The sequence below is a fragment of the Collinsella sp. AF23-4AC genome (genome assembly GCF_003462685.1).
GTDB lineage: Bacteria > Actinomycetota > Coriobacteriia > Coriobacteriales > Coriobacteriaceae > Collinsella.
In genome coordinates this window covers 1-57,024 of the sequence record NZ_QRVE01000013.1, presented here as the reverse complement: position 1 = coordinate 57,024, position 57,024 = coordinate 1, and the positions used below count along the sequence as shown (strand labels likewise).

Annotated in this window: 53 protein-coding genes and 1 pseudogene; 25 read left to right on the top strand and 29 right to left on the bottom strand. The window is 60.7% G+C overall.

Annotated elements, in window-relative coordinates; translation table 11 throughout:
- Nucleotides 1-11 precede the first annotated feature (11 nt).
- The 5 genes from DWY05_RS07470 to idi form a co-directional block, all read right to left on the bottom strand.
- Nucleotides 12-335 carry a MerR family transcriptional regulator gene (locus DWY05_RS07470; protein WP_199409596.1) on the bottom strand — a complete coding sequence of 108 codons (324 nt, stop codon included), beginning with the start codon at nt 333-335 and terminating at the stop codon, nt 12-14.
- A gap of 80 nt (nt 336-415) precedes the next feature.
- Nucleotides 416-994, bottom strand: a complete 579-nt coding sequence (locus tag DWY05_RS07465; protein ID WP_117821177.1) for a UbiX family flavin prenyltransferase — start codon at nt 992-994, stop codon at nt 416-418.
- A gap of 33 nt (nt 995-1,027) precedes the next feature.
- Nucleotides 1,028-2,515 carry a UbiD family decarboxylase gene (locus tag DWY05_RS07460; RefSeq protein WP_117821178.1) on the bottom strand — a complete coding sequence of 496 codons (1,488 nt, stop codon included), beginning with the start codon at nt 2,513-2,515 and terminating at the stop codon, nt 1,028-1,030.
- 143 nt (nt 2,516-2,658) lie between these two features.
- Nucleotides 2,659-4,116 (bottom strand): SLC13 family permease, encoded by a 1,458-nt coding sequence (locus tag DWY05_RS07455; protein ID WP_199409597.1) that lies wholly within the window; start codon nt 4,114-4,116, stop codon nt 2,659-2,661.
- A gap of 244 nt (nt 4,117-4,360) precedes the next feature.
- Nucleotides 4,361-5,308, bottom strand: a complete 948-nt coding sequence (gene idi / locus DWY05_RS07450; protein WP_158558709.1) for an isopentenyl-diphosphate Delta-isomerase — start codon at nt 5,306-5,308, stop codon at nt 4,361-4,363.
- Between the two features lie 162 nt (nt 5,309-5,470).
- Between idi and DWY05_RS07445 the strand changes: the two genes are divergently transcribed.
- Complete coding sequence (locus DWY05_RS07445) at nt 5,471-6,706, top strand: MFS transporter (RefSeq protein WP_233504049.1); 1,236 nt, start codon at nt 5,471-5,473, stop codon at nt 6,704-6,706.
- Between the two features lie 191 nt (nt 6,707-6,897).
- Here DWY05_RS07445 and DWY05_RS07435 read toward each other — a convergent pair whose 3' ends face one another.
- Nucleotides 6,898-7,248, bottom strand: coding sequence for a helix-turn-helix domain-containing protein (locus tag DWY05_RS07435; protein ID WP_255413195.1), 351 nt, complete (start codon nt 7,246-7,248; stop codon nt 6,898-6,900).
- Between the two features lie 161 nt (nt 7,249-7,409).
- Here DWY05_RS07435 and DWY05_RS07430 point away from each other — a divergent pair, with 161 nt between their 5' ends.
- The 12 genes from DWY05_RS07430 (at nt 7,410) to DWY05_RS07375 (ending at nt 17,414) form a co-directional block, all read left to right on the top strand.
- Nucleotides 7,410-7,874 carry a hypothetical protein gene (locus DWY05_RS07430; RefSeq protein WP_117821180.1) on the top strand — a complete coding sequence of 155 codons (465 nt, stop codon included), beginning with the start codon at nt 7,410-7,412 and terminating at the stop codon, nt 7,872-7,874.
- 36 nt (nt 7,875-7,910) lie between these two features.
- Nucleotides 7,911-8,213, top strand: a complete 303-nt coding sequence (locus tag DWY05_RS07425) for a hypothetical protein (RefSeq protein WP_117821181.1) — start codon at nt 7,911-7,913, stop codon at nt 8,211-8,213.
- Nucleotides 8,214-8,261: 48 nt separating this feature from the next.
- Nucleotides 8,262-9,476, top strand: coding sequence for a leucine-rich repeat domain-containing protein (locus DWY05_RS07420; protein ID WP_117821182.1), 1,215 nt, complete (start codon nt 8,262-8,264; stop codon nt 9,474-9,476).
- Between the two features lie 48 nt (nt 9,477-9,524).
- Nucleotides 9,525-10,577 (top strand): hypothetical protein, encoded by a 1,053-nt coding sequence (locus tag DWY05_RS07415; protein ID WP_117821183.1) that lies wholly within the window; start codon nt 9,525-9,527, stop codon nt 10,575-10,577.
- Between the two features lie 144 nt (nt 10,578-10,721).
- Nucleotides 10,722-11,708 carry a hypothetical protein gene (locus DWY05_RS07410; RefSeq protein WP_117821184.1) on the top strand — a complete coding sequence of 329 codons (987 nt, stop codon included), beginning with the start codon at nt 10,722-10,724 and terminating at the stop codon, nt 11,706-11,708.
- A 69-nt stretch (nt 11,709-11,777) separates the two neighbouring features.
- A complete protein-coding gene (locus tag DWY05_RS07405) occupies nt 11,778-12,605 on the top strand; it encodes an ECF transporter S component (RefSeq protein WP_117821185.1) in 828 nt (275 codons plus the stop codon).
- A gap of 25 nt (nt 12,606-12,630) precedes the next feature.
- Nucleotides 12,631-13,776: a hypothetical protein gene (locus tag DWY05_RS07400; protein ID WP_147335210.1), complete on the top strand. Its 1,146-nt coding sequence runs from the start codon at nt 12,631-12,633 to the stop codon at nt 13,774-13,776.
- Nucleotides 13,777-14,009: 233 nt separating this feature from the next.
- Nucleotides 14,010-14,363 (top strand): cAMP-binding protein, encoded by a 354-nt coding sequence (locus DWY05_RS07395; protein WP_117821187.1) that lies wholly within the window; start codon nt 14,010-14,012, stop codon nt 14,361-14,363.
- Entirely contained in the window at nt 14,356-14,637 is a 282-nt protein-coding gene (locus tag DWY05_RS07390; protein ID WP_117821188.1) for a hypothetical protein, read from the top strand. The genes DWY05_RS07395 and DWY05_RS07390 overlap by 8 nt, the downstream gene beginning before the upstream one ends.
- A gap of 611 nt (nt 14,638-15,248) precedes the next feature.
- Nucleotides 15,249-15,491 carry a hypothetical protein gene (locus DWY05_RS07385; RefSeq protein ID WP_117821189.1) on the top strand — a complete coding sequence of 81 codons (243 nt, stop codon included), beginning with the start codon at nt 15,249-15,251 and terminating at the stop codon, nt 15,489-15,491.
- 98 nt (nt 15,492-15,589) lie between these two features.
- On the top strand, nt 15,590-16,795 hold the full coding sequence (locus DWY05_RS07380; RefSeq protein ID WP_117821190.1) for a site-specific integrase: 1,206 nt from the start codon (nt 15,590-15,592) through the stop codon (nt 16,793-16,795).
- 172 nt (nt 16,796-16,967) lie between these two features.
- Nucleotides 16,968-17,414, top strand: coding sequence for a low molecular weight protein-tyrosine-phosphatase (locus DWY05_RS07375; RefSeq protein ID WP_117821191.1), 447 nt, complete (start codon nt 16,968-16,970; stop codon nt 17,412-17,414).
- A gap of 124 nt (nt 17,415-17,538) precedes the next feature.
- Here DWY05_RS07375 and DWY05_RS07370 read toward each other — a convergent pair whose 3' ends face one another.
- Nucleotides 17,539-17,868, bottom strand: coding sequence for a TIGR04076 family protein (locus DWY05_RS07370; RefSeq protein ID WP_199409600.1), 330 nt, complete (start codon nt 17,866-17,868; stop codon nt 17,539-17,541).
- Nucleotides 17,861-18,685 carry a PfkB family carbohydrate kinase gene (locus DWY05_RS07365; protein ID WP_117821192.1) on the bottom strand — a complete coding sequence of 275 codons (825 nt, stop codon included), beginning with the start codon at nt 18,683-18,685 and terminating at the stop codon, nt 17,861-17,863. Before DWY05_RS07365 ends, DWY05_RS07370 begins: the two co-directional genes overlap by 8 nt.
- Before the next feature lie 211 nt (nt 18,686-18,896).
- On the opposite strand from DWY05_RS07365, the gene DWY05_RS07360 reads away from it, so the two are divergent.
- From DWY05_RS07360 to DWY05_RS07350, 3 genes are read left to right on the top strand one after another with little or no spacing between them, the layout of a single operon-like run.
- Complete coding sequence (locus DWY05_RS07360; RefSeq protein WP_117821193.1) at nt 18,897-19,400, top strand: MarR family winged helix-turn-helix transcriptional regulator; 504 nt, start codon at nt 18,897-18,899, stop codon at nt 19,398-19,400.
- Nucleotides 19,393-21,207, top strand: coding sequence for an ABC transporter ATP-binding protein (locus DWY05_RS07355; RefSeq protein ID WP_117821194.1), 1,815 nt, complete (start codon nt 19,393-19,395; stop codon nt 21,205-21,207). The genes DWY05_RS07360 and DWY05_RS07355 overlap by 8 nt, the downstream gene beginning before the upstream one ends.
- Nucleotides 21,200-23,119 (top strand): ABC transporter ATP-binding protein, encoded by a 1,920-nt coding sequence (locus DWY05_RS07350; RefSeq protein ID WP_117821195.1) that lies wholly within the window; start codon nt 21,200-21,202, stop codon nt 23,117-23,119. The genes DWY05_RS07355 and DWY05_RS07350 overlap by 8 nt, the downstream gene beginning before the upstream one ends.
- Before the next feature lie 319 nt (nt 23,120-23,438).
- Here DWY05_RS07350 and DWY05_RS07345 read toward each other — a convergent pair whose 3' ends face one another.
- The gene (locus tag DWY05_RS07345; protein ID WP_233504050.1) at nt 23,439-24,317 is read right to left on the bottom strand and encodes a LysR family transcriptional regulator; all 879 of its coding nucleotides are present in this window, start codon (nt 24,315-24,317) and stop codon (nt 23,439-23,441) included.
- A gap of 233 nt (nt 24,318-24,550) precedes the next feature.
- Here DWY05_RS07345 and DWY05_RS07340 point away from each other — a divergent pair, with 233 nt between their 5' ends.
- The 4 genes from DWY05_RS07340 (at nt 24,551) to DWY05_RS07325 (ending at nt 30,432) form a co-directional block, all read left to right on the top strand.
- Nucleotides 24,551-25,432: an SDR family NAD(P)-dependent oxidoreductase gene (locus tag DWY05_RS07340; RefSeq protein WP_117821197.1), complete on the top strand. Its 882-nt coding sequence runs from the start codon at nt 24,551-24,553 to the stop codon at nt 25,430-25,432.
- Between the two features lie 66 nt (nt 25,433-25,498).
- Nucleotides 25,499-26,755, top strand: coding sequence for an MFS transporter (locus DWY05_RS07335; protein ID WP_117821198.1), 1,257 nt, complete (start codon nt 25,499-25,501; stop codon nt 26,753-26,755).
- A 68-nt stretch (nt 26,756-26,823) separates the two neighbouring features.
- Nucleotides 26,824-27,864 (top strand): Gfo/Idh/MocA family protein, encoded by a 1,041-nt coding sequence (locus DWY05_RS07330; protein ID WP_117821199.1) that lies wholly within the window; start codon nt 26,824-26,826, stop codon nt 27,862-27,864.
- 420 nt (nt 27,865-28,284) lie between these two features.
- Nucleotides 28,285-30,432: a Tex family protein gene (locus DWY05_RS07325; RefSeq protein WP_117821200.1), complete on the top strand. Its 2,148-nt coding sequence runs from the start codon at nt 28,285-28,287 to the stop codon at nt 30,430-30,432.
- Nucleotides 30,433-30,812: 380 nt separating this feature from the next.
- Here the strand turns inward: DWY05_RS07325 and DWY05_RS07320 are convergent, their stop codons facing one another.
- The 5 genes from DWY05_RS07320 to DWY05_RS07300 all read right to left on the bottom strand — a co-directional run bounded on the left by DWY05_RS07320 (nt 30,813) and on the right by DWY05_RS07300 (nt 34,822).
- The gene (locus tag DWY05_RS07320; protein WP_233504051.1) at nt 30,813-31,517 is read right to left on the bottom strand and encodes a transaldolase; all 705 of its coding nucleotides are present in this window, start codon (nt 31,515-31,517) and stop codon (nt 30,813-30,815) included.
- 324 nt (nt 31,518-31,841) lie between these two features.
- On the bottom strand, nt 31,842-33,233 hold the full coding sequence (locus tag DWY05_RS07315) for a PTS ascorbate transporter subunit IIC (protein WP_089573144.1): 1,392 nt from the start codon (nt 33,231-33,233) through the stop codon (nt 31,842-31,844).
- A 71-nt stretch (nt 33,234-33,304) separates the two neighbouring features.
- Nucleotides 33,305-33,580: a PTS sugar transporter subunit IIB gene (locus tag DWY05_RS07310; RefSeq protein WP_022094539.1), complete on the bottom strand. Its 276-nt coding sequence runs from the start codon at nt 33,578-33,580 to the stop codon at nt 33,305-33,307.
- A gap of 75 nt (nt 33,581-33,655) precedes the next feature.
- Nucleotides 33,656-34,102: a PTS sugar transporter subunit IIA gene (locus tag DWY05_RS07305; protein WP_117582968.1), complete on the bottom strand. Its 447-nt coding sequence runs from the start codon at nt 34,100-34,102 to the stop codon at nt 33,656-33,658.
- A 9-nt stretch (nt 34,103-34,111) separates the two neighbouring features.
- Nucleotides 34,112-34,822 (bottom strand): transaldolase, encoded by a 711-nt coding sequence (locus DWY05_RS07300; RefSeq protein WP_117564350.1) that lies wholly within the window; start codon nt 34,820-34,822, stop codon nt 34,112-34,114.
- Between the two features lie 349 nt (nt 34,823-35,171).
- On the opposite strand from DWY05_RS07300, the gene DWY05_RS07295 reads away from it, so the two are divergent.
- Nucleotides 35,172-35,963, top strand: a complete 792-nt coding sequence (locus tag DWY05_RS07295) for a DeoR/GlpR family DNA-binding transcription regulator (protein ID WP_158558710.1) — start codon at nt 35,172-35,174, stop codon at nt 35,961-35,963.
- Nucleotides 35,964-36,008: 45 nt separating this feature from the next.
- Here DWY05_RS07295 and DWY05_RS07290 read toward each other — a convergent pair.
- The 9 genes and pseudogenes from DWY05_RS07290 to DWY05_RS07250 all read right to left on the bottom strand — a co-directional run.
- A pseudogene (locus DWY05_RS07290) lies at nt 36,009-36,260 on the bottom strand (HAD family hydrolase); the annotation flags it as partial.
- Between the two features lie 191 nt (nt 36,261-36,451).
- Nucleotides 36,452-37,462 carry an alpha/beta hydrolase gene (locus DWY05_RS07285; RefSeq protein ID WP_158558711.1) on the bottom strand — a complete coding sequence of 337 codons (1,011 nt, stop codon included), beginning with the start codon at nt 37,460-37,462 and terminating at the stop codon, nt 36,452-36,454.
- Between the two features lie 71 nt (nt 37,463-37,533).
- Nucleotides 37,534-38,478 carry an aldo/keto reductase gene (locus DWY05_RS07280; RefSeq protein WP_117635572.1) on the bottom strand — a complete coding sequence of 315 codons (945 nt, stop codon included), beginning with the start codon at nt 38,476-38,478 and terminating at the stop codon, nt 37,534-37,536.
- Between the two features lie 97 nt (nt 38,479-38,575).
- Nucleotides 38,576-39,412: a PTS system mannose/fructose/sorbose family transporter subunit IID gene (locus tag DWY05_RS07275; protein ID WP_117635573.1), complete on the bottom strand. Its 837-nt coding sequence runs from the start codon at nt 39,410-39,412 to the stop codon at nt 38,576-38,578.
- Nucleotides 39,409-40,203, bottom strand: coding sequence for a PTS sugar transporter subunit IIC (locus DWY05_RS07270; protein WP_199409601.1), 795 nt, complete (start codon nt 40,201-40,203; stop codon nt 39,409-39,411). Before DWY05_RS07270 ends, DWY05_RS07275 begins: the two co-directional genes overlap by 4 nt.
- A 64-nt stretch (nt 40,204-40,267) precedes the next feature.
- Nucleotides 40,268-40,771: a PTS sugar transporter subunit IIB gene (locus DWY05_RS07265; protein ID WP_117635575.1), complete on the bottom strand. Its 504-nt coding sequence runs from the start codon at nt 40,769-40,771 to the stop codon at nt 40,268-40,270.
- A gap of 29 nt (nt 40,772-40,800) precedes the next feature.
- Nucleotides 40,801-41,229 carry a PTS sugar transporter subunit IIA gene (locus tag DWY05_RS07260; protein WP_117635576.1) on the bottom strand — a complete coding sequence of 143 codons (429 nt, stop codon included), beginning with the start codon at nt 41,227-41,229 and terminating at the stop codon, nt 40,801-40,803.
- 10 nt (nt 41,230-41,239) lie between these two features.
- Nucleotides 41,240-42,094, bottom strand: a complete 855-nt coding sequence (locus tag DWY05_RS07255) for a class II fructose-bisphosphate aldolase (protein WP_117635577.1) — start codon at nt 42,092-42,094, stop codon at nt 41,240-41,242.
- A gap of 114 nt (nt 42,095-42,208) precedes the next feature.
- Nucleotides 42,209-43,384 (bottom strand): MFS transporter, encoded by a 1,176-nt coding sequence (locus DWY05_RS07250; protein ID WP_158565742.1) that lies wholly within the window; start codon nt 43,382-43,384, stop codon nt 42,209-42,211.
- Nucleotides 43,385-43,711: 327 nt separating this feature from the next.
- Here DWY05_RS07250 and DWY05_RS07245 point away from each other — a divergent pair, with 327 nt between their 5' ends.
- Together DWY05_RS07245 and DWY05_RS07240 are read left to right on the top strand one after the other, a co-directional pair.
- Nucleotides 43,712-44,575 (top strand): MurR/RpiR family transcriptional regulator, encoded by an 864-nt coding sequence (locus tag DWY05_RS07245; RefSeq protein ID WP_117635579.1) that lies wholly within the window; start codon nt 43,712-43,714, stop codon nt 44,573-44,575.
- A gap of 49 nt (nt 44,576-44,624) precedes the next feature.
- Nucleotides 44,625-45,452, top strand: coding sequence for an HAD hydrolase family protein (locus DWY05_RS07240; RefSeq protein WP_158558712.1), 828 nt, complete (start codon nt 44,625-44,627; stop codon nt 45,450-45,452).
- Between the two features lie 52 nt (nt 45,453-45,504).
- Here the strand turns inward: DWY05_RS07240 and DWY05_RS09955 are convergent, their stop codons facing one another.
- A complete protein-coding gene (locus DWY05_RS09955) occupies nt 45,505-45,654 on the bottom strand; it encodes a hypothetical protein (RefSeq protein WP_158558713.1) in 150 nt (49 codons plus the stop codon).
- A gap of 251 nt (nt 45,655-45,905) precedes the next feature.
- On the opposite strand from DWY05_RS09955, the gene rlmKL reads away from it, so the two are divergent.
- Nucleotides 45,906-48,473 carry a bifunctional 23S rRNA (guanine(2069)-N(7))-methyltransferase RlmK/23S rRNA (guanine(2445)-N(2))-methyltransferase RlmL gene (gene rlmKL, locus DWY05_RS07235; protein WP_117821206.1) on the top strand — a complete coding sequence of 856 codons (2,568 nt, stop codon included), beginning with the start codon at nt 45,906-45,908 and terminating at the stop codon, nt 48,471-48,473.
- 94 nt (nt 48,474-48,567) lie between these two features.
- On the opposite strand, the gene DWY05_RS07230 is transcribed toward rlmKL, so the two are convergent.
- The 5 genes from DWY05_RS07230 to DWY05_RS07210 form a co-directional block, all read right to left on the bottom strand.
- A complete protein-coding gene (locus tag DWY05_RS07230; RefSeq protein ID WP_117648427.1) occupies nt 48,568-49,281 on the bottom strand; it encodes a response regulator in 714 nt (237 codons plus the stop codon).
- Between the two features lie 4 nt (nt 49,282-49,285).
- The gene (locus DWY05_RS07225) at nt 49,286-50,911 is read right to left on the bottom strand and encodes an ATP-binding protein (protein WP_117821207.1); all 1,626 of its coding nucleotides are present in this window, start codon (nt 50,909-50,911) and stop codon (nt 49,286-49,288) included.
- A gap of 113 nt (nt 50,912-51,024) precedes the next feature.
- Complete coding sequence (locus tag DWY05_RS09950; RefSeq protein WP_158558714.1) at nt 51,025-51,195, bottom strand: hypothetical protein; 171 nt, start codon at nt 51,193-51,195, stop codon at nt 51,025-51,027.
- Nucleotides 51,196-51,255: 60 nt separating this feature from the next.
- Nucleotides 51,256-53,283, bottom strand: a complete 2,028-nt coding sequence (locus DWY05_RS07215; protein WP_117821209.1) for a KUP/HAK/KT family potassium transporter — start codon at nt 53,281-53,283, stop codon at nt 51,256-51,258.
- Nucleotides 53,284-53,442: 159 nt separating this feature from the next.
- Entirely contained in the window at nt 53,443-54,291 is an 849-nt protein-coding gene (locus DWY05_RS07210) for a nitroreductase family protein (protein WP_117821210.1), read from the bottom strand.
- A 213-nt stretch (nt 54,292-54,504) separates the two neighbouring features.
- On the opposite strand from DWY05_RS07210, the gene DWY05_RS07205 reads away from it, so the two are divergent.
- Nucleotides 54,505-56,805, top strand: a complete 2,301-nt coding sequence (locus DWY05_RS07205; protein WP_117821211.1) for an LTA synthase family protein — start codon at nt 54,505-54,507, stop codon at nt 56,803-56,805.
- Nucleotides 56,806-57,024 lie beyond the last annotated feature (219 nt).

Below are 57,024 nucleotides of genomic sequence, written 5' to 3'. Positions count from 1 at the left end.
GCCGTGTTCCGCTATGCGGTTGTCAATTTGCGAAAGAAATTATGCGTCACCATCTGCTCATCGAGCGCCTGCACCCGTGAGCGCAGGTGATCGGTCATCTCGCCAATGTCGAACGTCGAGGTCAGACGGTCGATCTCGTCGAGTTCGAGCCCCAGGTCGCGCAGCATGCAGATCAGACGCATGAGCGGGATCTGCGTGGGCGAATAGAAACGGTAGCCCTTTTCGTTAACCACGGCGGGCTTAAACAGACCGATCTTGTCGTAATAGATGAGCGTTTGGCGCGAAACGTTAAACAAGCTCGCCATCTCGCTAATCGCATACATGCCCGTCTGCATAGATCCTCCCGACACACCAAAGCCCGCCGCCCACAGGGGCAGCGGGCTCAAACACTACTCGTATCCTACCCTAAAGACGCCTATGACCAGCGCTTATAGTTTGCGCATGACACGCCGACGGCCTCGAGTGCCTTGGCGGCGATGTGATGCACCGCGTCGTCGAGCGTGACGGGGCCGTTGTAAAACGTGAGCATGGGCGGCATGAGCATGACGCCCGGTACGCGCGCCAGGCGCGCCATGTTGTCGACGTGAATGGCGCTGAAGGGCGTCTCGCACACCATGAGCACCAGGCGGCGCTGCTCTTTCATCTGCACGTCGGCCGCACGCAGCAACAGATTGTCGCTGTAGCCGCTCGCGATGCCGGCGAGCGTCTTCATGGAGCAGGGTGCCACGATCATGCCATCGACCGGATAGGTGCCGCTTGCGATGGCGGCGCCGATATTCTTGTTGTCGTAGACCACATCGGCATGCGTGGCATACTCGTCGAGCGTCATGCCGAGCTCCTGCTCGATGGTGATCTCTCCCCCGCGCGTGACGACAAGCGCCGACTCGGCACCGGCCTGACGCAGACATTTGAGGCACTCAAGGCCCAGCGCGGCACCGCTGGCGCCAGACACGCCAACGACAATGCGACGGGGACGGCCAGAAGACTCAGGCATGACAACTCCTTAACTACTTGGTAGGGCTACTTACTAGAAAGCAATCTCCTTGGCCCACTTGTCTGTGTCGATCTCCATGAACTGCGAGCGGATGAAGTTCTTCTTGAGGTCGAACGGGACCGTGCAGTCGAAGATGGCCTTGCAGGCGATGCCGTGCTCGCGGATCGAAGGATCGAACGCGGGGTCGTTGGACGGGTCGAGCACGTGGCAGTGGCAGCCGGGGATGGTGATGAGGTCGACGTCGGCCTGGAAGCGCGTGGTCATGGCCCACATCACGTCGCTCATATCGAAGATGTCGACATCCTCGTCGACCAGAATCACATGCTTGAGCTCGGAAAATGCCGAGAAGGCGAGCATGGCGGCGTTGCGCTGACGGCCCTCGTCATTTTTGCTCGACTTCTTGAACTGCATAATGGCAACGAACTTGCCGCCGCCGCAGGGAGCGGCATGGACGTTGAGCAGGCGGCCTGGGATAGCGGTCTCGACCATCTTGTAGATGGAAGCCTCGGTGGGGATACCAGCCATGGACACGTGCTCGTGCGAAGGGCCGATGCAGCTCTCCATAATGGGGTTGATGCGCGTGGTGACGGCGGCGATCTTGATCACCGGGCAGACCTTGGCGCCACCGGTGTAGCCGGGAAACTCGGGCATAGCGTAGCCGTGGCCGTTGACGTCCTCGTTGATGGTCTCGTCGTGCATGAGGTAGCCCTCGAGCACATACTCGGCATTGGCAATGCACTTCTGCGGAACGGTGACGCAGTCGGCAAGCTCGACGGCGTGGCCGCGCAGGGCGCCGGCGATCTGCAGCTCGTTAAAGCCGAGCGGCGTGGTGGGCGCCTCGAAGCCGCAGCACATGTACACGGCGGGGTCCAGGCCGATGGAGATGGAGATGGGCATGTCCTCGCCGCGCTGGCAGTACTCGTCAAAGAACGCACCCAGGTGACGGCTGCCCGGAGTGATCCACATGGCGAGCTTGTCCTTGTCGACGCAGGAGAAGCGGTGGATGGTCACGTCGGACTGGGAGCCGTCGGGGCTCGTGCCATAGGCGAGGCCCATGGTGATGTAGGGGCCGCCGTCGACGGGCGTGTTGGTGGGAGCGGGGACGATCTTGCGCAGGTCAAAGCCCTCGTCGGTCGCCTTGTACACGACCTCCTGGCAGTCGACGTGCGCACCCTCGGCGATCTGCTCAGGCGCGATCAGGTTCTCGAAGCGCTTACCGATCTCGAGGCCCAGGTGCTCCTCGTCCAGGTCGAGCAGGGCGGCAACGCGCTTGCGGCTGGCAAGCATGCCGATGCAGACCTTGGCATCGTCAAAGCCCTTGACGTTGTTGAAGACCATCGCCGGGCCCTCTTTGGTCGGGCGCATAACGGTGCCGCCGACACCGACGTGGCGATAGACGCCCGAGACCTCGGCATCGGGATCGACCTGGGTGTCGGTCTCGAGCAGCTGGCCCGGCATCTCGCGCAAAAAGTCGAGCGCGGAGCGCAGGTCGTGGATCTGGGAAGCATCGGTAGTGGACATAGCATGCTCCTTTCGGGAGAGTGCCCGGCGGCGAGGATGCCGCCGGGCTGGGTAACGTAGTGGGGCCGCGGCGCTCATAGATGGGACGCTCGGCCACTCGCAGTTCGAGCACTCGGCTGCTTACAGCCCAAGCGCTCGACCGCTTACATCAGGCCAAAGAGGCGGAACCAGGCGGCCTCGACCAGCACGACGATAAAGACGACCGCGGTGAGGGGAATACCCATGCGCATGGCCTCTTTGGAGGTGTAGCCGCCGGCGTCCTTGCCCTCGCCGATAAGGATCGGCAGGTTGTGGAACGGCAGGATGTAGTGGATGTTGATGGACGTGAAGACGATGAGCGCCACGGCGAGCGGGCTTACGCTGGAGCCGGCCGCGAAGCTGATGAACGCCGGCACGCACACACCGAGCACGGCCATGACCGAGCCCATGAACATGTGGATGATCATGGAGAGCGCGGCGACGAGCAGGGCGAACAGGAAGATGTTCTCGGGCACGGAACTGGGAAGCACGACATCGGCGATCCAAGCGTTCATGCCGGTGGCACCGCCCACGGAACCCACGGCCATGGCAGCCGTCAGGAACATGAGGGACTTGATGTCGACGGCGTTCCAGCTGGCGGGCGTGAGGACCTCGCCGATGATGGGCATGGCGAGTGCGACGCCAATGGCCAGGGTGACCCAGCCGATATAGTCGCCCGAGACGGTGAGCCACAGCGCAATGGCGATGACAAGCCACACGATGGTGCGGATCTCCTTGACGGAGAGCTTGCCGAGCGCGGCCTGCTTGGCCACGATCTGCTCGCGATCGTAGACGAGCTCCTTGCTGGGCTTAAAGAGGAAGAGACCCAAGAACAGGGTGCACAGCAGCGCGACCAGCATAGGCACGCTCATGTACAGGAACCAGTCGACAAAGGACGGGCTCATGCCGCCGGCCTCGGCGCTGTACTGCGCAACGAGCGGGTTGAGCGTGGAGTCGCCCGTCAGGAAGAACATGGAGCCCGGGGCGGCAGCGGCAAACACGAGGAAGCCGAGCTTGCCGCGGTCGTCGTCACCGTAGCCGGCGGACTCGGCGATGACCGAGACGACGGCGAGGATGAGGAAGGCGCGGGGGAACGGATGAGGGATCAGCAGCGACAGCACAAAGGTGAGCGCGAAGATCGAGATGATGAGCGACTTGGCGTCGCGCACGAACTTGAGCATGAACGCATAGGCGATGCGCTCGCCCAGGCCCGACTCCTTGACCGCGCTGGCAATGAGGTAGGCGCCGATGACGAGCCACATGGTGGCCTTGGTCCACGAGCTAAACGTGGAGGCGACCGTCGCCGAGATGCTCGCGGCGCCCGTGTCGTCCACGCACACCTTAAACAGAACGAGCAGCGCGCAGTAGAGCAGGCCCACAAAGCCCGGCTGCGCCACGCCACATGCCCAGAACACCACCGTGGCGAGCGTCAGTGCCAGACAGGTCTGACCGCCGACCGTGAGCTCGACCGTCGAGCTCAGCTCCGCCAAAGGAAGAAACTTCACCAGCAAAAAGACAACGATACCCAGCACAAAGCCAATTTCGCGCTTGGTGATCTTAAACGCCTTCTTTTCCGCTTCCATCTCCCCACCTTTCTTGTTGGGGGGCGCTCCGGATTCGCAGCCACGTTGCCACTTAAAAAGGGGCGCCCGTTATCGGACACCCCTTACGTTGCGCTGTGTTGCGGCAATACAGTCAAGCGGATTTTTTTGGATGAGAAGCGGCCCTCTGGACAAAAACCGTCACAACATTCGACGCTTTTCCTCGTTTTTGAGATTTTCGCCGAATGTTGTGACGGTTTGGATGTGGCAAAGGGACTGTCTTTTCTCACATAGCGAGGGCCGTACGGATGGATGGGTCGCCGAGGGCCTCGCGGAGCCAGGGGGCCAGCTGCTCGGGGTGACCCTGCAGGTAGCCTTTGAGCTCGGACGGGGCCACGCGGCGCACCTCCGAGATCTCCTCTTGGTTGATATGCAGCTCGCCCGGCTCAACATGGGCAAGGTAGACCTCGCACCATTCGCACTCGCAGCGGCCGTCGCCGTGGTCCTCGCGGTAGGTCACGTGACCGAGGTGTTTGAGCTGGTCGGGTGCGCGCGTGATGCCGAGCTCTTCGTTGATGCGACGCGCCGTGGCGGCCGCGACGTCTTCCCCGGGGAGCGGATGGCCGGCGCAGCTATCGGCCAGCACCCCGCCCCACAGGCGCTTGAGCGGGCTGCGGCGGCAGAGCAGCAGGCGCGCGCCCTCGCCCTGGCCCTCGACCAGAAGTGTCAGAAATGCCTGATGCAGAATGCCCTCGCCGGTATGGGCCTCGATGCGATCGACGGGGCCGAGCGCCTCGCCGGTCGCGGCATCGACCGCCACGACCTCGGCGCCTGCGCCGCCCTCATCCCAGCCGGCGCGCAGAATGCGGGCTGCGGCCTCCTCGAGCGCGGCGATGAGCTCCTTGGTGGTGTCGAGCACGCGCTGCAGGTCGTCCCCGCTCGCCTGTTCAACATGAAAACCCGTACTTGCAACGACCGGCACGCCAAAGCGCGTGGCCAGCGCCGCCGCGATATCGTGCGCCGGGATCTCGTCTCGATGACACGGAACGGCCAGGATGCTCACCGTCGCCGTACGGCCGGGCTCGGGGCGCGGAATGGCCTGCGCCGTGGCGCCCAGGTGCGCGAACTCAGGCGAGCAGGCGTACACCGCCATGCCTCGCGGCGTCACCGTCAACTGGGCCTCGAGCGCAAACTTGCCCTCGCCCACTGCAACCTTTGTCGTGTGCATACCCATGGGATCTCCTGTCGCCCGCAATGTACCTGAGACCATCTTCGCCTGTATTGCGACTATACAGGCAAGCGCAGCCTGCGACAAAGGGGGACAGGCACCTGACACATTCTGTTAGAGTTGCAGGGATTGAATCCCGCTTATTCATGCGACATTGGAGTGACAACCTTGACCGCCGCAACCACGTCTAAAAGTAAATCAACCGCCGCCGCGCTCTCCCCCGCGCGCACCAAGCTCTGCCTGGCGCTGCTCGTGCTGTTGGGATTCTCGCTCGGCTGCTCCGAGTTCGTGGTCATCGGCATCGAAAGTGACTTGGCGACGGAGCTCGGCATCTCGCTTGCCACCGCGGGCCAGCTCATCAGCGTGTTTGCGCTCGTCTATGCCATCGCAACGCCGGTGCTTGCGCTCAGCACGGGGCGCTTCCGCCGCTACCAGCTGCTCGTGTGCTACAGCGCCATCTTTGTGCTCGGCAACCTGGTCATGGCGCTAGCCCCCAACTTCCATGTGCTGTTTATCTCGCGCATTGTCCTGGGCTCCGTCTCGGGCGCACTGCTCGCCGTGGGTGTGACGTACATCCCCGAGCTGCTGTCTCCGCAGCAAACCTCACTTGCCATCTCGGTCGTGTACGGTGCGTTTTCCGTGGCAATGGTCTTTGTCACTTCGATCGGCAAGTTCGTGGCCGACACGCTCGATTGGCACGTGGCCATGTACGGCACGCTGACCTTTGCCGTTTTGATCTGCGGAGCGCTCGTGGCGTTTATGCCGCGCGCTGGGCAAACCGACGAGCCTGCCACCTTTCGCGAGCAGGCGGGGCTTCTACGCGAACCGAGCATCATCACCGGCATGCTCATCTTCTTGTTTGGTGTGGGCTCGGTCTACGTATTCTACGGCTACGTGACGCCCTATCTGGAGCAGGTACTGGGCATGGGCACGGTCGAAGCCAGTACCACGCTTATGGCCTACGGCGTGTTCTGCCTGATCTCGAACATCCTGGGCGGATGGATCGATGCGCGCTTTGGCATGAAGGCGCTGCTTGTGACGTTTGTGCTGCAGGCTGCGGCGTTACTCGGGTTGTTTGCTGTGGGCGGCACCATGCCGCTCGCGCTGGTCTTTGTCTTTAGCCTGGCGCTGCTCATGTACCTGTTCTCGGTGTCGTGCATCACGCACTTTATGGACGTGGCGCGCAGCCGCCATCCCAAGTCGATGGTGCTCGCGAGTTCGGTTGAGCCCATGGCGTTTAATGTCGGCATCTCGTTTGGCACCGCGGTGGGCGGCGCCGTGGTAAGCAGCGTTGGCATTGCCTACGTGGGCGCGGTTGGTGCCGTGTTCTCGCTTGTGGCCTGGGCGCTCACGCTGGTGACGATTAAGTTGGCTCGCTGGGAGCGCAAGCGGGCGAGGGCGTAGGCTTAGGCTTAGCTGCGATACTCGAGTTCGATGATGGCGATCGAAAGGAAACCGCATATGCAACGCGTACTGTTTATCTGTCATGGGAATATTTGACTAAAGGAGCAAACCGCCTCATAAATGAGTGGTTTGCCCTTTTCATCTTGCTGCTATGCAACTTTTTCACAACTTTTGAGTGCTGGAATTCGCCCCTAGCCGCGTCTTTTAGCCATCGCATCCCGCAGCGCCCGAAGCACTTCGATTGCCACGGGCAGCTCGTCGACCTCGAACGAATCCAGGATCTCTCGCACCTCTAACGAAAGCGTCGACTTATCAGGCCTCGGCTCGTCGGACAGCAGCGCGTCGGCGCCGACCGAAAGCTCCTCGGCAATCTTCGATAGCACGGGCAGGCTCAGCTTAGTGTTTCCGGTCTCGATATGGCTCATATGCGTGACGGAGATGCCGACCTTTCCTGCCAGCGCCTCCTGCGACATCCCGCAGGCCTTACGGTACCGCCGTATGCGTTGGCCTATTTCGAAATACTTCACACTATCACCGCCCATATGAATCAATCTGACTTGAATCGTATGGGCATTTTTCTGCAAGTATAATAAACTGTAAGGGCTAAATATTGCCTATATAGTTCAATTATGAGCAATAGTCAGCATTCCGAAAACGGGTGCGCCGAAGGCGCACCCGCATATCGAGGAGAAGGGTAAAGACCGTGGGGGAACAAACGGCAGATCTGCTGTCGGGAATCACGACCGCGCACGACCTGATGCATCGCGTGGTCAATCTGCAAAATCGCATCAACCAACTGACCACGCAGTTCTCGCAAAAGACAGCAAGGAAGACCAAGCGGCACCCCATGCTCTATGCCATAGCCGGTTTCCTCATCGCCTTCACGCTCATCACGAGCACGCCGCTCTGCGCGCTCACGTATCCGTTCTCCCTCCCGTTCTACGCGACCGGAGGACCGGACCTCCAAAGGGACGTCTGGAATGCCGTAAACCTGATCGTCTCCGCCGTCATCGGCGTGGTCCTCTACCTGGTCATCGCCAAGGCGGCCGACACGTCCCGCGCCCGCCGCAACGTCTATATCGACAACAACAACGCCGTGGTCGACGCAAATAACCAGGCGCTCGCGCAGAGCATCGAGCAAACCAAGCAGGAGATCTTCACCGTGTAGCAACGCTGGGCGGCAGAGGTCGCGCCGTGGTACCCCATGGACTATGACAACACCGCAGCCGTCGACTTCTTCCTCTCCGCCGTGCGCAACCATCGCGCCACCACCGTGCAGGAGATGGTGAACCTCTACGAGACCGAGATGGACCAGCGACGCATGGAGGCGGGGCAGCAGGAGATGCTCAACCAGCAGCGCATCGGCAACATGCTCCAGATCGGCAACCTCTTTATGCAGGGGCAGATTCTCAACCAGGCCCAGCAGATCAACGCGAACACCGCAAGCACGAGCAGGAACGTCGATTGGATCGCGCGCGATGTGTTCGGCAAACGCAACGGACTGTAACCGGCCGATTTAACGAAAACGTAAACCCAAAAGAAAGGAAAAGGGAAGATGAAATCAACGACATGGAAAAGAGGGGTGCTGACCCTCGCGGGCGTGTTCGCCCTGTGCGTAGCACTGCTGTCCGGCGCGCGCGGCGCCTATGCCGAGGAAATCAGCGGCAACGGCTGGACGCTCAACGACGGCGTGCTCACGTTGACGGCGGACATCCCCACGGCAACCACATATGACTGGACGCAGTACGCCTCGCAGATTACAGAGGTCAAGGTTGCCGAGGGCGTCACGGAAATCCCCGGCACCGCGTTCGCCTCGTACGGTAGCGTCCAGTACAGCAACCTGCATAAGGTGACGCTGTCCTCCACGGTGAAGACCATCAGGGTCTCCGCATTCGCGGACAACCCTAGCCTCACCGAGGTCCATCTGAACGATGGGCTGGAGCGCGTGTGGAACTGCGCGTTCCAGAATGCGGGATTCACCGAGATCAAGCTGCCCGCAAACGTCGACTGGCATTCCGATGTCTTCGTCTACTGCAAGAAGCTCACCTCGGTGACCATTCCCTCCGGTTCCACATGGGGCGGCGGCGGCAACGCGCAGTTCTACGGCTGCACCAGCCTTGAGAACGCGCATGTCGAGGAGGGCGTGACCGAGATCCCCAACCAGTTCCTCAACCAATGCGACAGCCTCAAGAATGTCTGGATCCCCAAATCCGTCACGGCCATCCATTCGACGCCCATTCTCAACTGCCGCATCATCGGCTACAAGGGGACCGAGGCGGAGCGCTATGCGAAGTGGCGTCAGGAGGTCGGCGTGAACACCGTTGAGTTCCATACCATCGACGGCGACGCGCACGAAGGTACTTGGAAGGTCACGACCCCCGCGACCTGCACCGCGCCCGGGCAGGAGCAGCTGACATGCGATATCTGCGGGGCCGTCCAGACGCGCGAGATCGCGGCGACCGACCACACATGGGACAAGGGCACCGTAACTACCGAGCCCACCGCGACGAAGGAGGGCGTGCGCACCTACACCTGCACCAAATGCGGCGCCACCAAGACCGAGACCGTCGCCGCCCTCGGGGCATCGACCGAGCAGAAAAAGCAAGCGCAGGCAAACGGCTCGAATGGCTCGAACGCAAAAACCGGTGCCAAGAACGGCGAGCTGCCCAAGACGGGTGACAACATCCTCCCCTTCCTCGCAACGCTCGCAGTATCCTTGGCGCTCATCTCGGCCGGCGTCTTCATGGAGCGCATGCGCGCCTCAAAGTAATTTCTCAAGAGCGAACAGACATCACGGAGGAAGGAAGCAGGATAAGAGATGGCTGACAGATCCGGCAAAAAGAAGCGGGCGGCACTGTGGGTGGCGATAGGTATCGCGGCGGTGGTCGCCATCTGCTGCGGAGGCGCCTATCTATATCTCTCGGCGCAGGTATCCAAGACCTACGGCGTCCCCCTCGTCGTAAACGCCGAAGGGCTTGACACGCGAAAGGGCACGAAGATCACCATCCATGCCACCGGAAAGGACTCCTCGGGCAACAGTGTGGACAGCGTGTTCCACGCGGGGTCGGACTCTTCGGACATCGCCCTCAGGCCGGGAGATTACCGCCTTGCGATCGAGGCGTCACCCATCGCGGCGGACGGAACCATCTACGACACCAAGGGCGCGTCCACGAAGGTCAGCATCGACAAGGACGGCAAAGTCAACGTCAAGAAGGAAATCACCATCAAGCCTGTCCCCGCAGAAGAGGTGACGGACGCGCAGATCGATGCGGCATATAAGGCAGCAAAGGACAGCGGCATAAGCTCGTCAAAGCTCGACAAGCTCAAAGAGAAGGCACAAAAGCGCAGGGACGATGCCGTGGCAGCCAAGAAGGCCGAGGAAGAGAAAAAGACCGACGAGGCGAATAAGAGCACCGAGGCGAGCACTTCCGAGAGCGAGCAGACGTCAACGGACCAGGCATCCAGCGGTGGCCATTCGTTCACGACCGACTACTTCTACGTGGACGTGCCGTCCGATTGGAAGCAGAACGAGTGGAGCGTGACCCAGCTAGACGACCACACGTGGCAGATTTCGCACAAACCGGCCAACGACTACGGCGGCGCAATCTGCATCGCCGTTGCGAAAGATAACCCGTGGCCGGTATACGGCACGCAGGAACTCGGCGCGACCGGCACCGGACTGAACGTATATGTCGGCAACGGGGCGGGAGACGGCCTGGAGAAGTATCTGACGATCGGGCTCACCAAGTCATGGGACCCGAACGATCCCAACTCCGTCCGCGGCGACGGCATGACGAACTCCCAATTCCAGGATCAGCTCAACGCGAGAGAGTGGCTCAAGGCACAGCAGGAAAGCCAACAACAACAATAAGTTGCATAGGGACAAGCCGAACGGCTCCGGAATCTTTACCGGGGCAGTCGTTCGACTTGCCCCCTTCCCATCAAAGCCGACGGGAAAGCATCGAGCAACAAGCTAAATCGACAAAGCAAGCGAACGCAAAAGGAGAAAACAACCATGAAGCAGTACACGAGGAGAGAGGCGCTCAAGCTATTCGGCATCGGGACGGTTGCCATAGCGGGCTTTGGGCTGGCTGGATGTAGCGGTTCAGGCAAAGGCGTCAAGAACGCGAGCGAGCCCGTGCCTGCTTCGCAGGCTTTCGGCCAGGCGGGCGTGTGGATGGTCTACGACGGCGACAAGCAGATAGGAAAGGACGTGGCAATCGAGGAAGTCCTATCCTTCGACGGGAACGGTAACGTTGCGAGCTACCAGTGCGAGAGCCTGACCTTCGGCGACCTCGACGGTCTGTCCGACGATAAAATCGTCGAGCTGGCGAAGCAGCAGGACGAAGCAGCCTTCAATACTGCGAAGCAGGCGGCAATCGATGCTACCGATGAAGCTATCAAAGCGTGGCAGCAATGCTATGACACATTGAAGGCAGAGGCGGACGCCGGTACGTACGACTCGACAAACTACTACGGAGACTATGGCATCGAGAATGCGCCCGAGGAAGACCGAGCCCAGATCGTCGAGATGTACCAGACCACGTTGGACAACACGCAGGATGCTCTCGACGCTGCAAACAAAGGACAGGCATTCAATAAAGCTGCCGCCTATCAAGAACCCGAGGCGAAGCCCTATACGCTCCGTCTCGAAACAGATGGCAGCGGTAATGCGGCGGCGAACGAGTCGCTTGTTTTCCAGCTCGCAAAGTTCTCCTTCTACCGAGCAAACATCGATGCGGATAAAAACGACCTAACAAGCGACAGAACACGCTTTCGCATTTTAAATGACTACGGTTGGAACAATAATGCCGAGATTCCCGGCAGCGCGTTCAGCTCGACCAAAAAATCCATCGAACTCTGTTCGCCCACCTACTCGACCACCCAGACCGTCTATGGCACGACCTTCGGCGGTTACTCCGGCCTCGCCACCGTCGTGAACGAGGGGCACGCGGGCTTCACGTGGGACACCCCCGATGCCGAAGGGATAGAGGTGGACTAGGCAATCGATACGCACGGATATAGCCCGATGGGAGCTCGGGCTATATCCGTGAAATAGAAAGGAGCAAACATGGAGGAACAGGCAAGTCTGTTGCCAGGCGTTGCCACGGCGCACGATTTGATGCATAGGGTGGTTGACCTTCAGGAACGTATCAACCAACTCACCACTCAGTTCGCCGCCAAGACGGAAAAGAAGACCAAAAGGCACCCCGTCCTCTACGCAATCGGGGGCTTCCTTATCGCGTTCACGCTTATCACGAGCACGTCACTTAAGGTAATAACGTATCTCCCTACCCTTCCGTTCTTCTCGATGGGAGGCCCGGAGCTTCAATTGGCGGTCTGGAATATCGTGAACCTCATCGTCTCAGCTATCATCGGTGCGATTCTATACAAGGTCATAGCGAAGACAGCGGACAAAAGCCGCTCCCAGAGAAATGCCGCGATTGACCAAAGCAACCAACAAGTTGAAGCCAACAACCAGGCCCTAGCCCAGAGCATCGAGCAAACCAAGCGGGAGATTTTCGCCGTACAGCAGCAATGGGCTTCGCAGGTCGCCCCGTGGTACCCCATGGATTACGACAGCATCGAAGCCGTGGATTTCTTCCTTGCTGCCGTGCGCAACCATCGCGCCACCACCGTGCAGGAGATGGTCAACCTCTACGAGACCGAGATGCACCAGCGCCGCATGGAGGCTGGGCAGCAGCAGATTCTCAACCAGCAAAGAATCGGGAATATGCTGCAATTGGGCAATCTGTTCATGCAGGGGCAGATTCTCAATCAGGCTCAGCAGATCAACGCGAACACCGCAAGCGCGAGCAGCAGCCTCGATCAGATTCGCACAAGCGCCTCCAGCGTGAGCAAGAGCCTCGACCAAATAGCGAGCAGGTTGCGGCGCTAACAGAAACAGGCAAGGGGGATGGATAATGAACGGATTATCCCAGTGGGCGCGCTCGCATGAGCCCCAAGTCGCAGCGATAGCCGCTGCGATCGTTGTTGCGATCGTTGTTGCGATAGCCGTGGCAAGTGGAGCGTTCGCAACGTCCGAGCAACAACTAGAACAGCAGGAGTCAAGAACCGTCGATGTGACCCTCAGCGTCACGGCCGACCACGGCTGGGACGAGAACTCCACGCCCGCCATCGCCCATATCGAGGGCAACGATGTGGACTTCTACCACGCGGTGACCCCTGATGCCGATGGCAACAAGGGCACTTCCACGGTCGAACTCGCCGAGGGCGACTACACCGTGAGCTTCGTCAGCCCCGTCAACTCCGACGGTTCCGCATTCGACATCTACGACACGGGCGCTCCCGTCGACATCACCGTCGATGCCGACGCGAAGACCGCACCTGCCGTCAACTGCCCTATGGCGCAGATTCCCGCCGACAAGGTCACTGACGATATGCTCGCCGACATCGTCAACAAGACCAAGGACGCCATCGAGAACGGCGATGAGACCTTGAAGGGTAACGCGGGCACGAGCATCCTCGACAAGCTCGACGGCAACGTCGCCAAGAACCCGAACGCGAGCGACAAGACCAAGCAGGAGGCCACTGACGCCGACAAGGACGTCGATGTCAACGACAAGCCTGCACAGACGACCCCGTCTGCCAAGAACGACGGCAATAAGGCTGACAACGGCAACGCTGGTTCCCAGTCTTCCAGCACTGGTTCTTCGAACTCTGGCAATTCTGGTTCGGCTTCCAGCAAGCCTTCCCAGTCCAGCCAGCCTTCCAAGCCCGCCCATACGCACACTTGGGTGAACCATACGGCTACCCGTAACGTCTGGGTAAGCAACTGGGTCGACGTGCCCGACTACGGCACTCAGCAGGTCGCTGTCGGCACCAAGTATATCTTCGCTTATGACGGCTACACCACCACTGATAGCAATGACGCCAAGTGGCACAGTGTGGCACTCATTAAGCAAGGTGTACCTGACAATTACCGTACTGAGACCATCTACGAGACTCAGCAGGTTCAGACTGGTTCCCACAAGGAAGACCACGGTTACAACAAGACCGAAACCTACGTGGACTACGTGTATTGCAGTTCGTGCGGCGCTCGTCAGTAACGACGGGACCGTCACGGCACGTGCGTCCGTTTCCCAAACAAGGGGAGCATCCGTATAACGGGTGTTCTCCTTTGTTTTTGCCCAGATGATCCGGAATACCGCGAAACAGGATCAGCGACGGCGCACCGACCTTTGAAGGGCTTTTCGAGATCTTTCGGTGGGCTTTGGATGGGCATGCGTGAAAGACGCCTGCGGCGTCGGGTGCCTCTGAAACGAAGATAAGGAGGTACACGATGGACAAGGAGCATCTTGAACCCAACAGCCCCCAGGAGGAGGCCATGTGGAGGGCGCAGGTGCTCAGGCGCACCGCCCGCATCTGCTCGGCGAAGGCCAAGGAGCTTGAGCGCATGGCGAAGGTGGACGGGAACGCCCCCATGCGCGACAGCAGCACCCTGAAGGACGTGCTCAAGCGCATCGACAACGTGATGGAGTGGCGGTTCGTGAACGCTCTGGGCGAGGTCGTACTCGACGGGGACATCCTCGCGGAGAGCATCGACTGCGAGGCCCTGCGCACCATGCGCTACTGCGTGGCTGAATGTCTCAAGCGAACCGAGGAGCGGGAAGCGGAGGGGAAAAGCGATGAGTGACTACGGCATCAAGACCTACGCCGACCTCGCCGAGACGTGCGGGAACATGGTGCTCGCAAACGAGATGGCAAAACGCCCGCTTGAGCTTGTGAGCGGGGACTGGGCGCCGTGGGAGGAGATTTTCCAGTGGTACATCATACAGGACCCGTCGTTTGTCATGGATCACACGGGCGAGCCGGTGTTCTACGACGAGGAGCTTGACCTGTACGTCCTTGGGGTAAATCATCTAGGCACAGCTTGGCGGCTCGTGCCCGCTCCGATAATCTACGACTGAAACGACGCCGAAGGGCGCAGCGAAAACAATCGCTGCGCCCTTTATTTTTTGCTCCGCGCGCACTCAAGACGCGCTTTCTACACGTCGTCACTTTACGCCTGAACTTGTAGAAAATCCTCCGAGAAGATCGCCCCGTTTATGGGGCTTTTCGAAGCGCTTTCTACAACTGTCGCAATCTTCGACAGATCCAACCCCTAAAACATGCCTTGTTTTCTACAGCGTTTCACGCCATATATCAGGAGAAATCGCCTTGGCTCCCTCCGCTATACGCTTCGGGGGCAAAAAAGGCAAAAGGGCATAAGGGGGACTGACGCAGCGTGCGCTGCGGTCGGCATAGCCGACAGTCCCATGCCCAACGCCCGCGTACTTCATACAAATAAACCCACGAGCATCGAGCGAAGCGAGATGCGCACGGGCGAAGGGCATGCGTATGGAGACCCCGTGAATCTCGAAATATAGCACTGACTTTTTTCTCCTCATTTATGAACGGATGCAAACAAAAATACTGATTTATCAGGGTTTTCTCGATTTGCTGATGCGCAACGGTGCGGGTACTCTCGGGTCGAATTGAAATTGCGTTGCAAGCAACGCCGATTGAAAAGGAGGCTCGAATGAGCAAGGAGACAAGTGTTCGGGATGCGTCTGAGAACCCTGTGTACAGCATGCTCGAAAATGCCATGTTGGTCGTTGACGAAGAGGAGGCAAAGAAGTTTCTTGGGGCAACCAGGCTTTTGCAGTTGATGGTAGACAGCGGTGATGGCATCGGGCCTGCGCATCTTCGTCACTGCTATGACTCATCTCATCGCTATTACTTTGTAAGCGATCTGCTGTATTGGAACACGAATCGTCGCTAGGGTTCTCGAAAGCAATCCCGCGCAGCCCGTACCACTAGCAATTATGTGCCCCGATGCACCAGCGAAGCAGCATCGGGGCACATCCATAAGGAGAGGAGATGACAAGAGTGCCCACGAGGAAAGACAGCAAGGGGCGCATCCTTCGCCAAGGAGAGGGGCAGCGCCCGAACGGCCAGTACTATTTCAAGTTCAAAGACGTGAAAGGCAAGACGAAGTACAAGTACTCGTGGACGCTTACCACGCACGACCTCCCTCCCAAGGGCAAAAAGTCGGGGCCGTGCCTCCGCGAAATCGAGAAGCAGGTGCAACGCGATCTGTTTGACCGCGTTGCACCAAACGGGATGACCGTTCTCGAATTGGTTGAAAAGTACGTCGCGACCAAGACGGCGGTGCGCCCGACTACGCGCGCGGGCTATAAGACGGTTATGAACTTTCTCGCCAAGGACGAGTTCGGAAGCAGGAAGATCGGCGATGTAACGACGCTCGACGCGAAGAATTGGCTCATCTATCTTCAAGGCGAACTCGGGAAAAGCTACAGCGCGATTCATTGCATTCGAGGAGTGCTTCGCCCAGCTTTCCAGCTAGCGGAGGAAGACGACCTCATCAGGCGCAACCCGTTCAACTTCGAGCTTGCCACCGTACTCGTCAATGACTCCATTGCGCGCGAGGCCTTGTCCCCACGGGACGAGCGCAGGTTCCTCGATTTCATCAAGGGAGATAAGCATTACTCGCGATACTATGAAGCGTTCTACATCCTCTTCAACACGGGGCTGCGCATCTCGGAGTTCTGCGGCCTCACAAAATCTGACCTCGACTTCGAAAACGGAAGCATCCGCGTCAACAAGCAGCTGCAGAGGGGCAGCGATATGAGGTACTACATCGAACGCCCCAAAACGAAAAGCGGCGAGCGATACGTACCCATGTCCGAGGAAGTCAAAGAATGCTTCAAGGCAATCCTTCAAAAGCGTGCCAACCCACCTGTCGAGCCCGTCGTTAACGGAGTGAGCGGATTCCTGCTTCTAGACAAAAACGACATGCCGAAGGTTGCGATGCACTGGGAGAAGTACTTCCAGCTCTCCCTCCGCAAGCACAATAGCATCTACAAGAAGGGGCTTCCCAAGATTACCCCGCATGTATGCCGACACACGTTCTGCTCCAAGATGGCTCGCAAGGGGATGGACCCCGCGAAGCTCAAGTACATCATGGGGCACTCGGACATTAGCGTGACATACAACACGTACACCCACCTTGGATTCGAGGACGTGAGGGGCGACATGCTCCGCATGACGGATGGTGCCGCGTAAGCTAAAGTGTACGAAGTTGTAAATCCGCGAGGTTTACAACCGAATTTACAACTTTTGCGGCGGAAAATATCCGCTCATACACGAGTCGATTCGGGATTCCGCGACTGGGCGATGACATACGAACAGCATTTATCACCTGCGGAAATCCTGATATATGAGAGGAAGTCCAAGGATGCACAGAATCATGTTCGTATGCCATGGCAACATCTGCCGCTCGACGATGGCTGAGTCGGTGTTTACCGAGCTGGTGCGCCGCGCTGGGCGCGCGGGCGAGTTTGTCATCGATTCTGCAGCGACCTCAACTGAGGAGATCGGCAACCCGCCACACCACGGTACCGTTGCCAAGCTGCGTGAAGTCGGGATTCCTGTCGTTGCCCACCGTGCGCGCCAGGTGCGTCGCGCGGAGTATGGCGACTGGGATCACATTGTCTATATGGATGCTGAGAACGCGCGTGGCCTGCGTCGCATCTTTGGCGACGACCCCGACGGCAAGATTACGCGCTTGCTCGATTGGACCGATCGTCCCGGCGACGTGGCCGATCCCTGGTACACCGGCAACTTCGATGCCACCTACCGCGATGTGCTCGCCGGCTGCACCGCTATGCTCGAGCAGTTATAGGCAAGCGAGCACGCGGACGCACGTGCCACGCCATCGGCATAAAACGAGCGTGGATGATCTCCCACTTTGAGCGTTCAAGCGCGCTCTAAACGGGAGAAAAACCTCGCTCGATTGATTCGCTCGATTACTCGTCGACAACCTCAGCGAGCCAGACGTTCAGCGTATCGAGCTCGGGGCAGCAGAACTTTGCCGTACCAGGCTCGTTGCCAGGCACGGTTCCGCCATAGCGCAGGATATCGATATAGGGAAAGCCCACATGGCAGGCCATGGCGCACATCTTGCCGCGGTCGCGGTCGAAGTCGAAGACGTCACCCGGCTTGTGCCCGTGATGGCAGCGGCATGTGCCCAGCTGGTCCACGCAGCTAATACGAATACGTGGGCGCCTGCCGCGCGGGGCACCGAGCGGCTTGTTCTCGTCCGCCGCCTCGGTGCTGCTCTCGTCGGCGTTACTCATGGTCAATCACATCCAGGCAGGCCTCGATGGGAAGGCCGGCGGACTTATCCTCCTGGTCGGCATTGCGCTCGATGAGCTCCGCTACCACACGCATGGCATCGCTCGTCGCGCACTGCAGGCTCCAACCGGCCATAACGCGGCCGACGAGCACTGCCGAGAACGTGTCGCCCGTGCCCGGGAAGTAGACCGGAATCAGCTCGAAGGGAATCGTAAAGTACTCCCCCGCCACATGGTCGTAGCCGATGACGACATTCGCACCGTCGACCACAGCGCTCGTAATGACCACCGACTTGGCGCCCAGGACACGCACGGCATCCACAAGAGCACGGGCCTCGTCGGGCGTAATTTGCTCGGCGATAGGCGTATCGGTGAGCAGACAGGCCTCGGTGTAGTTGGGCACCGCGTAGTCTGCGCACTCCAGCAGGTGCCGCATGAGGCCAATCGTGGACTCGGGCACGCCGGCATAGAGCTTGCCGTTATCGCCCATAATGGGGTCGACGAACACCTTGGTGCCCTTTTGCGCGCGGCGGTGGCAGAAGTCCGAAATGATGCGCGTCTCTTCCTCGGTCACGATAAAGCCGGTCGAGATAGCGTCGAACTCAAAGCCGAGCTCCTCCCAGACAGCGAGGCTTTGGCGCACATACTCGGTGGTGTCGTGGATGTAGAACTTGGGGTAGTTGAGCGTGTCGGAAACGAGCGCCGTCGGCAGGTTATGGATACGGTAGCCCATGTGCGACAGCACCGGCAGCATGGCGGAAAGCGCAACCTTGCCGTAACCGCACATATCGTTGATCAGCAGCAGCTGAGTGTTCTTCATGAAAGTCCCCCTTGGATTGGGCGTGGCGCAGCAGCGCCATAGTGCGACTAAGTTTAGCGCAGGGAGCGTTTGCAGCGTCGAGCCGTTACGCGGTTTGGTAAAACCGCGTAACCACTAGTTTGGTACCTTGACATTCATTTCTCACGCTCCTAAATTGGTTAGGCACAAAACAATTCCACTACCTAACTAAAGAAAGGAGCGAAGCTTAGATATGTGTGTTGAACCACTCGTCTATCCGCACGAACCCGGCGGCGACCCGTCACAGCCGGCTGATGTACCCGAAGCGGTTGGCTCGGAAGACAAGCTTGCCAAGCGCATCCTCAATGGCCTGGGCTTTTGCGGCCATTACATGCATTTTCATGGCGGAGGCGTGTCCGGCAAGGCGCCCATCATCTGCCTGCTGGCCAAGCAACCCGGCGGCGAGATGTCGCAGCAGGAGCTCGGCATGCACTTTGACCTCAAGCCGGGATCGCTTTCCGAGATCCTGTCCAAGCTCGAGCTCAACGGCCTCATCGAGCGCAGCCGTAACCCCAAGGATCGACGGCAGCTCACCATTCGCCTGACCGAAACCGGCCGGGAAAACGCCCGCATCGACCAGGCGGCCCGCATTCGCTTTAGAGAGCAAGCCTTTAGTGCCCTCACCCACGACGAGCGCGAGCAGCTCGCCGAAATGCTCGAGAAAATCCGTGTAACCTGGGAGGAACTGGATGATTAAAACCCTCATGGGCAGCATCCGCGACTATATGAAAGTCACCGTTGCCACGCCGTTGCTCGTGCTTGGCGAGGTGCTCTGCGAGATGCTGATTCCATTTATCACCGCCAACCTGATCGACGCCATCAAAGACGGCGCCACCGTAGCCGAGATGCTTCCCACCGCGGGCCTTTTGGTGCTCATCGCGCTGACATCGCTGGCTTTTGGCGCCGCGGCAGGCGTCACCTGCAGCCATGCGAGTTGCGGCTTCGCCAAGAACCTGCGTCACGACCTGTTCTACAAGATCCAGACGTTCAGCTTTGCCAACATCGATGAGTTCTCGAGCTCCTCGCTCGTCACGCGCCTGACCACCGATATCAACAACGTGCAGCAGGCCTTTATGATGATCATCCGTATCGCCGTGCGCGCGCCGCTGGTATTGATCTTCGCCTTTACCATGGCGTTTATCATGGGCGGCAGCGTCGCCATGGTCTACCTGGTCATCATTCCGCTGCTGGGCTTTGGACTGTTCTTTATCATCTTTAAGGTGCGCCCCATCTTCTCGCGCGTGTTCCACAAGTACGATGCCCTTAACGAGTCCGTCGAGGAAAACGTCACCGGCATGCGCGTGGTCAAGAGCTATGTGCGCGAAGACTTTGAGAAGGAGAAGTTCGCGACCGCCGCGCGCGACGTCCAGATGGACTTCACCCGCGCCGAGAAGCTGCTCGCCTTTAACAACCCCATGATGAACATCTGCGTCAACGGCGCGTTTGTCGTCATCATCTACCTGGGCTCCAAGCTCATCATCACGAGCCAGGGCACGCTGTTCGACGTGGGCCAGCTCTCCTCGACCTTTACCTATGGTTTCCAGATTCTCATGAGCCTGATGCAGCTGTCGATGATCTTTGTCATGGTGACCATGGCCGACGAATCGGCACACCGCATTGCCGAGGTGCTGGCCGCCGAGCCCACGATCGCCGATCCCGCCGAGCCCGTGCTCGAGGTTGCCGACGGTTCCATCGACTTTGACCACGTGAGCTTTAAGTATTCCAAGCATGCGAAGCGCCAGGCGCTCGACGATATCGACCTGCACATTACGAGCGGCGAGACCATCGGCATCATCGGCGGCACCGGCTCGGCCAAGTCCACGCTCGTTAACCTCATCGCCCGCCTGTACGACACCACCGAAGGCGCTGTGCGCGTGGGCGGCGTGGACGTGCGCGACTACGACCTGGACGCGCTGCGCCACCAGGTCGCCATGGTGCTGCAGAAAAACGTGCTGTTTAGCGGCACCGTCGCCGAGAACCTGCGTTGGGGCGACCCGAACGCCACCGACGAGGAAGTCCGCGAGGCAGCGCATCTGGCCTGCGCCGACGAGTTTGTCGACGGTTTCCCCAAGGGCTATGACACCTGGATCGAGCAGGGCGGCTCCAATGTTTCCGGCGGTCAGAAGCAGCGCCTGTGCATCGCGCGTGCCCTGCTGCGTCGCCCCAAGATCTTAATCCTGGACGACTCCACCAGCGCCGTCGACACCAAGACCGACGCCAAGATCCGCGCAGGGCTGGCAAGCTATCTGCCCAACACGACCAAGCTCATCATCGCCCAGCGCATCAGCTCCGTGCAGGACGCAGACCGCATCATCGTCATGGAGGGCGGCCGTATCGCGCAGATCGGCAACCACGATGAGCTGCTTAAGACGAGCGAAATCTACCGCGAGACCTTTACCTCGCAAAACAAGATGTCTGCCGAGGGCGAAGGGGCCGTCGAGGCCGACGCCGAGGCATCCGCAACGCAAGCTCAGACCCAGGAAGGAGGCGAGGCACATGAGTAAGGCAACGACCGCCGAGCGCGCGCTCAACCGTAAGGGCGGCACCATGTCGCGCCTCATCAAGACGCTCTTTGGCTTCTATCCCGTGCTTTTGCCCCTTGTCGTCGCCGGCGTGGTGCTCTGCGCCATCATCAACTCCATCGGCGCGACCTTCCTGCAGAGCGCCCTGCAGATTATTAGCGAATCGTGGCAGTCGGGCGATTGGGAAGCCGCACAGCCCAAGATTCTGCAGCTCGTGACCACCCTCGCCTGCATCTACGGCGTCGGTGTCCTGTCCTCGCTCTTCTGGAACCGCGCCATGGCTATCGTCACGCAGGGCTCGCTGGAGAAGCTGCGCGAGATGATGTTCAACCGCATGCAGGACCTGCCGATCCGCTACTTCGACACGCACCAGCGCGGCGATATCATGAGCCACTACACCAACGACATCGATACGCTGCGCCAGATGATCAGTCAGTCGCTGCCCAACCTGCTCATGACGATCATCATCATCGTCACGGTGTTCTTTATCATGCTGTACTACAGCGTGTGGATGTGCCTGGTCATCATCGCCGGCGTCGCCTTTATGACCTTTATGACCAAGCTGCTCGGCTCCAACTCCGCGCGTTTCTTCATTGCGCAGCAGACCGAACTCGGCGTGGTCGAGGGCCATATCGAGGAAGTTATGAACGGCCAGAAAGTCGTCAAGGCGTTCTGCCACGAGTCTGCCGCCGAGGCTGATTTTGACGAGCGCAACGAAAAGCTCTTCGAGGTCTCACAGAAGGCCAACATGTACGCCAACATCCTCATGCCCATCCTTATGAACCTGGGCAACTTGCTCTACGTGCTGGTGGCCCTTGCCGGCGGCATTTTCCTGGCGCTGGGCGTGCCCAACCTGAGCATCTCGGGCATGGCGTTGTCGATCGCCGTCGTGGTGCCGTTCCTTAACATGACCAAGCAGTTCTGCGGACAGATCGGCCAGATCTCGCAGCAGATCAACGCCGTGGTCATGGGTCTGGCCGGCGCCGACCGCATCTTTGAGCTCATCGATGAGGAGCCCGAGGCCGACGAAGGCTACGTGACGCTCGTCAACACGCAGGTAAACCCCGAGACCTGGGAGCTCGAGGAGGCCGACCACCATACTGGCATGTGGGCATGGAAGCATCCGCACCGTGCAACCGGCGAGATCGAGTACGTACCGCTGCGCGGCGACCTGGTCATGGACAACGTCGACTTTGGCTACACGCCCGACCACGAGGTGCTGCACGGCGTGTCCGTGTTTGCCAAGCCGGGCCAGAAGGTCGCGTTTGTCGGTGCCACCGGTGCCGGCAAGACGACCATCACCAACCTCATCAACCGCTTCTATGACATCGCCGACGGCAAGATCCGCTACGACGGCATCAACGTCAACAAGATTCGCAAGTCCGACCTGCGCCGTTCGCTGGGCGTGGTACTGCAGGACGTGAACCTGTTCACCGGCACCGTGATGGACAACATCCGCTACGGCAACCTGGATGCGACCGACGAGGAGTGCATCGCGGCAGCCAAGCTCGCGGGCGCGGACGACTTTATCACCCGCCTGCCCGACGGCTACGACACCATGCTCACCGGCAACGGCGCCCAGCTGTCGCAGGGCCAGCGCCAGCTGATTTCGATCGCGCGCGCCGCCGTCGCCGATCCGCCGGCAATGATTCTGGACGAGGCCACGAGCTCCATCGACACCCGCACCGAAGCCATCGTGCAGGCGGGCATGGATAAGCTCATGGAGGGCCGCACGACGTTTGTCATCGCGCACCGCCTTTCCACCGTGCGCAACTCCGACGCGATCATCTGCCTGGACCACGGCCGCATCATCGAGCGCGGCAACCACGACGAGCTGATTGCCAAGCGCGGGTACTACTACCAGCTGTACACGGGTGCGTTTGAGCTGGAGTAGGCAGGTTTGTTCCACGGAGGTCTCCCAGGCGGGCCGGGGTGCAACCTCCGTGCTCAAACATTCTCGCTTCGCTGCGAAACTGCGCGCGGAAGTTACACCCCGGCCCGCCTGGGAGACCTCCTGCACGCAATCAACCCGTCATTAAAACAGAATAAAAGTTGGTGAGGCCCTGGCCGTTTGACCAGGGCCTCGTTTTGTTAGTCTTTTTGGGACGGGGCTTTTTAGCTACCCTGTGCCAAATACGGCGTCATGCTTCGACGGCACCAGATTGGGTAGCTAAAAAAGCCCCGTCCCAAAAAGACTACTCATCCCAAATGAACTAGTTGAGGAGTTGGGCCATGGCGTTGACGAATTTTTGTACTTGGAGGGTTGGCTCGAGCGGGTAGTGTAGAAAGACCGGCACCTCGCGGCCGCACAGGAACGGCACGCCCACAAAGGCCGGGTGCACCCCCGACCATGCGCCGCAGGTGAGCACCGCGTCACCCTTTTCCTCGGCTTCGTTAAAGAGCGCAAAGTCGAAGTTATCCACATCGATCACGTCCACGCCGCCGTCTGCCAAAAGATCGATACGCAGGCTGTCCATAGCGTCGTTGCCGTGGCGGAGCACGCGCAGGCGCATGTCCTCCAAGTCGGCGACCGTAATGCGTGTCTTGCGCGCCAGCGGGCTCGTGCGCGGCACGTCGATATAAAACGGCACGTTAACGATGCGAAGCTTTTGGCAGGCGTCGCCCCAGCGCGGGGTAGAAAAACTCGACTGCACCACATCGACCTCGCGGCCCAAGCTGCGCATGACGGATTCGCGCTCGTCATAGAGATCGCTTACCGGCACGATCTCAAATCGCAGAGACGGTTCCAGATCGTGGATGCCCGACCACATCGACAGCGTCTGGCGCCCCGGGCACATCATCGACACACCCAGGCGCACGGCACCGCCATCGCCCGCCGCGCGTCGGGCACGGCGCAACGCATCCTCGGACTGCCGCATGATCGAGCGTGCGTCGTCCACCAGCAGAGCGCCCGCCGGCGTCACCTTGACGCCCGAGTGCGAGCGTTCGAACAGCGTGATACCAAACTCGGCCTCGAAACCCGACACCTGCTTGACGAGCGCCGGGGTCGACACGCGCAATTTTGCCGCCGCACGCGAGAAGCTTCCTAGCTCCGCGGCGGCCGATATGGCCTCAAGTCGTCGATCGTACACGTCAATCTCCCGTTTTCGCACGCGCGGGCCCACAGCACCGCAGAGGGTCGTTTTCGCAGGTCACGCGCTCAATTGAGAATAAACTGCATCGCACAGTGTAAACCTACGGTTAACGCCATTCTAACAAATATGCAATTCACCTGCGCAAATGCAAAGCATACGATAACCAGCGAAAACCACGTGGGTCGGTTAATGGGAGCGACCCACCGAGAGGCACAAGAAGGGAAGTTCCTATGAGCAATTGGCTTAAGCTCGAGGGCGATGTCTGCGCCGTGACTGGCGCGCTCGGCGGTATGGGCGTCGAGATTTGCCGCGAGTTCGCCCGCAACGGCGCCAACGTCGTCCTGCTCGACCTGGACGAGGAAAAGGTCAAGGCCGCAGCCGCCGACCTCGCCGCCGAGTTTGGCATCCACGCCGAGGGTTACAAGATGAACGCCACCGACGAGGCCGAGGTTCAGGCCGCCGTCGACGCCAGCATCGCCGACTTCGGCCGCGTCGACGTTCTCGTCAACACCGCCGGCATCCTGCGCTTCGCAGCCATGGAGGACCTGCCGCTCTCCGACTGGAACGAGGTCATCAACGTCAACCTCACCGGCTACTTCATCACCTCGCAGCGCTTTGGTCGCGAGATGATCAAGGCCGGGCAGGGTCGCCTGGTGCACATCTCGACCGTCGCCAGCCACTCCCCCGAGACGTTCTCGGGCGTGTACAGCTCCACCAAGGCCGGCGTCAACATGATGTCCAAGATGCTCGCTGCCGAGTGGGGTCCCTACGGCGTGCGCTCCAACTGCGTCGAGCCCTGCTTTGTTAAGACCCCCATGTCGGCGAGCTTTTACGCCGACCCCGAGGTCGAGAAGAGCCGCAGCCGCCTGATCGCCACGCGCCGCATCGGCGAGGTCAGCGATATCGCCAACGCTGTCATGTTCCTGGCGTCCAAGCGCTCGGACTTTACCACCGGCGACGCCATCAAGGTCGATGGCGGCTTCTCCAACATGATGGGCGACCTCACCGCCAAGCCCGGCGGCCGTCGCGCCTATGCCGACAACTACCTTAAGAACAAGGGTGTCGAGCTCTGGTCCGATGAGTCCGGCGTCGCAAAGCCGACTGACCAGTAAACCAACCTGACAGGGAGACCTCGCGAACACGCCCGCTCCTCCCCCGTATCGATTAGAAAGAGTCCAATGGCTTCCACCAACTCCAACAAGGGTCGCGCCGTCGTGCTTTCCGCCGCGTGCGTCACCATGTTCTTCATCAGCTCCATCGCGCTGTATTCCGTCGTGAGCAAGAACCTGCTCGCCGTCTACCCCGAGTGGTCGAGCGCCCTTACCTGGGCTTTCCCGGTCTTCCAGACCATCATGGCCGTGACGGGCATCTTCGCCGGCCGCATCTCCGATAAGATCGGCCCGCGCAACGTCGTAATCGCCGCCGCCGTGTGCTACGGCGTGGGCTGGTTCATGTCCGGCACCGTCACCGAGCCGTGGCAGTTCTACCTGTGGTTCTCGCTCGTCGCCGCCGTCGGCAACGGCTTGGGCTACAACCCGGCGCTCACCACCGGCCAAAAGTGGTTCATCGACAAGAAGGGTCTCGCCTCCGGCATCACCCTGGCCGCTTCGACCGCCGGCCCCGCCGTGTTGTCCCCGGTGCTCGCCTCGCTGCTCATCCCGAGCCTCGGCATCTTTGGCGCCCTCAAGGCACTCGGCGTTATCTTCTTTGTGATGATCGCCGCCTCCGCCCTGTTCCTGAAGGCCCCCGAGGCCGGTTGGCTGCCCGAGGGCTTCGAGGCCCCCAAGGGTGGCGCACATGCCGGCACCTTCGGCGACCTCACCCCGGGCGAGATGGTCAAGACCCCGCGCTTCTGGGTCCTCATCGTCACCTTCGCCTTTGCCGCCACCGCGGGCACCCTGCTCGTCGGCAAGGTTGCCTCCATCGCCGCCGTCCAGCTCTTCGCCGACCCCACGAGCGCCGCGGCCGTCGCCCTCGGCGGTGTGGTGGTCTCCGTCAACACCTGCGCCAACCTGGTCGGTCGCCTGTCCTTTGGCCAGATCATCGACAAGCTCGGCGCCTATAAGTCGCTGCTCATCAGCCTTGTCGTCACCATCGTCGCGCTCGTCATCATGTCGATGAGCTTTACGCAGAGCATGTTCTTCGTGGCGCTCGCCCTGCTCGGCTTTAGCTTTGGCGCCCTGCTCGTCATCTACCCGCCGCTCACCGGTGGCGCCTTTGGCACCAGCAACATCGGCGTCAACTACGGCATCATGTTTTTGGGCTACGCCGCTTCCACCTGGATCAGCCAGCCCATCACCGCCGTGCTGTATCACGCCGAGGCCGGCAGCGCCGCCTACCAGCAGTCCTTCTACGGTGCCATCGTGATCGCCGCCATCGCCGTCGTGCTCACCGTCTACATGATGGTCTCCGACAGCAAGAAGAAGTCCGCCTAGTTTTGCTTGACGCGGCAAGGGCCGTCCTCTTGCCGCATTCCACCGGTCACCAGTATTAAGGAGTCGAAATGTCTGAGCTCAATCCCGTCCGCATTGCCGTTATCGGCGCCGGCGCCATGGGCCGCAACCACATCCGCTTTGTCACCGAGGAGCCCGAGGCCGAGCTCGTCGCCATCGCCGACGCCTTTGAGGGCGCCCGCGCCACGGCCGAGGCCGCCGGCGTGCCGTTTTACACCAATCCCGCCCAGATGATGGACGAGGTCAAGCCCGAGGCCGTCATCATCGCCACCCCCAACGACCTGCATCTGGGCGTTGCCCGCGAGGCCGTGAAGCGCAACATCGTGCCGCTGGTCGAAAAGCCGATCTCCAACGACCTCGAGGATGCCCAGGCCTTCGCCGCCGAGGCCGAGACCGCCGGCGTGCCCGTGCTCGTGGGCCAGCACCGTCGCCACAACCCCTTCGTCAACAAGGCCAAGGAGATCATCGAGTCCGGCGAACTGGGCAAGCTCACCGTGTCGAGCTTCCACTACATGATCTATAAGAATGACGAGTACTTCGATGTCGAGTGGCGCCGCAAGAAAGGTGCCGGCCCGATCCTGGTCAACCTTGTGCACGACGTCGACCTGCTCCGCTACCTGCTGGGCGAGCCCGTCGCCGTCCAGGGCATGCAGTCCAGCGCCGCCCGCGGTTTTGAGACCGAGGACTCCGCCGTGGTCAACGTCCGTTTTGCCGACGGCGCGCTCGCGAGCATGACCATCTCCGACGCCACCGCCAGCCCTTGGAACTGGGAGGCAACCGCTCGCGAGGACCCGCAGTACCGCCCCTTCGACGCCGACGCCTACTTTATCGGCGGAACCTTGGGCGCTCTTTCGCTGCCCCGCCTGCACCAGTTCTCCTACGACGGCGCCTCCAACTGGCACAAGCCGCTGCAGATGGAGATCCCGGCCGTGGACCCGGCGCTGCCGCACAAGATGCAGCTCAAGCACTTTGTGAAGGTTGTCCGCCGCGAGGTCGAGCCCGTCGTGACCCCCGCCGACAACGTCAAGACGCTCACGCTTCTCAACGCCATCAAGGAGGCCGCCGAGACCGGCCAGCTCGTCGAGCTGTAATGCCTTAGGGCAGACCGCGGCAGAAACCCCATGCCGAACCCTTCGGTCCGCCACCAACAAGCCCCTCTTCTTTGCCCCGCGAGCAGCCTCCTGCCCGCGGGGCTTTTTGCTACTTCGCTGACGATTTTTCTGAGACGGGGGGCTTTTTGCACCTCAGCTTGATTCGCTCGCCATGAAATGTGCCTATCTACTACGTTTAACCGATCACCCTCAACCATGCCATATTTCGCGGAATATAAACCGCAGGTAGACGGGTTGCGCATTTTCGGAAAACCGGGGGATGGTCGACCCACACGGTTCAAACGTAGTAGATAGGCCACTTTCGTAGTTCCGCGCCAAAACAGTCTTTTTTGAGCGAAGTGGCAGGTGGTATCCTTGGTAGCCCTGTGCTGCAAACGCACCTTAAACGCAAGGAGTCCCATGGATCTTATCGCCCAGCTCGCCCGCGAGCTCAACCTTAAGGCCGCCAACATCGAGGCAGCCGTCAAGCTCATCGACGAGGGCAACACCATCCCCTTTATCTCGCGCTACCGCAAGGAAGCCACGGGCGGCATGGATGACGTCGCCCTGCGCGCACTCGACGAGCGTCTTTCCTACCTGCGCAATCTTGAGCAGCGCAAAGAGGACGTCATTCTGCTCATCGACGCCCAGGGCAAGCTCACGCCCGAGCTCGAGCAGCAGATTCGCGAGGCCACGCAGCTCCAGCGTGTCGAGGACCTCTACAAGCCCTACCGCAAAAAGCGCATGACCCGTGCACAGAAGGCCCGCGAGGCAGGCCTGGAGCCGCTTGCCAACATGATCATCATGCAGGCATCCGCCAAGGGCAGCGCGCTCGATACCGCCGCGGCCTACGTCAACGAGGAAGCCGGCTTCGAGACGCCCGAGAAGGCGCTCGCCGGCGCGGCGGACATCGTGGCCGAGACGGTAGCCGAGGACCCGGAGAACGTCGCCGATCTGCGCGCCTTTACGCAAAACACCGCCGATATCGTCGTCGAGGCCACCGACCCCGCCGAGAAGACCCCCTACGAGCCGTACTACAGCTATGACGAGCCCCTGCGCCGCATCCCCAACCACCGCGTGCTGGCTATCGACCGCGGTGAGCGTGAGGGCAAGCTCCGCGTGCGCGTGAACGTCGACGGCGCTGCCGCCACGGCGCGCCTCGGTAGCCGTTGGCCCCGACGTCAGGGCGTCTTCGCCCCCATATTCGACGCCGCCATCGCCGACGGCTACAAGCGCCTCATGGCTCCCTCGCTGGAGCGCGAGGCCCGCGCCAAGCTCACCGTTCGCGCCCAGACCGAGGCCATCAACGTCTTTGCCAAGAATCTCGAGGGCCTGCTCTCGGCGCGCCCCGTGCGCGGCGCACGCGTGCTCGCGCTCGACCCGGGCTACCGCACCGGCTGCAAGGTCGCCGTCATGGACGAGACCGGCAAGCTGCTCGACCACGGCGTAGTCTACCCCACCAAGCCGCGCCACGACGTCGCCGGCACCAAGCGCGAGCTCGCCCGCCTCGTCAAGAAGGACGGCGTCAACACCATCGTCATCGGCAACGGCACCGCCAGCCGCGAGACCGAGGAAGTCGTCTCGGAGTTCATCGCCGAGCAGGCGCCTGGGCTGCGATACACCATCGTCAACGAGGCCGGCGCGTCGGTGTACTCCGCCTCCGAGCTCGCCAGCCAGGAGTATCCCGACCTGGACGTCACCGTGCGTGGCGCCATGAGCCTGGGCCGCCGCCTGCAGGACCCGTTGGCAGAGCTCGTCAAGATTCCGCCCCAGTCCATCGGCGTGGGTCAGTACCAGCACGACCTCGACCAGGCCGAGCTTTCGCGCACCCTGGGCCACGTGGTGGAGGACGTCGTCAACCGTGTGGGCGTCGACGTGAACACCGCAAGCGCAAGCCTGCTGGGATATGTATCGGGCATCACGCCGAGCGTAGCCAAAAACATCGTGGCCTACCGCGAGGAAAACGGCGCCTTTACCGATCGCCGCCAGCTTAAGAAGGTCCCCAAACTGGGACCCAAGGCATATCTCAACGCAGCCGGCTTTTTGCGCATCAGCGGCGGCAAGAACCCGCTCGACGCGACGAGCGTCCACCCCGAGAGCTACGAGGTGGCCACGGCCGTCCTGGAGCGCGCCGGCGTAGCGGCAAGCGAGCTCAGCCGTGGCGGCGTGCCCGACATCGAGCGCCGCCTGGGCAGCATCTCGGCACTGGCAAGCGACCTGGACTGCGGCACCTTAACGCTCATCGACATCGTCAACGAGCTCAAGAAGCCCGGGCGCGACCCGCGCGACGACGCGCCCGAGGTGGTCTTTAGCCGCTCGGCGCTTTCCATCGATGACCTGGAACCCGGCACGGAACTCAAGGGCACGGTGCGCAACGTCGTCGACTTTGGCGCCTTTGTCGACGTGGGCGTGCACCAGGACGGCCTCGTGCACATCTCCAAGCTGGCCAGCCGCTTCGTCAAGCACCCCAGCGACGTGGTGCGCGTCGGCGACACGGTAAAGGTGTGGGTCGAAAAGGTCGATCGCGACCGCAAGAAAATCTCCCTCACCATGGTGCAGGGGAAGTAAACCGTCAAAGCAAGGTACCCCCTGTAGCAACGTGCAAAATCGCGAGTATTCTGCAATTTCCGCCGCTCCGAACGCCCCTCAGAGACAATAACGTCAAAAACAGCCCCCGTTTTAGCGTCATCAGAGCCAAAACGGGGGTTGTTCCGTGCTTCAACCAGCTGGTAAAAGCCTTTACCTTGCTGAATACTCTCAATTTTGCACGGCGCAGGCGGGGGTACCTTTGTCCACGGCAGGATATGGAAGCCTATCACCAACCTACTGGCAAGCTCGTGTCGGCAGCCCCGGACTTTCCTTTGCCCAGCGCGACCCTCGCGAAGCGCGTGAGCGATAGGGAAAGGAAAGGCCGGGGCGAACAACCCGCGGCGCAGCCAGTGTTCGCGTTACGGCAGGATATGGAAGCCCAAAGCGGCGATATCCTTGGCAAAGCCGCGCACGGTATCGAGCGAAACCTCATACGGGTCGCGCCCGATGTTCTTGCGCTTGGCCAGGATGCTGTTGGGCACCGTAATGATCTGGCAACCGCAAGCCTCTGCCTGGTAAATGTTGATGAGTTCGCGCGTGGACGCCCACAGGACCTCACAGTTGGGCTTGGCGGCGGCCTTCTTGACCGACTCCGTCATAAACGGAATGGGGTCGACGCCGGTATCGGCGATACGGCCGGCAAAGAGCGAGATGATGGACGGCGTCTCGGCGTCAACGGCCTCGACCATCTCGTCGACCTGCGCAGGCGTAAAGATGGTGGTGACGTTGACCTTAATGCCGTCGGCGGAAAGCTTGCGCACTAGTTCGGCTGTGGACTCGCCCTTGGTGGTCACGCACGGAATCTTGACGTAGACGTTCTCGGCCCAGGTAGCGATCTCGCGGGCCTCGACCTCCATGGTCTCGACGTCATCGGCAAAGACCTCAAACGAAACGGACACATCGGTGATATGGGTCAGGACCTCTTTGGCAAACGCGCGGTAATCCGTCACGCCGCCCTTCTTCATAAGGGACGGGTTGGTCGTGAAACCCTGAACGTTGCCGCTCTCGTACATGTCGAGCATGCCCTCGAGGTTTGCACCGTCAGCGAACACCTTGATTGCCATCTGCCTGATTCCTTTCGTTAGCATACGGCCGATAAACTGCTAAACACTTTATCTACGTTTATCAAGGCGTGAACTGCGGTTTTTTATCTTCTCGGCGAACGGTTTTGCAGATTTACCATTTTTATATCGACGCCCCAGCGGCAAAACGTTTTTGCCGATCATTGCGTTTGATTCCGTTCACGGAACAGAAGCAGCGCCTCGCCGGCTCATATTCACAATCGCTCCAAAGCAAAAAGCGGTGACGCCTCGATTGAGACGTCACCGCTTCCGTGTAGGAGCCGGTTATCGGAGCTCCGCCCGATTAGGGCTTAACGTATGCCTGGATTACTCTTCCTCAACGTGATTGATCACAGCACCCTTGGTGTGGATGAAGTTGGGGACGAAGGCAACGACCAGAAGGACAGCGAGAATCGCGTAGACACCGGTGGTACCGAAGGCCTCGGCAGCGCGGCCAAGCGTAATACCAATGACGGAGAAATCGAAGTCGCCGAACGTAGTGTTCTTGAAGCCAAAGACGTCAAGAACGGGCAGGAGCAGGGCCGGGGCAAAGGTGATGAGCAGGCCGTTGACGAAAGCGCCAAGAGCTGCGCCCTTGCGACCGCCGGTAGCATTGCCGTAGATGCCCGCGGTAGCACCGCAGAAGAAGTGGGGAACCATGCCCGGGATGATGAAGATGCCCAGGGTAGCGCCCACGATGAACATACCGACCACGCCACCGATAAAGGAAGCGACAAAGCCGAGGATGACGGCGGTGGGAGCATAGGGGAAGAAGACGGCGCAGTCGACGGCGGGGATGGCACCGGGGATCAGCTTGTTGGAGATGCCCTGGAAAGCCGGGACCAGGTCGGCAAGGATCATACGAACGCCGTTATAGACGATGGTGACACCAACGGCGAAAGACAGAGCGCAGGTCAGGGCATAGACAATCACGTTGTCGCCGCCAGCGGTCTTGGTAACGACCGCAGGATCTGCGATGTAAGCGGCGAAAGCGGTAACCAGGTAGAAGAAGGCCATGGTAAGAGCCGTGGAGATGGTAGTGTCGCGCAGGAAGGCGAACTTCTCGGGAACCTCGATCTTCTCGGTGCTGTTCTCCTCGGCGTCCTTAGCAAAAAGCGTACCGACTGCAGCGGAGATGTAATAGGCGAGTGAACCGAAGTGGCCCATGGCGATTTCATCGCCATCGGTAACCTTCTCGGTGAAACGCTGACCAACGGCGGGAAGCATAGCGCTCACGAGGCCCAGGAACATGCCGCCCACGATGACAAGCTGGACATCCTGGAAGCCAGATGCCTGCAGAACGGCAGACAGCAGGCAGGCCATAAACATGCTGTGATGGCCCGTCAGGAAGATGTACTTAAACTTGGTAAAGCGGGCAATGATAATGTTCACGACATAGCCGAGAATCAGGATCATCATGGTCTGAACGCCGAGCACGCTCTGAGCCATCGAAACGACGACCTCGTTGTTGGGCACGACGCCGGTGATGTGGAAACCGGTCTCGATGAAGGTACCCAGCGGAGCAAGGTTCTCCTGAACAACAGCGGCGCCGGCGGACAGCATGATGTAACCAAGAATGGGCTTCAGGGTGCCCGTCATCACCTTGTGGGCAGGACGCTTAAGCGCGACAAGGCCCACAAAGGCAAATAGACCCATAATCCACGCTGGCTTGGTCAGAATCGATTGGATAAACTCAAGTATGGGAAGGATGGCTTGCATCTGCGCTTCCTTTCTCTCTAACGTGGGCGCGTTTCCCTCTTCCACAGGGAACCGCCCTTTTTTGTGCCGCTTTAGGCGTTAGCGGCGGCCGCCTTGATTGCCTCGAGGGCGTCTTCGCGGATCTTCTTCTTGTTCACATAGCTGCGAACGATCACAACGTTGCCGTGGAGCTCGGGGGCGAGCTCCTTAACGGTGATGAACAGGTCCGGATTTGCGGAAGAAGCACCGTTCAGGTCCATAGACTCAACGTCGGCCTTGATGCCCTCCTCCTCGCAAAGCTCCTCGACTTTGCCAGCGAGCATCAGGCTGGACCCGATGCCGTTTCCGCATACGGTGATGATATGCATGGCAACCTTCCTCTCCTACACGTGACGGTTTTCCGTCTATCCAAAAGCGGCGACGCATCGCCGTGCCATTAAGGCCTAAAAGAATGAACGCATGGTCTCCAAAACCTGCTCGGGCGTATCGCATGCGCTGAGTTTGGCAACGCAGTCCTCGTCCTCAAACATCTGCGAAAGCTCCGCCAAGCAGCCAAGATGAGCCTTGGGGTCGGGTGCGCAAATACCCACGAGCACGTGAACCGGATCGAAATCCTCGTGTCCAAACGCAACGGCTGGGTCAAGCGTGACGATACAGATCCCCGCTTCACTCACATTGCCATCTGCCTGAGCGTGGGGCATGGCGATGCCCTCTTCCAAGACCATATAGGGGCCGAATTTGTGAACCGATGAAATCATGGCGTCAACATAGCTCTGGTCGCATTTGCCAGCGTCTACGAGCAACTTACCGCATGCCCTGATCGCTTCCTCCCAGTCGGAGGCCTCGACGTGGCAGGCAACAAGCTCGGGCTTAAGAAGATCAGTCAGCATGCTCGTCCCCTACTCCTCGGGCAGGATGTGAAAACCAAGCGCCTGAATGTCGCGGGCAAAGCCCTTGACCGTATCAAGCGAGTACTCAAGCAAATCTTTCCCGAAATTCTTGCGTTTGGCAAGAAGGGCATTGGGGACCGTAATGATCTGGCATCCAACGGACTCCGCCTGGAAGATATTGAGGACCTCGCGCGTAGACGCCCAGAGAACCTCGGCAGCAGGCTTAACGGCAGCCTTCTTTACGGACTCCGCCATGAGGGGCAGCGGATCGACGCCGGTATCGGCAATGCGACCGGCAAAGATGGACAGAATAGAGGGGGTCTCAGCAGAAACGGCATCGACAAACTCGTCGACCTGCTCGGGCGTAAAGATAGTGGTGACATTCACCTTGATGCCGTCGGCAGAAAGGCGCTTGACCAGCGCGGCAGTGGACTCGCCCTTGGTGTTGAGCGCCGGGATCTTAACGTAGACGTTGTCTGCCCAGGTTGCGATCTCGCGAGCCTCGGCTTCCATACCCGCCTCGTCGTCGGCGAATACCTCAAAAGAGACCGACACATCAGTAATGTGCTCAAGAACCGTCTTGGCAAAAGCGCGGTAGTCGGTCACGCCGCCGGCCTTCATAAGGGAAGGATTGGTCGTGAAGCCCTGAACGTTGCCATTGTCATGCATGTCAAGCATGCCCTCGAGGTTAGCGCCGTCGGCAAACACCTTGATCGCCATGTTCGGTCCTTTCTCATCTAACACTATTGCTATCGAAAGCCTTCTTCTTTGTTTCAAAAGCTTTTCGGTTTTCTTTTATAAACCATTTCAAAAGCTATCGAAAGCTCAATTGTCAGCTTTCCGTGAACGGTCGAATATCGGGCGTGAACGTACTTCTTTTGGGCGGCACCTTCAGAATGAGACTCTTTATAGCCCGTTTACGTGCGAACTATCTGCTACGCATGCATTTATGACATGCCATTCCGTTCTTTTGATTCATTCGAATTTGCCTTGTTCTTTTCATATCGATACGTTATATTTCGATTACGAAAGGCGCATCTTTTTACCTTTTGTTCAAAAGGAGCGGCATATGGCATCTACTTCAGACCTTTCACCGGCCGAGCGTCAGCGATTTATCATGAATTGGCTGGCCGAAAAGCCAAATATCTCGGTATCCGACATCGTTCGCCGTTTTTCGGTTTCGGAAGTCACCGCACGACACGACCTCATCTCGTTGGAATCCGAAGGCAAGCTGCGTCGCGTACGCGGCGGAGCGGTATCGCTTTCTCGCTCCAACGCAATCTCGTATCCCGAGGAGCGCATCAATGTCCAAGTCGAGGCCAAGGAGGCCATCGCCGCAACCGCAGCAACTCTTGTTGATGATGGCGATGTTCTGGTAATTGATATCGGCACCACAGGCTTTTACTTCGCTAAGGCCCTCATGGACAAGCGTGAGATCACCATTATCACCGGCGATCTTGCAATCGCGAACTACGCCAGCTTCAATCTCCCCAATGCTTCGGTAGTGCTGCTGGGCGGCTCCGTGCGCAAGGGCCACCTCTATCTCGCGGGCGCACTAACGCTCGACTGCATGAGCAAACTACATGCCGACAAGGCGTTTGTCAGTGCCGACGGATTCCACCCCGACCACGGTTTTACCGTCGAGCACGACTTCTCGGCCATGATCAAGCATATGTACCTTACCAACTCAAACCAGGGCTACATGATGGTTGACCAGGGAAAGTTCAACAAAACCAGTTTTTATCAGTCCGCGCAGATCGATGACCTCGACGGCATCATCGTTGATGGAGACGACGAGAGCATCATGACGGCGGCGATCGAGAGCAGTCGCAGTCATCCCAAGCTCTATATTGCAAAATAGCTCAAATGGCCGGGTCGCCCCCACTGCGGGCGACCCGGCCATTTATTAAATCAACCCAAAATGCTGCATCGCTGTGACGGTACCGTCGTGTGCGACATCGTCGGTCACGTAGTCGGCGAGCGCCTTGACTTCGGGCATGGCGTTGCCCATGGCGACAGCCGTCTCGACAGCGGCGAGCATACCCAGATCGTTGCCGGAATCGCCAAAGCCAAAGGTGCGCGCGTTGCCGGTGCGACCTAGATACGCCAGCGCCCGCGCCAGGCCCACGCCCTTGTCGATGCCCTTGGGGCTCAACTCGCGATTTGTTTGCTGGGCTCACTTGGAAGAGCGGCGGTAAACGCATCTCCCGGTTAATCCGGCACCGCCGAAGCGAACCCCACACACGCCCTCCGGCAAGCGGCACGCGCCCGTCAACGCAAAGGTCCGGCGGGACGCACCTAGCATCCCGCCGGACCGCCACTCGTCCAGGAGGCCGCCGCGACGAGCCCCTAGATCTTCGCAAGCTCCTCGGAGATGACGCGGCAGACGTCCTCAGCCTGAGGCATCACGCCGTACATCTCGAAGAAGCCGTGGTCGCAGCCGCGATAGCGAATCGCGGTGACGTCAACGCCCGCATCCTGCAGCCTCTTCGCGAATAGCTCGTCCTGATAGCGCAGGTAGTCATACTCGGAAGAGATGATGACCGTGCGGGGGAACGCGCTCACGTCCTCCGCGAACAGGGCAGACACCCTCGGGTCGAGCATCTCCTCCGCATTGCCGTTGGTATACATCACTGGCAGGTCGTCGTTGGCGTTGCGGATGCGATCCACCCTGCTCAGAGCCTCGGCCCTCTGGTCGTTCACGATCTCATAGAGGTCATAGGACCATTCCTCCGGAACAGGGCCGCCGTCGACGAGCGGATACAGCTCGGCCACGAGCTTGATCCTGTCCGCATGGGACCCGTCGAGGACGACGGCGTTGGTCAGGCTTCCGCCCGCGGAGTCGCCAGCCACGGCGACCCGCGTCGCGTCGACACCCAGCTCATCCGCATGCTCGACAAGCCAGTCGAGCGTCTTCACGCAGTCCTCGACACCACCGGGGAACATCGTCTCGGGAGACAAGCGGTACTCCGGGTAGATCGCGACGCAGCCCGTTCGCTCCGCGATGTCGCGCAGGCAGTTCTCGTACTGGCCAATGTTGCCCACCATGAAGCCGCCGCCGTGGATGAACACGAGCGCGGCGGAGCCGCACCCGTGGCCCTCGGGCGTGAAGACGTGCAGGGGAATGCCCCTGTCGCCAAAGTTCATGACGACGGTCTTCTTGGCGACGTTCGAGCCCCTCACGACATGGGTCTCCTTGTTGGGAGCGGAGCGCCACGCGATCACGTCCACCGGCCCCGCCGGCGCCGGGCCGGCGGCGAGCTTCGCATGGGCGCGCGCGTAGACGCGCGGATCGAGCACGCGCTCGCGCTCGTCTCCCGGCACGGGCTTCAGCAGGAGCTTCAGCCCGTTGGGCTCCACGACCTCCCTAGATCCACGCTCAAGCACTTCAAGCTCGGAAGTGGGGTACCTCCTCTCCTCGGTGCCCATGGCTAGCCGATCTTCAGCTCGTCAAGCTTGGCGTCAAGCTTGGCCATCTCATCGGCGGAAAGCTCCCACTCGAACGTCTCGCAGTTCTGAATCGCGTGGGCGTCCGTGCGCACGCCAACGAGCGCGGTGCCCACGTACTCCTTCTGGGTGCTCCAGTTCACGGCGACCTGTGCCACGGGCTTGTCATGAGCCTCGGCGATCTCGTCCATGACCTTGAGCAGCTCCTGGACGCGCGAGAACTTGGGCTCCTGGAAGTAGTCGTAGAAGCCGCCACGAACATCGCCCTCCTCGAACTTCGGCAGCTCGCGGAACTTGCCCGACAGGATGCCCGCGCCAAGGGAGCCATAGGTGAAGGAGTCGATGCCACGCTCGTAGCCCCACTTGATAAGGTCCTCGGAGGAGCGGTCGACCATGGAGTAGGGCGGCTGCTGGACGTCGACCTGAGCGACCTTCTCGCACTCCTCGATCATCTCGGTCGTGAAGTTGGAGACGCCGATGTGGCGAATCTTGCCTTGCTCCTTGAGGAGCTGGAGGGCGCACATCGTCTCGGAGAACGGGGTCTTGGCGTCGGGCCAGTGCACGAAGTAGAAGTCGATGTAGTCGGTGCGGAGATTGCGCAGCGAGCTCTCGACCTCCCTCATGATGTTCTTGAACGAAGAGTCGCGGTCATAGCCGGCGGCGCTGGTGATCAGGCCAACCTTGGTCGAGAGCAGGTAGCTCTCTCGGTCGACGCCCCTGAGCGCGTTGCCGACGACCTTCTCGGACGCGCCGTTGCCATAGCACGGCGCGGTGTCAATGAGGTTGACGCCGTGATCGAGCATGGTGCGGATGGCGGACATGCTGGCGGCGTCATCGTTCTCACCAAAGGAGTCGCCGCCGATCGCCCAGGTGCCCACGGCGAGCTGGGAGACGTCAACGTCGGAGTTCTTGAGGTGCGTGTAGCGCATATTCTCTCCTTCTAATGGGGCGGCACGCGTCGAATGTCCTCGATCGCGTGCCGCCAGGAATTGCCTTGAACAGGCTTCGGATGATCCGGAAACCGCCTTACACGATGCCCACGAGGCCGAGGACGAGCGCCAGAACCATGATGCCGACCAGGATGATGTTGACGTTCACGTTCTTCTTGCGCAGGAGCCAGAGGACGACGAGCGTAAGTCCCAGAGGCACGATGCCCTTGAAGATCGAGTCGAGGTAGGTCTGGATCATGACGGGGTCGGAGTCCTGAACCGGAATGGACAGGATCGTGTTGAATTGGACGTTCGCCGCGGTCATGGCGCCGATCATCACCAGGCCGATCGTGGAGGTCGCCTTGGTGATGAGCTTCATGAGACCACCCTCGTACATCTCGGAGATGAAGTTGGTGCCCATGCTGAAGCCGAGGTAGGTCATGAAGTATCGGCAGAGGATCGACGGGATGTTGTAGATCAGCAGGAACATGATCGCGCCGAGGGGCGAGCCGCTCATGGCGAGGTTAATGCCGATGCCGGCGGCGATAACACGCAGGACGCCCCAGAAGATTGCGTCGCCGATGCCGGACATCGGGCCCATCAGGGAGACCTTGATACCGTCGATGGACTCGGTGTCGAAGTCTTCGTGCTGCGAGTTCTCCCTCTCCATGGAGGCGACGAGGCCCATGGCGAACGTGCCGACGTTCTGGGTAATGTTGTACCAAGTCGTGTGACGCTTCATGGCGTCGGCACGAGCCTCGGGGTCATCGGCGTAGTAGCGGTTAAGCGCGGGCTGGACGGAGTACAGCCAGCCGTCGGCGCCAGCCTTGACGGAACCGCCGGCGCAGGAAGCGAACACGGAGAAGGAGCGCAGGAAAATGCTGTTGAGCATCTTCTTGTCTTCAGGGCTCACATTCTTGGTCAGGTTGCTCATGCGAAGAAATCCTCCTCGTCGCTGGTTACAGAGTCGTCGGAAACGGCCTGGGTGGCCACTCCCTTCTTGGTGAGATCGAAGATCTCCTTGTCGCGGAGGGCGGAGGCAACCGCGATGATGACACCGAGAACTGCGATGGCGATCATCGGGAGGCCGAGGTACTGGTAGAGCGTAAAGCCCAAGAAGAAGTAGATGCTGAGCTCGGTGCTCCACAGCATCTGGAGCAGGAGCGCCATACCAACGGCGGGCAGGAGGGCACCCACGGCGTTGAGGCCGCTCATGACATTGGCCGGAATCTGGTTGACAATGGCGGCAACGGGCTCGGCGCCAAGGTAAACGCCGAGGAAGGCGATGAGGCCAAAGGCGGCGTACTTAACGAACCAGAGAACGAAGTGCTGAAGCGCGAGGCCCTTCTCGTTGCCCTCGGCGGCCATCTTGTCAAAGGTGGCTGCGAAGAACGCGAGGAACACGTTGTTCATGAAGATCGAGAGAAATGCGGTGACGACGCCCACGGGAACGGCCAGTGTGATGGCGGCACCCTGGTCGATACCAGCGCCAACGGTGAAGGCGACGGCGAGGGCGGTCGCGGTAACAGGCTCGGCGGAGATAGCGCCACCAATGTTAACCGCGCCCATGAAGATCGCCTCGAGAGAGGCACCGATGATGACACCGGTCTTGACGTCGCCCATCAGGAGGCCCGCAACGAGACCTACCACGAGAGGACGCTCGATCATGCACTGACCGAGAACCCAGTTGCCGCCGTAGCAAATCAGCACGGTCAACCAGGCCATTATTGCCAACCCAACCATTTGACTTCCTTTCTTTCATTTCATTTGGCCGCCTGGCCAAATCCCCTTATTTCCCCGCCGCCTCGATCAGACTCTTGAGAGGAGTCTTGGGATTGGACGGGATAAGCTGATGGAAAACCGGAATACCCTGCTCGCAAAGCTCCTTCGCGGCCTCGAGCTCATCCGGGTTGAGCATGATCGTGGAGTTGAGGGCGACCTTGCTATCCGGATCGGACTTGTCGAAGCGGCCGACGTTGGCAACGTTCACGCCCTCAATCTTGCCCGGCGCGCCCTTAACGAGCTCAAGCACGTCACGCACGCAGTTGGTGAGCGCGAAGATGCGCATGGAGTCCGCGCGCGGATCGTTCGCGATGCGGCAGGCATCCGGAACGTCCTTGACGAGGAGTTTCTGGCCCGCCGGCGTACCCATGGAAAGCGTCATGCGAAGGGCGTCGCTCTCCACGGCGTGCTTGTTGGCGACGATGATCCTGGTGGTGTTGAGCTCCTTGGTCCACACCAGGGCGACCTGTCCGTGAATCAGACGGTCATCGACTCGAACCTGAACAATCATTGCTTCCTCTCTCTACTTGTTAGTACTCTCTAATCAAAGAAGTCTCCCTCGGACTCCTCGTTGTCCGCGGCCTTGCTCGGAGGCTCGACGACCTGCATCGTCGCCCTCGCCAGCTCGACGCTCTGCTTGATCGAATCTGCCGTGACCGGCTCGGCGCCGAGGAGCGTCTCGATCACGAGGCCGAGGTTCATACCGGTGACGTGGACGATCCCGCGCTTCTCCGGCTCCATAAGGACGACCTTCTGGAAGACGGAACCACCGTAGATGTCGGTGAAGATGATGGCCTCGTCCTCAGGGCCCACCGAGTCAATAAAGGCCTGGATGCGAGGGGTGAAATCGGAGTCGTCCACGTAGCAGTCAACTGCCTCCACCATGTCCGCCATGCCGGTCAGGATTCCGATCGAGCTCCTGATTCCGCTTGCGAGGTGGCCGTGCGACGCGACAAGAACTTTCTTCATCGAGTCTCTCCTAGAGCGAATAGTGGTTGGGGTTCAGAAGCTGGATCTTGCTGACGACGAACGCGCGCATGTCGGGGGCGGCGTCCATCAGGAGGCCTATGCCGTTGCCGTCGTTCTTACCGGAGTTGATGTCCTTCTCGAAGGCGCGGTACATGGAACGGAAGTACTCCGTGGCGATGTTGAACTTACTCATGCCGAGGTTCACGGCCTCCTGGAGCTGCTCGTCGGGGATGTCGGAGCATCCGTGCATGACGAGGGGGACGCTGACGGCCTCCCTGCAGGCCTTGATGCGCTCCATGTCGAGGTTCGGGACCTTGACATAGGGGCCGTGGGCATTGCCGACGGCGATGGCGAGCGAGCCGCAACCGGTGCCCTCGACAAACTCCTCGGCGAGGTTCGGGTCGGTGTAGTGGTCGCTGTTCACGAAGTCGTTGGCGTCAGAGCCGTTGCCGACATGGCCGAGCTCGGCCTCGATGTCGACGTCGAAGATCTTGGCGACCTGGACGACGTCCTTCGTGAGCTGGAAGTTCTCCTCATAGGGAAGTGAGGAGCCGTCGACCATGACGGATGGGAAGCCGGCCTTGACGCCCTTGACGGCGATCTCGTAACCAGCGGAGTGATCCTGGTGGACGGCGACGGGCACGCTCGCACGCTCGGCGTAATAGCGGGCGGCGAAGGCGATGATGTCGAGGGCGCAGTGGTCCTCGAAGCCAGGCCAGTACTGGATGATGATGGGCATGTGCTCATCCTCGGCGGCCTGGATCGCATAACGGATGGTCTCCGTATTGATGACGTTAATCGCGGGCACGCCATAGTGGTGCTCGGTCGCATGTTGAAGAAGCTCGTTGACCTTGATGAGTGACATCTTTGTCTTCCTTTCACCTGAATAATCATTGGATCGGACAGTTCTCAGCTCGTCAGCTGGTTGAACACGAAGCGAAGCGCGAGGCTGGCAGGCGCTTGCGAGGCGCGGTGGAGCCTATGCGGCCGCCTGGCCCTCAGGCTGCGGCGCCGCGCTTCGACGCCATAGCACGTACGCCACAAGAGCAGCGACTGCAGCAATCGTTGAAGCGAGGGCGAAGGCCAGGAAACCCGCGTGCGTGCCGAGCGCATCGCACGCCCAACCGCCAAACAGGTTCGCAACCACGACGGACAGACCGCTCTGGACCATCGCGAAGGCGCTCTGACCTCGAGCGCGACAATCCTCGTAAGTGTGGTTGGCAATGTAGGTAACGCAGGAGTAGTAGACGGTCATGTAACTCACGCTCTGCAGCAGCTGGCCGCAGACCATGACCGGGACGATGCCGGTGCCCACAAGCACGAGCCTGAGCGCCGCCATGAAGCAGGAAAAGATCAGGAGGTTCATCTCGCCGAAGCGCCTGACCAGCTTGGAGGAAACGAGCAGGATGGGGATCTCGCTCGCAGCGGAGACCGCACTCAGGACGCCCACGAGGTTCTGACCCTCGCCAAGCTCGACCGCGTAGCGGCCCAAGAACGCCCCGATGAAGCCAATCGCGGCCGAACTGATGAAGGCGAAGACCAAGACGAAGGCGATCTCATTGCTGGTGAACAGCGAGAGGAGGCCCTTTCCGTGGGAGACCTTGGGATCGTCCGCGGCATTGGCGCGAATTCCCGCCTCGGGGAGGCGCCACATGTGAGCCGCGAAGACCACCAGCGCGGCGGAGACCACCGTGAACTGGATTTGAGGAGCCATGTCGAGCAGCCGACCGACGATCAGGACGACGATGGCATAGCCGATAGTGCCACCCATGCGAATGCGAGAAAAGTCCAGGCCAGAGCGATCCGCGAGCTCGATGACGAGGGAGTCGCTCAGGGGCAGGAGCCCCGAGAAAAACGCCGAGAATGCAAAGGTTACGAGAAGGACCGGGACGAACGTCGACGCCAGGTAATACAGCGGAGCGAGTACCGCCGCCGCAAGGCAGAGGGCCACGATGACCGCGCGGCGGCGCCCGAGCTTGTCGGCGATCGTCGACCAGAGCGGCTGGATGGCGAGCGCACACACCGGGGTCGCCGCGAGGAGGATGCCGGTCTGGGCCGCGCTGAGGCCGAGGCTCGTGTAGTGAGCGGAGAGAAACGGCGAGTACACGCCCGCGCAGACCCAGTAGAGTACGTTCGCGAAGAACAGCGAAGTCATGCTTGCGTTTGTCTTGGCGTTGTGCATCGTGCTTCTCCCTTCTTGCTCGCCGGGTGCCTGTCTGGGCTTCGAAGTGATTCACCATCTAGCGTGAAACGGAGTTGCGAGGCGTTGAAACAATGTTCTGTTGTTTCATCGTTTTCGTGCCGTTGTTTCACGACTCATAAGATAGCAGCTCAAGCTGAGATTGCGCCGAGGAAGTACCGATTTACCGTGAACGGTAGGAAATCAGCGGTGAAACGCTATTTCACCGCTGATGAAACATTTTGCTTACTTTTCACCTCTCTTGACCTAAGATACAAAGCAAGCTAGGACCAAGGAGTAACCATGGATAAGACAGGGGATGTGCTCAGCCACATCTGCGCGGTCATGAGCAGCCTATCCCCCTCGGAGAAGGCAATCGCAACGTATGTGCTCGACCACCCGTCGGATGTCGCAACGATGACCGTCCGCGAACTCGCCGCAGAAACCGGTACGTCACCGGCGTCTGTTTCGAGATTCGCAAGGACGCTTGACTACCGAACCTATTCGGACATGCGTCTGGCGCTCGGCATATCCATCAGCAGGGCATCCGGCGAAGAAAAGGCCACGGACGGCAGGATTACTCTGGACGACGTCGAGGGCTCCATCAAGTACGTCCTGTCTCACAAGGTCAAGGAGCTCTCCCAAACCGCCTCGCTCATTGACTCCGATGACTTTTCGGCAGTCGTCAATCTGCTCCACAACGCCAACCTCGTCCTGATCGCGGGCGTCGGCAACTCGATTAACATGGGCGTAAACGCGGCGTTCAAGCTCTCGCAGGTTGGAGTCAGAGCGTTTTGCCCCAGTACCACCGAAGCCATGGTCTCCGTCGCAACCAGCCTCAAGGAGAATGACGTTCTGCTCGTCATTTCGACGTCCGGATACTCGAAGCGCCTCGTCAACATATTCGACTCTGCCGAGGATTCGAACACCCCCATCATCATGATCACAGACAACCCGGATACGCCGCTCGCGAAGCGTGCCACGCATATCATCCGAGCCATCTCGCGAGATCAGGCCATCACCGGAACCGAGATCGCCTTCTCGCACAGCTCGATCAACTTCGTCATCGAGCTGCTGTTCCTCTTCCTGACCTCTTGCTGGGATGACCCGGTAGAGTTTAACAGGATCATCTCGAAGAATCTCATGGGAGACAAGCAATACAGCTAGGACGACGCACGCCGGCGCACCGATGCCCAGACCGAAACGGGAGGACCCCTTGATAAAGCTCATCCTCGCAGACATGGATGGGACCCTGTTGCCGTTTGGCTCAAGGGTCGTATCGGAGCGCACGCACAGCGCGATTCTTTCGGCGCTCGATGCGGGCATCGCGTTCGGCCCCGCAAGCGGGCGCGACTACGCCGACCTGGCCGATGCCTTTGACGGCGACGCGCGCTGTTTCTCGACCGGCATCATGGCCAACGGAAAGAAGGTCTTCTCCAGCGGCGAACTCGTGTTCAAAAAGACGCTCTCGACGGAGGCACTCGTCAAGCTCGATAGCGCTGTACGCCCCTACGCGGGGACGTCACTCTGGCTAGTCGCCGATGTCGATGAGACAGGCAAGCGCTGCGAGCAGTTCCTCTGCGCCGTCGAGCCTGGCGACGAATTCGCCTTGGACGTCGTTAAGGACTCCGGAAGAGACATGGCGCTCGGAGACGTGCCCACGAACCGTGACGTCATAACCGCCGGCATCTTCGTCAACGTCAGCTCCGCCCCGACGGAAGTCGTTCGGAGTCGATGCAAGGAAGCCTGCCCAGAACTTGATTTCCCCTCGCCCGTCCCATTCTTCCTCGATGTTGTTCCGGCTGGCTGGAGCAAGGTAAACGGACTCGACGCGCTTCTCGGCAGCCTTGGGGTCACGCTGGACGAGGTCGCTTTTATCGGAGACTCGGAAAACGACGTGACGCTCCTCGATAAGGTGCCGAACTCCTACGCAGTCGCGGGCGCGATGCCAGAGGCGAAGGCCGCGGCCCATCACCTGATCGGGAACGCAGCCGAGGACTCCGTCGCGAAGCTCATCGAACAGATTGTCCAGCAGCGAGGCTAGGGTTCCGCCAGCGTGGCATGCGCCGCGTGCCTCGTCATCCGTTCGTGGCGCGCTACCTCGTGACGATCCAGAGCGTGGCCATCGTCGCGACGCCGATGCCTACGATGAGCGCGGCCCACAGGACGCGGACCACGGGGTTCATGTCGCCCGCCACCACCATGTCGTTCGCGTGCCAGAACCAGCTCTCGTTTCCCTTGCGCATGATGCCCTCCCTTAGCCTCGATTACGCCATCTATGGCCGAGCAATCGCAGGTCACGTGCCATGGATTTGTCCTACGCCCAGCTTTCAGTTCTGTAAGGCGGCGGGAGCCTGTGCGAGGCCCCGAGTCCTGAGGCTGTTGCAATGAAAATGGGAATCAAGGAGCACGCATCAATCATATGGGTTCCTTTCGAGGGCGATGGCAAACGAAGCATCCATCATATAATGGAGCGACGCAACCAGAGAGGTCACCCATGGAATTTTACGCAAGCTGCCCCGAGGGCTTTGAGTCCGCACTCGCCGATGAGCTTAAACGCCTCGGGCTTTCGCATGTCCGCCGCCTGAAGGGCCGCGCTACGTTTGAGGGCGAGCTCGAAGAAGGCTACCGCGCCTGTCTGTGGTCGCGCCTGGCCAGCCGCGTGTTTGTGGTGCTTGGGCGCTTTGAGGCGCAGGATGCCGATGAGTTGTACGACGGCGTTTACGACATCGCCTGGGAGACCATCATCCGTCCCGGCGCCACCATCGCCATTACCGCCCGCGGCGTGACCGAGCAGCTGCGCAACACGCGCTTCTCGGCTTTGCGCGCCAAGGACGCACTGTGCGACCGCCTGGCCGAGGTCACGGGCCGTCGCGCCGATGTCGATGCCGCCGATCCCGACGTTCACCTGCTGCTTTCGCTGCGTCAGCGCCGTGCGAGCATAAGCCTGGACCTTTCGGGCGATCCGTTATTCAAACGCCTGCCGCCTGCCGCGACCCGCGCCGGCGAGGGTACGCACGTGCTGCGCCCCGACTACGCCGCCCTGGTGCTTTCGCAGGTCGGCTGGACCGCGCTATGCGAGCGCGAGCTGACGGCCGACGATTACGAGAACGAGGCTCTGCCCACGCTGGTCGACGCCTCATGCGCCGGCGGCGGTCTGCTGCTAGAGGCCGTGAATATCCTAACCGACCGCGCTCCGGGCGCCGCCCGCGAGCACTGGGGCTTTGAGGGCTGGCAGCTGCACGACGCCGCCCTGTGGGAGCAGCTGCGTGCCGAGGCGCGCGAGCGCGAGGCGGCAGCGCGCGAGCGGCAGGTGCGCATCGTGGCCGTGGACATCGACCCCGCCGCCCGCAAGACCGCCGAGCGCATGGTCAAGTGTGCCGGCTACAAGCGCTTTGTCGTTTTTTGCGCCGCCAAGCCCGCCACCGTGCTGGACCATGCGGGCGCTGTCGCCGGCGCCGCCGTGGTCGCGGACACCACCGAGACGCCGCTTTCGCTCATGCACGACGCCATGACGCTGGTCGGCGAGCTGCGCCGCGCGCCCGAGCTTGCCGCCGCACCGGTCGCCGCGCTCACCCGCGACGGATTGCTGGCCCGCGCGCTCCACGCCGAGCCCGAGTGCTCGATCGCCGTCATGCCCAACAACGAGGAGGCGACCATCGAAGTCTGGCCCTCTCTCGACCACGCCGCCGCAGCATTTGAGGCTGCGACCAGTGCGGATGCCGAGGCCGAGGTTGCGAATGCCAACGACGTCAACGACAAAGCCACCGCTTCTGCCATGCCCGAACCTGCCGCCACGCTCGACCTGGGCGACGGCAAGCCGCTGCCCGTGCTCATTCCCGAGTCCGAGCAGTTCGCCAACCGCCTGCGCAAAAACGCCCGCCTGCGTCGCAAGTGGGCAAAGCGCGAGGGCGTGAGCTGCTACCGCGTCTACGATGCCGACCTGCCCGACTACTCCGCCGCCATCGACCTGTACGAGGGCTGCCCGCAGACGCCGGGCCGTTGGCTCGTCATCGCCGAGTACGCCGCACCCAAGACCATCGACCCGGCGCTGGCCCAGGCCCGCATGCTCGATATCTTGGCCATCGCGCCGCGCATCCTGGATGTTCCGGCCGAGCACGTGCACGCCAAGGCACGCATGCGTTCGCGCGGCGGCTCGCAGTACGGCAAGCAGGGCGCCGGCAAGGGCGGCTCGGGCGAGCGCGCCAACATCGCGCGCCGTCGCCTGCCGCTCATCGAGGAAGGCGGTCTTACCTTTGCCGTCAACTTTGACGACTACCTGGACGTGGGCATCTTCTTGGACCACCGCGTCACGCGCGATCTGGTGCGCGAGCACGCCAAGCAGGCACGCCGCTTCCTCAACCTGTTCGCCTACACCGGCACCGCTACCTGCTATGCGGCCGACGGCGGCGTCGAGGAAACCGTGACGGTCGACCTCTCCAACACCTACCTGGACTGGGCCGAGCGCAACATGCGCCAGAACGGCTTTGTGGGATCGCAACACCACTTTGTGCGCGACGACGTGCTCGCCTGGATTCGCGACCAGCGCCAGACGCGCAACCGCTGGGACCTGATCTTTGTCGATCCGCCCACGTTTTCGAACTCGTCCAAGATGGGCCGCCGCACCTGGGATGTTCAGCGCGACCATGTTGAGCTTTTGGCCGGCGTATCGCGCCTGCTCGCACAGGGCGGCCACGCCATCTTTAGCTGCAACCTGCGCGGCTTTCGCCCCGAAACGCGCAAGCTCGCGCGCGCGGGCGTCGTGCTGGAGGACATTACAGCACAGACCATCCCCGAGGACTTCGCGCGCAACCAGAAGGTGCACCATTGCTATATCGTGCGCCGTCTGCCTATCGAGGACGCCATGGCCGAGGTCGGCTTTAGTGCCGAGGAGATTGCCGAGCGAACCGAGGAACTGCGCAACCCCGACGCCCGCAAGCCCCGTGCGGCAGTACCCACGCACGCGCAGGCCGACCATGGCAAGCCCAACTTTGCCGGCAAGCCCTCCCCCGCCGGCAAACCTAAAAAGAAGAAGTTCTACGCCAGCAAGCCCAAGGGCAAATAACAAAGTTGCGGTGGAATACGGACTGTTTTGCCTGGAATTAGGCAAATTTAGACCGTATTTCACCGCAACTCATATTGGGATGGTGGTTGACGATCTAGCCTTGGGTGACCAATCGGTAACCGATACCCACATGCGTTTGGATATAGCGCGGATGCGCGGGATCGGACTCGATCTTCTTGCGTAGCGTGCCCATAAAGACACGCAGGCTCGCCAGGTCGCTCTTGGTTGCCGTGCCCCAAATCTCGTGCAGGATAAACTGGTGCGTCAGCACCTTGTCGGCGTTATGCGCCAGCAGGCACAGGAGCTTGTACTCGATCGGCGTCAGATGCAGTTCCTCGCCATCCATCGTGGCAATGCCGGCATCAAAGTCGATATGCAGCTCACCGGTATCGAACGAGCCCTCGGAGGCAACACCGCCCGTTTGCGCATACGAAAGGCGCCTGAGCGTCGTGCGAATGCGCGCGAGCAGCTCCTCGACCGAAAACGGCTTGGTCAGGTAGTCGTCAGCACCGGCATCGAGTGCGCGAATCTTGTCCGCATCCTCGCTGCGCGCCGAGACCACAATGATCGGCATGCCCGACCATGCGCGCACCGACTCCACCACCTTGACGCCGTCCATATCGGGCAGGCCCAGATCGAGCAGCACGATGCTCGGCGCCTGCGACGAGGCAGCGGCGATGGCGGCATGGGCGGTCTCCACGGCCATATGGCGCAAGCCGTGCGCCTCGAGCGCGGCAACGATAAGATTGCGAACGGCGGGGTCGTCCTCAACGACCAAGATGAGCGGTTTCACGGCAGAGTTCGGCACAGCGCTACTCCTTATCAAACGAAACGTCGGCGGCGGGAAGTTCAATCGTAAAGACTGAGCCGTGCAGATCCGCCGCGGCAACCTCTATGCTACCGCCATGTGCCAGCGCAATGGAGCGGCAGAGCGAAAGACCCAGGCCCACGCTGCGATGGCTGTCGGCCAGACCATGGTTGGCGGTATAGAACGACTCAAAGATCCGCTCGCGGTCCTCGGGTGCGATGCCCGGACCATCATCGGCCACCGAGCACGCCACGCGTCCATCGTCGACGCTAATCGAAATCATGATATGCGAGCCTGCGGGCGTATAGGTGATGGCGTTGTTCACCAGATTGACCACCAGCTGCACCATCAGGCGCGCATCGACGTTGACGAGCGCCGGCTCATCGCACGCCACCACCTTAAGGTCGTGCTCGCGCACGGCAGGGTTCACGTGGCGCAGCGCCTCCTCAACGATATCGTCCATGAGCTCGAGCGTGGTCGACAGGCGCATACCGCCGCCCTCGAGCTTGGTGATGGCGAGCAGGTTCTCGACGGTGGCGTTGAGCCATTGCGCATCCGAGCGAATGGACAGAAGCATGCCGCGGCGCGTCTGGCTATCGAGCACGGCGGTGCCGGTCGAGCCCTGGTCGAGCAGCACATCGGCATTGCCCGAAATACTGGTGAGCGGCGTGCGCAGGTCGTGCGAGATGGAGCGCAGCAGGTTGGCGCGCAGCTGCTCGTTTTTGGCGAGCACCGCCGCCTCCTCGCGGGCCTCCATGGCGCGGGCGCGATCGAGTGCCAGCTCGCCTTCGCTCACGATGGCATCGGCAAGTGTCCGCTCCTCGTGCGTCAGCACGTCGGGCTCGGCAACGATAGCCAGCACGCCCACCACCGAGGCGGGGTCGCCCGAGCGCACGAAGCCGTCACCCGTACGGACCGTCAGGTAGATGCCATAAAACGCCGAGCCGCCATAGGTGGCATCGAGCGGCGTTCCCACATAGGCGGACGCCGAGAGCCGCGGCGGCATCTGCGGCGCCAGCTCGTGCACCGGCGCGGCATCGCCCACGGCCGTGTATGTCGCACGCGGCAGCAGGTCATCATCGTCGGCGTCGGCGCTGTACCACACGACCGGACAGCCCGAAAGACGCGCCAGCTGCGTTGCCATGGCATGGATAATTTGCTGCTGGTCGGCGCACCGCTGCAGCATGCGGTTAGTCTCGAGCACCATATGCGTGCGACGGTCGCTGGCGGCAGCCTGCGCCAAGGCGCGGCGCAGGGCCAACGCAATCGAGCTCGACACAAGCGAGACCACGAACATGATGAAGAACATGCCGGGATAGACGCGGTCGACAAGCGACAGCGAGTAGCGCGGGTCGACAAACAAGAAGTTGTAGAGCGCCACGGCGGCAGCCGAGCTCAGCAAGCAATACAGGCGACTCCAGGTAAAGAACGCGCACAGCTGAACGGCGAACACATAGACGATCATGATGCTCGGCGCGAGACCCGGATGGTCGAGCAGCGCGCCCACAATCGTCGCCGCGACCAGCAGCCCCGCCGATACGCAGGCGTCATACAGAGGGCTGCGACGCGTCAGCGTCGTGCGCCGCCACCAAAAGTTCTCGGCAATATCGCCGTCCGCATGGACGTCCATCAGCGCCCCGCCCCTCTCTCAAAAACAAAAACCACCACAAAGGGGACAAGCACCTTTGTGGTGGTTTCCCCTTGTGGTGGTTCCAAGTGTATAGCCTTTGCAGCCTGCGGTCGTTAGACAAACAGCACGTGCGCGAGCAGTGCGCACACGCACGCCGCGACAAACACCAGCGCCACGACCGAAATCACGCGATCGGCCATGTCCATGTTGGCCCGATTCGTGAAGAACCGATCTTCGGCGGCGTCGATACCCGCCTCGCGGACGTCAAGCGTCCTTGCATCCATGTTTACCTCCCCGGCCTCATGCTTATCCATCAAAAACCAACTCCGTGTAGCCGCCGACGTCTACGGCCGCTCGTTGGGAGCCAGGCGTTGCATCTTGTTCACGGCCTTGAACTTGGTGAACAGCGGCACGTACTCAAAGCTCACGTTGGAGTTCTCCAGGCCGTACCAGCGTGCAGGCGTGCCGGCGGCGCGACGAATGATGTACTTGAGCGTGATGGCCGTACGCTCGCTCGGCTCCACATCGCTTTCGGGCGCCAGAAGCTTACGGATCAGGACGAACTTGAACGTACCGATGTTGCCCGGATCCTTGTAGACCGAGTAGTCATGCGTCTGCGCCGGCAGCTCGCCGGTGGCAGCCAGGTCCTGAACGACCTGACGCAGGTAGGCATTGACGCGCTGGTTAATCTTGTAGCCCAGGTACAGATGCACGCGGAACACGTAGTCGGTGCCGAACGTCTCGACCGAATAGGCAAAGGTATGCGGCTCGTCCATGGTCTCGACGTTCACGAACCACCAGGCGCGAGCACGCTTGGGATGCTTGTCCAAGATCGAGTAGACGATATCACGGTCGATGTAATCGGTATGGGTGTCCTTGGTCAGGTACACGATGTTGTCGCTCATGCGCTCGTAGCGATCGTCATCGCGCAGGCGCTTGAGCTGCGGCAGGTAGCTGCGCAGCGGCAGCAGCGTAAACTGGCGCTGCTCGACCGCCGTGCCGTTGTACCAGCACACCATAATGCCCATGATGAGTGCAGCCATGAGGATGGTGAAGTAGCCGCCGTGGAAGAACTTGGTGAGCGAGCTCACGAAGAAGAAGCCTTCGAGCAAAAGGAAGAAGGCCGCGAAGATCCACGGAGCAACCTTGAGCTTGCGCTCCTCGTGCAGGTAGAAGAAGAGCAGCAGCGTGGTGCACATCATAGTCAGCGTAATGGCAAGGCCGTAAGCGGCCTCCATGTGTGCCGAGTTCTGGAACAGCAGCACCACGATGACGCAGCCCACGAGCATGACGTTGTTGACCATGGGGATGTAGAGCTGGCCTTTGGTCTCGGCAGGGTAGAAGACCTGCATGTGCGGCATGAGGTCCAGACGGCTGGCCTCGGACACCAGCGAGAATGCGCCGGTGATGAGCGCCTGCGAGGCAATGATGGCCGCGACGGTGGAAAGGCCTACGGCAAACGGGCGCAGGCCCGGGGCGAGCATCTGGTAGAACGGGTTGAGATCGGCAATGCCCATGAGCTCGGGGTTGGCAGCGTTGTTCATAAGCCAAGCGCCCTGGCCCATATAGGAAAGCAGCAGGCAGCACTTAACGAACGGCCAGGTAGCGTAGATGTTGCCGCGGCCGACGTGGCCCATGTCGGAGTAGAGCGCCTCGGCACCGGTGGTGGCGAGGAAGCAGCTGCCCAGGATCATGATGCCCGCGTGGTTGTTGGGGCTCAGCAAAAAGGCGATGCCGCGCACCGGGTTGAGGCACAGCAGCACGGCGGGGTGCTGGAAGACAAAGAACAGACCCGTACCGCCCAGGAACAGGAACCACAGCGTCATGATGGGGCCAAAGGCGTGACCGATCTTGGCCGTACCGATGCGCTGCACCAAGAAGAGCACGATGATGATGGCGAGCGTAATGGCGACGACGCGACCCTGGTCATCGCCCAGCACGGCATGGACCGCCGGGATGGTGCGCAGGCCCTCGATGGCCGTGGTAACGGTAACGGCCGGCGTCAGGATGCCGTCGGCGAGGAGCGCCGCCCCACCCAGCATGGCGGGGATGATAAGCCACTTGCCGCAACGCTTGACCAGGCTGTACAGGGCAAAGATGCCGCCCTCGCCATGGTTATCGGCGCGCAGTGAGATGAGCACATACTTGATGGTGGTCAGCAGCGTGACCGTCCACACGACAAGGGAGAGCGCGCCGAGCACGAACTCCTCCGTGACGCTTCCGATGCCGCCGTTGCCGGCAACGAGCGCCTTGGTTACATACATAGGGCTGGTGCCGATATCGCCGTACACCACGCCCAGCGTGACGAGCATCGCCGAGATGCTCACAGGAATCGCAGCGTGCGAGGCTGCCTCCTTGGCCTTTTGTTCCATAAGCCGGTTTCCTCCCAACTTTAATGTTCGAAGGGATTATAGGTAATCGGCCCATGTTTGAATGGCACCGTTTTCCCAGCTAGATAAACATTTATACGGCCTTTAGGCCACCACGGCGATATGGAATGAGGCAAAGGGACTATTCCCTTGTCACATTCGTCATTTTCCGAGCCAGTTTTTGAACCACCACTCCATGGAGCGGCTCATCTCGGCCATAAAGGGACTGGTGTGTTTGCGGGTGTAGATATCCACCACGCGCTCGCCCATCTCGCGAGCGTGCGGGCGAAACATCGCGTCCATCTCGGCCACCTGCGCATCCATGGTCGCGGTATCGGCGCGGCGATAGCGCTCCTCGTGCACCAGGTTCACCACGGGATGCGCAATGGCCGGGCGCTCCTTGCGAGGCGTGCCGATAATAAGCATCGACAGCGGCATGGTATAGGACGGCAGATCGAGCAGCGCGGCAACTTCCTCAGCGTTCTCGACGATGTCGCCGATATAGCAGCTCCCCAGCCCCAGAGCCTCGGCGGCGACCACGGCATTTTGCGCGGCGATCACGGCGTCCTGTGCCGCGATGGCGAAGTCGCCCAGACTCGGCGCACGACGGGGCGACTTGCCCGTACGCTCGACAAACTCGGGCTCAAAGCAGCCCACATGCTTAAACAGATCAATCCACTTGGCATAGTCGACCACAAATATAAGTGCCCAGGGCGCCTTGGCAATCATAGGCTGATGGTCGCACAGGTCGGCCAAGCGATCGAGCGTAGCCTGCTCGCGAATACTGATGATGGAATACATCATCATGGCGCCCGCCGACGGTGCGCGACTCGCCGCATGCAAAATCGCCGCACGCTGCTCGTCGGTCACCGCCACGGGACGGTCATCGTCATCACGCGCGAAGGCACGCGTGGAGGAACGGTGCTCCAACGTGTCCAGCACCGCATTGCCCGTCGTCTCGACCGGATAGCCACACGTATCCACAGCCTTGGTGCAAACCTGCTCGTTCATCGCCTCATCCTCGCTAATTCTTTAAGAAGCCTTTACGTTTCCGTGTAATTCCCGTCCATTATCGCGCAGGTCGCCGCTACATTGCGCCACACCGCCACACGTGCGCGTTAATATGGCTGGTTGTTGTGCGCAGCCACCAATTGCAGCGCATATCTTGGTAACAATCGGGTAAACCCCCGTTTTCGTACGTTTTAGTTTGTGAGGAGTCTCAGCATGTTCGCTGCCGCCATCTCGCTCGTCGGTCTTGCGGCGACCGTCTACCTTGTTTTGCGCGAGGCCAAGGCCATTCGCGCTCAGTCGGGCACCGTTGCCAAAAGCGCTCTTGGGTGGAGCGTCGCCTTCGGCCTGTTCCAGCTCTTTTTGACCATTTGGGGCGCCATTGGCCTCGTCGCCCAAAACGAGCCGCTCGCCTTTGTGATGCTCATCCTGACCAACGCCATCCTCACCGGCTGCGCTTGGGCCAGCATCGCCCGCGACCGCATCGCCCCGCGCATCTTTGCGTTCGCCTCGGCCGACGCTCCCGCCCCCACGGGCAAGCTCGCCCGCCTGCGCGGCGCCTTTGTGGGCAAACCGCTCGTTGCCGCCGTGCTGTGCCTGCTGCTCGCCGGCGTCTTTGCGCTGCTGGGCATGGAGGTCTCGTCCAACCACGACTTTACCTGGGTCTACCCCCTGTGCATCCTGCTCGAGTGGGCCATCATCACCACGCTCATGACCGGCCTGTTCTTCCTGTTCCAGCGCCACGGCGCAGCTCCCGCGGTCCTGGCCTTTGCCCTCTTTGTCCTGGGCATTGCCGAGTTCTTCGTTATCACGTTTAAATCCATGCCGATCCAGCCGGGCGACCTTTCGGCCATCTCCACCGCCGCCGCGGTCGCCGGCAACGGCTACACCTTCTCGATCTCGCTGTTCTGCGTGCTGTCCATGGGCTTTACCGCCATCGCCATGCTGCTGTGCGAGTACGCCGGCTTGGTGGCACCGCACCGTCAGAAGGGTGCCGCCAACGCCAAGCGCATGCTGCTCACCAACCTGCTCGTGGCGGTGCTGTGCCTGGGTGGCGTGACCGCGCATGTCACGCTCATCGACTACTACAACACCCTCGGCATCACCGTCTACACCTGGCGCCCGCTCGAGAGCTACTGGCGCGAGGGCTACCTGCCCGCCTTTATTAGTGCAGCACAGTCCATTAAGCCGCCCAAACCCGCCGACTACTCCGTCGACGATGCCAAGGCCACGCTCAAAAAGTACGCCAAGGCCTACGACAAGTCCGACGCGGCCAAGAGCGACGAGCGCACCGCCGCAAAGGAGCAGTTCGACAGCGAGAAGCCCACGGTTATCGCCATCATGAACGAGACCTTCTCGGACCTGTCCATCTACCAGGACATGCGCGCCGGCTACGAGGGCCCGCAGTACTTTAAGAACCTGTCCAACTGCCTCAGCCGCGGCAAGCTCTATGTGAGCGCCTACGGCGGCGGTACCGCCAATACCGAGTTTGAGTTTATGACCGGCAACTCCATGGCCAACCTGGGCTCGGGCGTGTACCCCTACACCATCTACAACATGGAAACGACTGGGAACCTGGCAGAGCAGTTCAAGTCGCTCGGATATTCCACCACGGCCATGCACCCCAACCACGCGACCAACTGGAACCGCGAGAACGTCTACAAGGACTTTGGCTTTGACCAGTTCCTGTCCATCAACGACTTCCAGGGAGCCGACACCCTGCGCGGCATGGTGACCGACCAGGCTACCTACGACAAGATTCTGGAGCTGCTCGACCAGAACGCCGATCCGCAGTTCATCTTCGACGTGACCATGCAGAACCACTCGGGCTACGATACGGGTCTGCTGCCGGTCGACAAGCAGATGCACCTGAACATCGACACGACCGATCTGGATGCCAAGACCATCGAGGACGGCACACTGTCCGATGTCGACGAGTACGTCTCGTGCATTGAGCAGTCCGACCAGGCGCTGCGTTACTTCCTCAACGCCTTGAGTAAGCTCGACCGCAAGGTGGTCGTGGTGTTCTGGGGCGACCACCAGCCGTTCTTCCCGTCCAAGTTCAACGACAAGTGGTTTACCGGCGAGGACGACGCCACGCACCAGGAGCGCTTGTGGCAGACCGACTACATCATCTGGGCTAACTACGACGTTGCCGGCTGCGACCAGACAAGCGAGGTCGACGACCTGTCCACCAACTACCTGTCCACGCAGCTGATGCAGCTGATCGGCGCACCGCTGACCGACTATCAGAAGGCGCACATGACGCTGCGCGAGTCGCTGCCCGCTATCAACTCCGTGGGCTACGAGGACGCCAGCCTGCGCTGGGCGCTCTCCTCCAACGTCACCGGTGACGACGCCGCCGCAGCAGCCGCCACCAAGGCGCGCGAGGATTACGCGAAGATGCAGTACTACGAGATGTTCCGCGACGGCAAGAACGTGTACACCGAGCACTTCCAGACCGAGGCCAACGAAACCGACCCCAACCTGGCGCCGGGTACGACCAAGATCAAGTAGCGACTAGCTACGAGTTCATAACTGAAACGTCTGTCCGGGCGGAGGCATATAAGGTTCCCTGCTCAGACAGTCCTGCGCAAGACGGAGGCCACATTAAGTGGCCTCCTTTGCGTGCGGAACTCGCGATGAACCTTATATGCCTCTGCCCGGACAGACGCCTTGTTGTTGGTGACGCATAATTTCTTTCGCAAATTGACAACCGCATAGCGGAACACGGCC

Coding starts and splice junctions, on each gene's coding strand:
- DWY05_RS07435 (WP_255413195.1), bottom strand. CDS start 7,248: ATGGGCGGTGATAGTGTGAAGTATTTCGAAATAGGCCAACGCATACGG.
- DWY05_RS07340 (WP_117821197.1), top strand. CDS start 24,551: ATGAGCAATTGGCTTAAGCTCGAGGGCGATGTCTGCGCCGTGACTGGC.
- DWY05_RS07385 (WP_117821189.1), top strand. CDS start 15,249: ATGAGCAAGGAGACAAGTGTTCGGGATGCGTCTGAGAACCCTGTGTAC.
- DWY05_RS07420 (WP_117821182.1), top strand. CDS start 8,262: ATGAAATCAACGACATGGAAAAGAGGGGTGCTGACCCTCGCGGGCGTG.
- DWY05_RS07425 (WP_117821181.1), top strand. CDS start 7,911: ATGGACTATGACAACACCGCAGCCGTCGACTTCTTCCTCTCCGCCGTG.
- DWY05_RS07460 (WP_117821178.1), bottom strand. CDS start 2,515: ATGTCCACTACCGATGCTTCCCAGATCCACGACCTGCGCTCCGCGCTC.
- DWY05_RS07315 (WP_089573144.1), bottom strand. CDS start 33,233: ATGCAAGCCATCCTTCCCATACTTGAGTTTATCCAATCGATTCTGACC.
- rlmKL (WP_117821206.1), top strand. CDS start 45,906: ATGGAATTTTACGCAAGCTGCCCCGAGGGCTTTGAGTCCGCACTCGCC.
- DWY05_RS07375 (WP_117821191.1), top strand. CDS start 16,968: ATGCACAGAATCATGTTCGTATGCCATGGCAACATCTGCCGCTCGACG.
- DWY05_RS07465 (WP_117821177.1), bottom strand. CDS start 994: ATGCCTGAGTCTTCTGGCCGTCCCCGTCGCATTGTCGTTGGCGTGTCT.
- DWY05_RS07295 (WP_158558710.1), top strand. CDS start 35,172: ATGGCATCTACTTCAGACCTTTCACCGGCCGAGCGTCAGCGATTTATC.
- DWY05_RS07225 (WP_117821207.1), bottom strand. CDS start 50,911: ATGGACGTCCATGCGGACGGCGATATTGCCGAGAACTTTTGGTGGCGG.
- DWY05_RS07300 (WP_117564350.1), bottom strand. CDS start 34,822: ATGGCGATCAAGGTGTTTGCCGACGGCGCTAACCTCGAGGGCATGCTT.
- DWY05_RS07350 (WP_117821195.1), top strand. CDS start 21,200: ATGAGTAAGGCAACGACCGCCGAGCGCGCGCTCAACCGTAAGGGCGGC.
- DWY05_RS07390 (WP_117821188.1), top strand. CDS start 14,356: ATGAGTGACTACGGCATCAAGACCTACGCCGACCTCGCCGAGACGTGC.
- DWY05_RS07215 (WP_117821209.1), bottom strand. CDS start 53,283: ATGGAACAAAAGGCCAAGGAGGCAGCCTCGCACGCTGCGATTCCTGTG.
- DWY05_RS07410 (WP_117821184.1), top strand. CDS start 10,722: ATGAAGCAGTACACGAGGAGAGAGGCGCTCAAGCTATTCGGCATCGGG.
- idi (WP_158558709.1), bottom strand. CDS start 5,308: ATGGGTATGCACACGACAAAGGTTGCAGTGGGCGAGGGCAAGTTTGCG.
- DWY05_RS07325 (WP_117821200.1), top strand. CDS start 28,285: ATGGATCTTATCGCCCAGCTCGCCCGCGAGCTCAACCTTAAGGCCGCC.
- DWY05_RS07360 (WP_117821193.1), top strand. CDS start 18,897: ATGTGTGTTGAACCACTCGTCTATCCGCACGAACCCGGCGGCGACCCG.
- DWY05_RS07305 (WP_117582968.1), bottom strand. CDS start 34,102: ATGCTGACTGATCTTCTTAAGCCCGAGCTTGTTGCCTGCCACGTCGAG.
- DWY05_RS09950 (WP_158558714.1), bottom strand. CDS start 51,195: ATGGATGCAAGGACGCTTGACGTCCGCGAGGCGGGTATCGACGCCGCC.
- DWY05_RS07365 (WP_117821192.1), bottom strand. CDS start 18,685: ATGAAGAACACTCAGCTGCTGCTGATCAACGATATGTGCGGTTACGGC.
- DWY05_RS07370 (WP_199409600.1), bottom strand. CDS start 17,868: ATGAGTAACGCCGACGAGAGCAGCACCGAGGCGGCGGACGAGAACAAG.
- DWY05_RS07280 (WP_117635572.1), bottom strand. CDS start 38,478: ATGCGCTACACGCACCTCAAGAACTCCGACGTTGACGTCTCCCAGCTC.
- DWY05_RS07265 (WP_117635575.1), bottom strand. CDS start 40,771: ATGATTGTTCAGGTTCGAGTCGATGACCGTCTGATTCACGGACAGGTC.
- DWY05_RS07245 (WP_117635579.1), top strand. CDS start 43,712: ATGGATAAGACAGGGGATGTGCTCAGCCACATCTGCGCGGTCATGAGC.
- DWY05_RS07380 (WP_117821190.1), top strand. CDS start 15,590: ATGACAAGAGTGCCCACGAGGAAAGACAGCAAGGGGCGCATCCTTCGC.
- DWY05_RS07400 (WP_147335210.1), top strand. CDS start 12,631: ATGAACGGATTATCCCAGTGGGCGCGCTCGCATGAGCCCCAAGTCGCA.
- DWY05_RS07250 (WP_158565742.1), bottom strand. CDS start 43,384: ATGACTTCGCTGTTCTTCGCGAACGTACTCTACTGGGTCTGCGCGGGC.
- DWY05_RS07330 (WP_117821199.1), top strand. CDS start 26,824: ATGTCTGAGCTCAATCCCGTCCGCATTGCCGTTATCGGCGCCGGCGCC.
- DWY05_RS07205 (WP_117821211.1), top strand. CDS start 54,505: ATGTTCGCTGCCGCCATCTCGCTCGTCGGTCTTGCGGCGACCGTCTAC.
- DWY05_RS09955 (WP_158558713.1), bottom strand. CDS start 45,654: ATGCGCAAGGGAAACGAGAGCTGGTTCTGGCACGCGAACGACATGGTG.
- DWY05_RS07355 (WP_117821194.1), top strand. CDS start 19,393: ATGATTAAAACCCTCATGGGCAGCATCCGCGACTATATGAAAGTCACC.
- DWY05_RS07335 (WP_117821198.1), top strand. CDS start 25,499: ATGGCTTCCACCAACTCCAACAAGGGTCGCGCCGTCGTGCTTTCCGCC.
- DWY05_RS07260 (WP_117635576.1), bottom strand. CDS start 41,229: ATGAAGAAAGTTCTTGTCGCGTCGCACGGCCACCTCGCAAGCGGAATC.
- DWY05_RS07415 (WP_117821183.1), top strand. CDS start 9,525: ATGGCTGACAGATCCGGCAAAAAGAAGCGGGCGGCACTGTGGGTGGCG.
- DWY05_RS07405 (WP_117821185.1), top strand. CDS start 11,778: ATGGAGGAACAGGCAAGTCTGTTGCCAGGCGTTGCCACGGCGCACGAT.
- DWY05_RS07255 (WP_117635577.1), bottom strand. CDS start 42,094: ATGTCACTCATCAAGGTCAACGAGCTTCTTCAACATGCGACCGAGCAC.
- DWY05_RS07210 (WP_117821210.1), bottom strand. CDS start 54,291: ATGAACGAGCAGGTTTGCACCAAGGCTGTGGATACGTGTGGCTATCCG.
- DWY05_RS07470 (WP_199409596.1), bottom strand. CDS start 335: ATGCAGACGGGCATGTATGCGATTAGCGAGATGGCGAGCTTGTTTAAC.
- DWY05_RS07320 (WP_233504051.1), bottom strand. CDS start 31,517: ATGGCAATCAAGGTGTTCGCTGACGGTGCAAACCTCGAGGGCATGCTC.
- DWY05_RS07455 (WP_199409597.1), bottom strand. CDS start 4,116: ATGGAAGCGGAAAAGAAGGCGTTTAAGATCACCAAGCGCGAAATTGGC.
- DWY05_RS07275 (WP_117635573.1), bottom strand. CDS start 39,412: ATGAGCAACCTGACCAAGAATGTGAGCCCTGAAGACAAGAAGATGCTC.
- DWY05_RS07270 (WP_199409601.1), bottom strand. CDS start 40,203: ATGGCCTGGTTGACCGTGCTGATTTGCTACGGCGGCAACTGGGTTCTC.
- DWY05_RS07395 (WP_117821187.1), top strand. CDS start 14,010: ATGGACAAGGAGCATCTTGAACCCAACAGCCCCCAGGAGGAGGCCATG.
- DWY05_RS07310 (WP_022094539.1), bottom strand. CDS start 33,580: ATGCATATCATCACCGTATGCGGAAACGGCATCGGGTCCAGCCTGATG.